Raw genomic sequence first — 55743 nt, forward strand, 5'->3', positions numbered from 1 at the left:
GCGCGACCCCTCCTTCGCGCCGCGGCCGGACTTCGACGACGCCATGGAGGCGCTCTCGGGCGCCTCGCGGGCGGCCTACGTCAAGCTGGTCTCGCACCCGGACCTCGTCACCTATTTCGGCGCCGCGAGCCCCCTCGACGAGATCGCGCTGCTCAACATCGGCTCGCGCCCGGCCCGGCGCTTCGGCGCGCGCAGCCTCGCCGACCTGCGGGCGATCCCCTGGGTCTTCGCATGGTCGCAGAACCGGCACGTCATCACCGGCTGGTACGGGGTCGGCAGCGGCCTCATGAGCTTCCTCGACGTGCGCGGCGAGGCCGGCGAGGCGCTGCTGCGCCGGATGTTCGCGGAGTCGCGGCTCTTCCGCCTCGTCCTCGACGAGGTCGAGAAGACGCTGCTCACGGTCGACCTCGACATCGCCCGCGACTTCGCCGGCCTGGTGCCGGACGCGCGGGTGCGCGAGGAGATCTTCTCCATGATCGCCGAGGAGTACCACCTGACGCGGCGCATGGTGGTGCGGGTGAGCGGCGACGCCGAGGTGGCGGAGCGCTTCCCGCAATATCGCGGCCGGCTGACCGAGCGCCTGCCGGTGATCAACCAGGTCAGCCGCGAGCAGGTGGAGCTGCTGCGCCGCTTCCGCGGCGAGACCGACGAGGTGAGGCGGGAGACCTTCAAGTCGGCGCTCCTGCTCTCCATCAACTGCATCGCGGTCGGGTTCGGCGCGACCGGCTGATCGCTCCGTTCCCCCGCCCGTTTCCCCGAAGGAGTACCACCGTATGAGCTTCACCCTGATCCCGCAGGCCAAGGCCCGCCTGCACCGCTCCGAACTCGCGGTGCCGGGCTCGAATCCGACCTTCATGGAGAAGTCGGCGAAGTCGGCGGCGGACGTCATCTTCCTCGATCTCGAGGACGCGGTCGCGCCCGACGACAAGGAGCAGGCCCGCCGCAACATCATCCAGGCCCTCAACGACCTGGATTGGGGCAGCAAGACCATGATGATCCGCATCAACGGTCTCGACACCCACTACATGTACCGGGACGTGGTCGACATCGTGGAGGCCTGCCCGCGCCTCGACATGATCCTGATCCCGAAGGTCGGCGTGCCGGCGGACGTCTACGCGATCGACGTGCTGGTCACCCAGATCGAGCAGGCCAAGAAGCGCGACAAGCGGATCGGCTTCGAGGTGCTGATCGAGACGGCGCTCGGCATGGCCAACGTCGAGGCGATCGCGCAATCCTCGAAGCGCCTGGAGGCGATGTCGTTCGGGGTGGCCGATTACGCGGCCTCGACGCGGGCCCGCTCGACGGTGATCGGCGGCGTCAACCCGGATTACGCGGTGCTGACCGACAAGGACGCCGAGGGCGGCCGCCAGACCCACTGGCAGGACCCGTGGCTGTTCGCCCAGAACCGCATGCTGGTCGCCTGCCGGGCCTACGGGCTGCGCCCGATCGACGGGCCGTTCGGCGATTTCAGCGATCCGGACGGGTTCAAGGCGGCGGCCAAGCGCTGCGCGGTGCTCGGCTTCGAGGGCAAGTGGGCGATCCACCCCTCGCAGATCGAGCTCGCCAACGAGGTCTTCACCCCCACCGAGGCCGAGGTGACCAAGGCCCGCCGCATCCTGCAGGCGATGGAGGAGGCCGCCCGGGCCGGCCGCGGCGCCGTCTCCCTCGACGGCCGCCTCATCGACATCGCGTCGATCCGCATGGCCGAGGCGCTGATCGAGAAGGCGGACGCGATGAAGGGCTGAGGGCGCCGCCGATCCTGGCGCCGCAGCGACCTCCTGGCACCGGCGAACTTGGCGCCGGCGAAGCGGGAGGGCGCCGCGGCGCCCTCCCGCCCCCGTCGTCAATGGCCGCCGCCGCCCGCCCCCGCCCGGGGGCGCCGGATCAGCGGCGTCGCGCAGGCCATGGCCAGGAAGAGCCCGGTCAGCATCAGGAACACGTCCGAGAAGCTCATCAGAAGGCCCTGGATGCGCACGGTGCCCATCATGGCCTTGAGCGCCATGGCGTCCGGATCCCCGGCGAGCCCCGAGAAGCCGCGCGCCATCGCGTCGAGCCGCTCCAGCACCAGCGGGTTCGTCCAGGTGAAGCGCTCGTGCAGGCGCGCGAGGTGGAGGTCCCAGCGGTCGTTCAGCGCCGTGTTGATCAGCGCCAGCCCGACCGCGCCGCCGAGGTTGCGGGTGAGGTTGTAGAGGCCGGAGGCGTTCTTCATCCGGGCTGGCGGCAGCGTGCCGAGGGCGATGTTGTTGATCGGGATCATGCAGAGCATGAGCGAGCAGCCGCGCAGCACCTGCGGCAGCAGCAGCTCCCCGAAATCCCAATCCTTGGTCAGGCCCGTGACCAGGAAGGTGCCCACCGCGAAGCCGGTGAAGCCGAGCGCCATCATGATCCGCGGATCGACCCGGCCGGAGAGCCGTCCGGCGATCGGGGCGGTGACGAACATGCACAGCCCCGAGACGAACATCGTCTCGCCGATCTGCAGGGCGGAGTAGCCCCGCACCCGCCCGAGATAGACCGGGTAGAGGTAGGTGAGCCCGTAGAGCCCGATCCCGAGCACGAAGCTCGCCGCGCAGCCGGCCGCGAAGTTGCGGTCCGAGAAGGCGCGCAGGTCCACGATCGGCTGCTCCGCGCGCAGCGCCCGCCAGAAGAACAGCACCCCCGAGACCGCGCAGACGAGCGCGGCCACGAACACCGGCTCCTCCTGGAACCAGTCGTGCAGCGGGCCCTCCTCCAGCACGTATTCCAGGCAGCCCAGGAAGCCCGCCATGAAGGCGAGCCCGGCCCAGTCGAAGCGGCGCAGGAGCGCGAGGTTCGGCTCGTCGAAATCGACGAGCGCCCAGGTCGAGACGGTGACGCACAGGCCCGGCAGGATGTTGACCAGGAAGAGCCAGTGCCAGTCGAACAGGTCGGTGAGGTAGCCGCCGACCGTCGGGCCGATGGTGGGGGCGAGCGTCGCCACGAGGCCGATCATCGGCGAGACGATGCCCCGCTTCGAGGGCGGGAAGATCGTGAAGGCCGAGGCGAAGACGGTCGGGATCATGCCGCCGCCGATGAAGCCCTGGAGGGCGCGCCACAGGATCATCTCGCCGATCGAGGACGAGGTCGCGCACATCAGGCTCATCAGCGTGAAGCCGCCCGCCGAGATCACGAACATCCAGCGGGTCGAGAGCACCCGCGAGAGCATGCCCGAGAGCGGGATCGAGATCACCTCGGCGATGAGGTAGCTCGTCTGCACCCAGGGGATCTCGTCGGCCGAGGCCGAGAGGCCGGCCTGGATCTCGGCGAGGGAGGCCGAGACGATCTGGATGTCCAGGATCGCCATGAACATCCCGAACACCATGCAGACGAACGCCACCATGCGGCGGCGGTCGAGGGGCGGCTCGGCGGCCGGCGGCGCGGCGGCCGAGGGCCCGGCGGCGATCGGCGCGGCGGCCACGGCCTCACTCCCGGGCGGCATGCCGCTGCGCGGCGGCGTGCGAGACCGCGCGCGGCTCCGGGGCCTCCGCGCCGAGGCCGCGCGTGTCGACCTTCGCCACCACCGAGAGGCCGGGGCGCAGCAGGCCCTCCCGGGCGATCTCGGCCGGCACCTTCACCCGCACCGGCAGGCGCTGGACGATCTTCGTGAAGTTGCCGGTGGCGTTGTCGGGCGGCAGCAGGCTGAAGACGGAGCCGGAGGCCGGCGAGAAGCTCTCGACCGTGCCGAGGATGTCGCGGTCGGGCCAGGCATCGACCCGGATATGAACGGGCTGCCCGACCCGCATGCGGGCGAGCTGCGTCTCCTTGAAGTTCGCGTCGACGCGCACGCTGTCGAGGGGCACCAGGGCGGCGACGCGCGAGCCGGGCTGCACGTAGGCGCCCGCCTCCACGGCCTTGTTGCCGATCACCCCGTCGAAGGGCGCCCGCAGCTCCGTGAAGGAGAGGTCGCGGGCGGCGCGGTCCACCCCGGTCCTGAGCTCGGCCGCGAGGCTCTCGGCCTCGCGGCCCTGCGCCTCCAGCACCGCCACGTTGGCCTTGGCGGCGAGCAGGGCCGCCTCGGCGGCCTTGACGTTGGCGTCCGAGCGGTCGCGATCGGCCTTGGCCTGCTCCAGGCGGGCGCGGGCGGCGAATTCGGACTGGGCGAGCTGCGTCTGGCGCTGGTAATCGGCCGCCGCGCGCACCTGGTCGGCGCGGGCCGCCTCGACCTGCGCCTCGCCCTGCGCCACCTGGGCGCGGGCCGCCTCGACCTGGCGGGCGATGCGCGCGATGGTGCTGCGCTGCGTCGCCAGCTTGTCCTCGGCCGCCCGCAGGGCGAGCCGGTAATCGCCGTCGTCGATGCGCGCGATGACGTCGCCCGCCCGCACCGTCTGCCCGTTCACCACCGGGACGGAAGCGAGGTAGCCCGAGACCTTGGCGGCGAGCGTCGCGATGTCGGCCTGCACGTAGGCGTCGTCGGTCGACACGAGGAAGCGGCCGGTCGTGTACCAGAAATAGCCCTCGCGGCCGCCCGCTCCGAGGGCGGCGAGCAGGGCGAGCGGCAGCAGGACTCGGCGCAGGCGACGCCGCGGCGTTCCCGGCGCGGCGTCCGGCGCAGCCCGGTCGCGCGCCGCTTCACCCTGCACGCCCTGACCCTGCGCGTACTCGTCCCGATAGGCCATTGCCCGATCCCCGACCGTCCCGACGCGGTTGACCGCCGCCGGCGCGCCCCGATATAGATTGACCGAACGGTTCGGTCAACGGCGGCCTGGTCGGGGGGCTCCCAAGGGGCGCGGGCCGAGCTGGCGCCGCGGGTCCCGACGGGGCAGTTTCCCATCCCGGGCGCAACCCTAGATCGACGGGCCGGCTTGACCTGCTTCGCGAAGGACGAAATGGTTCTCGGATGGCCGATGGTCCCACCACCCTCGACGCGGCGGAGAGCGACAAGCGCCGTCAGATCCTCGACGGCGCGCGCGAGGTCTTCCTCGCCTGCGGCTTCGACGGGGCGAGCATGGGCAGCATCGCCAAGGCGGCGGGGGTCTCGAAGGGCACGCTCTACGTCTACTTCGACAGCAAGGAGGCGCTGTTCGAGGCGCTGACCGTCGAGGAGAAGCGCACCCTCGCCGAGAACCTCTTCCGCCTCGACGTCGACGACCCCGACGTGCCGGCGGTGCTGCGGCGGCTCGGCCTGAGCTTCCTCGACGAGATGTGCCGGCCCGACCACGTGGCCTCGATCCGCACGGTGATCGGCGCCTCGGAGAAGTTCCCGCGGCTCGGCCGCGCCTTCTACGAGGCGGGTCCGGTCCAGGGCGCGCAGCGGCTGCGGGCCTATCTCGACCGGCAGGTGGCGGCGGGGCGCCTGCGCCCGACCGACACGGCGCTGGCCGCGCGCCACTTCCTCGACCTCTGCGCGGCGGCGACGATGCGGCGCCTGCTCTTCGCGGTGGGCGATCCGCCGACCCCGGCGGAAGCGGCCTACCTGATCGGCGAGGCGGTGCGGGTGTTCTTCGCGGCCTACGGGCCGGCGCGGTCCTGATCGCCCGGGAGCCCCACGCAGATCACCGTGGCGTCGTCCTCCGCCCGCCCGAACCGGGCCAGCAGCCGGCCGGCGAGGCGCTGCGGGTCGCCGCGCAGGCGCCGCTCGTCCGCGTCGAGTTCGACGGGGGCGAGGCCGTCCGTCCACAGCACCAGCGCGTCCCCCGCCGCGAAGGCGAGATCGAGGGGGCGGAGCTCGCGCGGGCCCGCCCCGACGATGCCGGGCGTGCCGTCGAAGCGCCGGGTCTCTTGCCCGAACAGGCCCGCCCGCACGTTGCCGACCCCCGCGAGGGAGAGCCGCATGGCGGCGGGGTCGATCCGCGCGAGGAGCGCGGCCCCGCCGCGGGTGCGTCGCACCGCCCGGTCGATGGCGGCGAGCCGCGGCGCCGGATCGAGCCCGGCGCAGTCCCGCGCCACGGCCAGGATGGCGCGCGCCGCGAGGTGGGCCTCGGCGCCGTGCCCGAGCCCGTCCGCGAGGCAGACCAGCGTCGCGCTCCCCTCGCCCCACCAGGCCGCCCCGTCGCCGCACAGGCTCTCGCCCGGATAGGTCCGGGACGCGGCGCCGATCCTCATGCCCGACGCACCGCGCAGGCGACGCGGGTCCCGATTCCCGGGGCCGAGCTGATCGCGAAGCGGTCGACGAGCCGGCGCGTCCCGGGCAGGCCGCAGCCGAGGCCGCCGCCGGTCGAGTATCCGTCCTCCAGGGCCCTGCCGAGGTCGGCGATGCCCGGACCGTCATCCTCGGCCGTGATCTCGATCACCGGCTGGTCCGCCTCGCGGCGCACCGCGAGCCGGAGGGTCCCGCCGCGGCGGGCGTGCAGCACCAGGTTGGTCGCCAGTTCCGACACGGCCGTGGCGAGGTCGTGCGCCCGGGCCGTCCCGAAGCCGTGGCGCTCGGCCAGGCGCCGGGCCTCCTGCCACGCCTCCACGGCGTCGATCTCGGCCCGGATCCGGAAGCCGAGGGACTCGATCACCTCGCTCACGGCCGGCGCACCATGCTGGCGCGGACCAGGGTGCCGCCCGGCCGCGTGTCGAAGGAGATCTCGTCCATCAGCCGCTGCACGGCGGGAAGCCCGAGCCCCAGCCCGCCCCCGGTCGAGAAGCCCGGCGTGAGGGCGGCGGCCACGTCGTCGATCCCCGGGCCGTGATCCTCGACCTCGACGGCGACCGTGACGGCGAGGGCGTTGGTTCGGGCGAGGATGCGGCACTCGCCCGCCCCGGCGTAGCGGAGCGCGTTGCGGGCCAGTTCGGAGACCGCGGTGGCGAGCCTCGTCTCGTCGACGGTGCCGAGCCCGACCAGCCGGGCCGCGTCGCGGGCGGCGTGGCGCGCCGCCAGGATATCCTCCTGGATCCGGACGGCGACGCGGACGGCCAGTTCCCCCTCGCGGCCGGCCGCGCCGCCGCGCAGAGGCTGGGCGAAGGCGTCAGGGTGCGGGCGGGTCGTCATTCCGACCTCCGCGGGCGGCCATCGCGCGCCTGACCTTGGCGACGCCGCCTTCCAGGTCGAAGGCCGTCTCCATCCGGATCAGGTTCTGCCCCATCTCCACCAGCGTCAGCGCCACGGCGGGGCGCATCCCGGCCAGCACCGCGACGCCGCCCATGATGCCCACCATCCGGGCGGTCTCCGACAGGATGCGCGCCATGTAGGAATCGACCACGTCCACCGCCGTGATGTCGATGACGAGCCCGTCCGCCTGGCCGTCCCGCAGCCGCGCCAGGGCGTCGATCTGCAGGTCCATCACCTGCTGGTCGGTGAGGTCGGCGGGCAGCGACGTCAGCAGGACGCGGCCGTAGCGCAGGATCGGCACGCGCATCAGAGTCCCGCCTCGGTCGGATTCGGCCGCACCTCCTCGCGCAGGAGCCGGAACGCCTCGGCGAGGCCGGCCCGCAGCGTCCCCCGGGTGATCATGCTGGTGAGGGTCACGTCGAGCTTCACGAGGGTCTGGGCCGCGTCCGGGCTGATGCCCGTGACCACGACCCGGGCGCCGAGCAGGCGCGCCGCCTCGACGGTCCTGGTCAGGTGCAGGGCGACGCGGCTGTCGATGACCGGCACCCCGGTGACGTCGAGGATCGCGATCGAGGCCTCCTCCCGCCCGAGGGCGTCGAGGAGCCTCTCCATGATCTGCCGCGCGCGCTGCGTGTCGATGATCCCCACGAGCGGCATCAGCACGATGCGCTGCCAGATCGGCAGCGCCGGGGTGGCGAGGTCGAGGAGCGCCCGGCTCTGCCGCTCGATCAGCCGCTCCCGCGTCTCCACGAAGGCCGCGAAGGTCACGAGGGCCAGCCGGTCCACGGCGGCGCCGAAGGGAGCGAGGATCTCGGCCGGATGCTCGGGCCCCGCAGCCGCCTCGCGCCGCACCACCTCGGCGGCCGCGTCCTTGAGGGACATCAGCAGGCTCGCCGTCTCCATCGGGGTGAAGCCGTCCCGGGCCCGCGCCGCGCTCATGGCGGTCGCCTGCGCCTCGATCGCCGCGAAGGGCTCGCCGCTCACCCCGCCCTCGCCGGCGAGGAAGGCGTCGGTCAGGGCTCGCAGCAAGGCCGCGAGTTCGACCCGCAGCAGCCCGGGCGAGGTCGTCCGGCCGGGCTTGGTCTCCCCGGGCGCGTCGAGGCGGCGGAGCCACGCCTCGAGCACCTGCTCGTGTTGCGCCGACAGGATCTGTCCGAGTCTGCCCACCGCCACTCCCCCCTAGCCGCGCGCCGGGAATGCGCCGCGGCGCAGGAGCTGCACGTCGCGCCCGCCCGGTTCGGAAACCGGCGCGCGCTCAGCGGCCCGGTCGGGGTGTCGCCGACGAGGAGGCAGGGCCGAGATGTCGTCGCCGATCCACCGGGCGCGGCCGCCGGCCGCAGACGCAACCGAACATGACCTAACGGTAGCATGCACGGCGTGCACGCGCACCCCCGACTGGTTGGCCTAGGCAACCCGCGCCGGAGTCCGCTGGCGAAGCCTGCCCAGGACGACGTCGCTGGGCGGAACCGCCCTGCGCCGCTCCGTCGAAGCAGGAGCGCGCGAGGCCAGTCTGCTTCGGCCCTCACGTCGGTTTCGCCGCCGAACCGGTGGTCCTTTCGGCGACCGGCGCCGGCCGCCGGCGGCGCTCAGCCGTCCTCCCGCAGCGCCTCGGCGACCCGGGCTTCCAGCAGGTCGGGCCGGCGCAGGATCAGGGCGCCGCGGGTGCGGTCCACGAGGCCCTCCTGGGCCATCACGGTGAATTCCCGCGTCACCTGCTCGCGGCGGCAGCCGATCCGGGCGGCGAGCACGTGGTGGTAGGGCGGCGGGGTCACGACCCGCTCGCCGTCCGAGCCCGCCCGCGGCGAGGAGAGCCGCAGCAGCTCCGCGTAGAGCCGGTGGCGCAGGTCGAGGACCGCGTGCTCCATCAGGCGGCCGTTGAGCGAGCGCACCCGCTTGGCGAGGAGGCGCAGCAGGCGGTCCCCGATCGGCGGCGCCGCGAAGACGATCTGGCGGAAGACCGGCGCCGGCACGACGCAGAGTTCGCCGCGCGTCAGCGCCGTGACGTTGGCCGAGCGGCTCACCCCGTCGATCGCCGCGAGTTCCCCGAAGAACTCGCCGCCGCGCATCTCCCCGAGGATCACCTCCTTGCCCGATTGCGTGCGGTTGAGGATGCGCACCTCGCCCGCGGCCAGGAAATACACGTCCGTCGAGGCGTCGTCGAAGTCCACCAGGACCTCGTTCGGCTCGAAGCGTCTCCAGATGCAGCGGGTCTCGTAGGGGGCGAGGTCGACCCCCGCGTCCTTGAAGAACGGAAATACCCCCAGACGACCCATGACGACGCCCCGCAACCCCCGCACCTTGTTGTTCTTGCCACGATGCGGCCGGGCTTGCCAGGGTTGGGGATAACTTTGCGGCGGGCGCCGTCGCGGAGCGGCTCCCGGGCCGGCGCCCGGCTTCCGCCGGCCGCGCGGTCGGGCTATGAGCGCCCGGCTCCCTCGACGACGCGGATGATGCAGGCATGGCGGCTTTTCAGGCGTTCCAGCCCGGGGCCTTCGTCGATTCCGCCCTCAGCCTCCTCGTCGCCTTCCTGCTCGGAACCCTGATCGGGGCGGAGCGGCAGTACCGGCAGCGGACCGCGGGCCTGCGCACCAACGTGCTGGTCGCGGTCGGCGCGGCGGCCTTCGTCGATCTCGGCATGGTGATCATGAAGGAGGGCATGAACGTCCGCGGCCTCAACACGGCGGCGACCCTGTGGGGCTCGGCCGCGGTCGGGGCCTATTCGGGGGCGGATCTTCTCGGCGAGGCCGTGCTGGTCGCCGGCGCGGTGCTCGCCGGCAACACCCTGCTGCGCCCCCTGGTCAACGCGATCAACCGCATCCCGATCGACGAGCGCTCCACCGAGGCGACCTACGAGGTGCGCCTGACGACCGAGGGCGACGCCCTGGGCCGCACCCGCGACCTCCTCACCGAGCGGCTGGAGGGGGCGAACTACCCGGTGAGCGAGGTCACGGTCGAGGAGCCGGCCGAGGGCGAGGTCGAACTCGTCGCGACCCTGGTCAGCACCGCGGTCGATCCGGCGGAGCTCGACGCGGTGGTGGTGAGCCTCGAACGCGCGCCCGGCGTGCGCCACGCCACCTGGACGGCCCGCACGGTGGATTAGAGGAGCATCGCGCTGCTCCGGCGGGCGGTGCCGTCCCGGCTCGGGCGTCTCACGCCTCCCCGGGCCCGCGCCGCGGGGCGCCGCGCGGGCGCAGCCGGTCGAGGAGCCGTCCGTCGATGGCGGCGAGGCCCGCCCCGATCAGCCCCATCCCGGCGATCTGCCGCGCGTCGAGCCGCTCCCCGAGGACGAGCACGCCCAGGCCGATCGCCGAGACCGGGATCAGGAAGGTGACGAGGGCGATGTTGGTCGCCCCGGCCCGCGCCAGGATGCGGAAGAAGATCAGATAGGCGAGCGCGGTCGAGAGGCAGGCGAGGCCGAGCACCGCGCCCCAGGCCCCCGGGCCCGGCGGCGGCAGCGTCCAGGGCCGGTTGAGCGCGAGGGCGAGCGGCCCGAGGAGGAGCGCCGAGCAGGTCACCTGGCCGGCGGCGGTGACGAGCGGCGGCAGGCCCATCCGGCCGAAGCGCCGGCCGTAGACGCCCGCGAGGGCGTAGGACCAGGCCGCGGCGAGCACCGCCCCCTGCGCGAGCGCCGCCGCCCCGAGCCCGCCCAGCACCGCCGGGCCGACCATCACGGCGACGCCCGCGAGGCCGAGCCCGACCCCGGCGAGGCGCCGGCCGGTCATCCGCTCGTCGCGGGTGAGGAAGTGGGCGACGACCACCGTGGTGAGCGGCGTCGTCGCGTTGAGCAGCGCGGCGAGGCCGGAGGCGATCTGCGTCTGCCCCCAGGCGATCAGGCAGAACGGGATCGCGTTGTTGAGGATCCCCATGCCCAGGAAGGCGGCCCAGGTCGCGCGGTCGCGGGGCATGCGCGCGCCGAGGAGCGGCGCGAGGGCGTTGAGGATCAGGGCCGCCAGCGCGAGGCGCAGGGCGACGACGGTGAGCGGGGGCAGCGCGTCGAGGGCGACCCGCACGAAGAAGAACGAGCCGCCCCAGAGCACCGACAGGAGCAGGATCAGGCCCCAGTCGGACAGGCTCATCGGACGGTTCACGGCGGGCGGCATGGCGGGTCCCCTGGCTGGCCTTCGGCGGCCCCCGTGATGGCACCGGGGGATTGCCCGGCGCGTCCCGGATCTTGCGCCGCGACCGGCGCGCCTCACGCCTTCAGGATCGTCGGCCCGGACAGGCCGCGCCGGGCCATGGCGTTGCGCGTGTCGACGACGAGGCGGGCCTCCGCCGCGACCAGCGCGTAATCGACCCCGTCGTGATCGGTGGCGATCAGCACCGCGTCGACCGCGCGCAGCGTCCCGGCATCGAGGGGGGTCGAGCGGCGTCCCGCGAGGGAGGCGTACTCGCGCGTCGGCGGCAGCACCGGCACCAGCGGATCGTGGTAGAGGCAGGTCGCGCCGCGCGCCTCGATCAGCCGCATCAGCCGCAGGGCGGGGCTCTCGCGGGTATCGTCGATGTTGCGCTTGTAGGCGAGGCCGAGCAGCAGGATGCGCGATCCCGAGAAGGGGCGCCCCGTCCGGTCGACCGCCGCCGCGAGGCGCTCGACCACGTGGGCGGGCATGCGGGTGTTGACCTCGCCGGCGAGTTCGATGAAGCGGGCCGGCACCTCGAATTCCCGCGCCTTCCAGGCGAGGTAGAACGGATCGATCGGGATGCAGTGCCCGCCGAGCCCGGGCCCCGGATAGAACGGCATGAACCCGAACGGCTTGGTGGCGGCGGCCTCGATCACCTCCCAGACGTCGATGCCCATCGCGTCGTAGACGAGCTTCAGCTCGTTCACGAGGGCGATGTTGACCGCGCGGAAGATGTTCTCGGTGAGCTTCACGGCCTCCGCGCAGGCCGCGCTCGACACCGGCACGGTGGCGACCGTGAGGGCCCCGTAGAGGGCGGCGGCGAGGCGCCGCGAGGCGGGGTCGTCCGCACCCACTACCTTGGGGATCTGCGCGGTCGAGAAGGCGGCGTTGCCGGGATCCTCCCGCTCGGGCGAGTAGGCGAGGAAGATCTCGGCCCCGACCCGCAACCCGCCGGCCTCCAAGAGCGGCCGCACCACCTCGTCCGTGGTGCCCGGATAGGTGGTCGATTCGAGCACCACGAGCTGACCCGGCCGCAGGGAGGCCGCTACGGCCCGGGCGCTCGCCACGACGAAGCCGAGATCGGGCTCCCGGTGCCGCGTGAGCGGCGTCGGCACGCAGATCAGGATCGCGTCGGGCTCGGCGAGCCGGGCCATGTCGCCGGTCGCCGCGAAGGTGCCGGCGCGCGCCGCCTCGGCCAGCGCATCCCCGGGGATGTGGTGGAACGCCCCCTCCCCGCGGTTGAGCGCGGCGACCCGCTCCGGGTTGGTGTCGAAGCCCAGGACGGAGAAGCCCGCCCGCAGGGCCGCGAGGGCGAGGGGCAGCCCGACATAGCCGAGCCCGACGATGCCGACGAGGGCGTCGCCGCCGCTCAGGCGACGCTCCAGTTCCTCAACGCGCGGCATCATATCCCGTCCCGCCTCACCTCTGCCGCGCCCGCATAGCCCGGCCCGGTGTCGGCCTGTCAACCGGCGGCGCCCTCGCGGGGCGGTGCCGGGCCCGCGCTCACCGCTCCCGGAACCAGGCGGGAAATTCCGTCGCGGCGCTCAGGTCGAGTTCCAGCCTGTTCTCGTCCGGGGGGTCGTTCTCGACGACCGCGCCGACCGTGAAGGCGCCGTAGGCGAAATCGATCGGGAGTTCGGCCGTGCCGTTCCGCGCCGGCACCACGACCTGCTCCCGAGGGAAGGTCGGGTGCAGGTGGAACCGCACCGGACCGGCGAGCGGAGGTCCGGCACCCGGCCTGCTCTCCACGACGAGCGTGAAGGCGGCGAATCCTTCGTCCTGATCCAGCCTGACGTCGCGGACGAGGAGCCGCCGGCGTGCCGTCTCGGCGGTGCCGCCGAACAGGCCCTTGTTCGGATCGACCTCGTCCGCCGGCTCCTTCGCGACGTGGAGCTCGGGCGCCAGGGCGGGCGCGGTCGGCGCGCCCGCCGCGGACGCGAGTCCGCCCGCCCCGATCCGGTCGAGGAGGGCCAGCAGGCCGGAATGGTCCTCCGCGTCTCCCGGCGCGCTCTGGATCCGGTAGAACACGGCCCGCAGGCCGAACTTGTCCCGCATGCGCCTCTCGATCAGCGCCCTCTCGTCCTCGGTCCGGTAGCCGAAGATCCCGAAATGCTGGCTGTCCTCCACACCCAGATTCGCCCGCACGCTGCGCATGATCTGCCCCAGATCGGGATCGCGCATCGAGAAGCCGAGGAACACGACGGGCTGTGTCATGAACACGGCGACGATCCGCCGCTGGAAGACGTCGTTGAGGTAGAGGCGCGCGTAGGACGTCTCGGTCAGCACGATGTCGGCCGGCCGGTCGAAGCGCCCGTGCAGATAGACGATGCAGGGCGGCGCGGAGCGGTCGGACAGGGCGCGGAAGAAGGTGCGGACGTCGGCCGCGTCGCTCCAGTGGATGGGGGTGAACGACCTCCCGGCCCGCCGCATCGCCAGTTCGATGCAGGGATCGTAATTCGTCGTGATGATGTGCCGGAAGCCGAGGCCGGCGATCCGCAGGTGGGGCTCGCTCAGGGCATGCGGCGTCCGCGGCTCCTGGAACTTCCCCGAGATGAATGTCGCAAATTCCTCAGGCGACATTCTGACGTACATCTCCTCCGCTTGCCAGGCGGGGTCATCGATGCTGCGCAGAATGGCAGCGTATTTCGGAGGTATCTTATCGTCTCTCGACAGGATTTCATTCATCATCGTCATCAAGTCCGGCCATGAAGGATAGCCGGAAGCGACGCTGGCGCCTGCTCCAACTAGGGCGAGCAGGCGATTTGCGGCCATCGCCCGCGTGAGGTCGTCGAGACTCTTGCTCTCTTCGAAGAGGGGAAGCTGCATGACGGTGACATCCTTTGAGGACGAGCCGGCACGACTTTATGTAGCATGGAGGTTTTGCGAATTCTACCTGTGATCGCATTTCCGGTGCCGGCAGCCCCGGATTTCGCGCCGGCGCGATCGGCACGGGATGCGGGCGCGGCGGGATCCTCGCCTCCTCTTGCCTCCGCCCGACCCGCCCCCCACAAGACCGGCCATGCTCCGCGTCAACGACCTCACCTACCGGATCGGCGAACGGCTGATCCTCGACCGCGCCGGCTTCGCGATCCCCGACCGCGCGCGGGTCGGCCTCGTCGGCCGCAACGGGGCGGGCAAGACCACCCTGTTCCGCCTGATCCAGGGCGAGATCGCCACCGAGGGCGGCACCGTCTCGCTGCCGAAGGGCACCCGGATCGGCGGCGTGGCCCAGGAGGCTCCCGCCGGTCCCGAGACCCTGCACGAGGTCGTGCTCGCCGCCGACGTCGAGCGCACGCGCCTGCTGCGGGAGGCCGAGACCGCCGACGGCCTGCGCCGGGCCGAGATCGAGACGCGCCTCGTCGACATCGACGCCCACTCGGCCCCGGCCCGGGCGGCCGCGATCCTGCACGGCCTCGGCTTCGACGCGGCGGCGCAGGCCCGCCCCTGCGCGGATTTCTCCGGCGGCTGGCGCATGCGCGTGGCGCTCGCCGCCGTGCTCTTCTCCGAGCCCGACCTGCTCCTCCTCGACGAGCCCACCAACTACCTCGACATCGAGGGGACGCTCTGGCTCTACGATTACCTGGAGCGCTATCCCCGCACCGCGATCATCATCAGCCACGACCGCGACCTGCTCGACACGAGCGTCGACCACATCCTCCACCTCGACCGCGGCCAGCTCACCCTCTACCGGGGCGGCTACACCTCCTTCGCCCGCCAGCTCGCCGAGAAGCGCAGCCTGCAGGCCAAGGCGCGGGCGAAGCAGGAGGCCGAGCGCGCCCATCTCCAGAGCTTCGTCGACCGCTTCAGGGCCAAGGCCACCAAGGCGCGCCAGGCCCAGTCGCGCATGAAGCGGCTCGCCAAGATGGAGCCGATCGCCGCGCTGATCGAGGACGACGTCCCGGTGATCCACCTGCCGAGCCCGCCCCGGCCGCTCTCCCCGCCCCTCGTCGCCATGGAGCGGGTGGCGGCGGGCTACGGCGAGCGCACCGTGCTCTCGGGCCTCACCCTGACGCTCGCGCCCGACGACCGCGTCGCGCTGCTCGGCGCCAACGGCAACGGCAAGTCGACCTTCTGCAAGCTGATCGGCGGGCGGCTCGATCCGCTCTCGGGCGAGGTCCGGCGCTCGACCAAGATCGAGGTGGCGTATTTCGCCCAGCACCAGCTCGACGAGCTGCGCCCGGCCGAGAGCGCCTACGCGCATGTCCGCGACCTGATGCCGGAGGTGCCCGAATCGAAGGTGCGGGCCGCCGCCGCCCGGCTCGGCTTCCCGGGCCAGAAGGCGGACACGCCGGTGGCGCAGCTCTCGGGCGGCGAGAAGGCCCGGCTGCTGATGGGGCTGGCGGCCTTCGCGGGTCCCCACCTGCTGATCCTCGACGAGCCGACCAACCACCTCGACATCGAGAGCCGTCAGGCGCTGGTGGAGGCGATCAACGACTACGAGGGCGCCGTGATCCTGGTGAGCCACGACCGCTTCCTGGTCGAGGCCTGCGCCGACCGGCTCTGGCTGGTGCGGAACGGCAGCGTGAAGCCCTTCGACGGCGACATGGACGATTACCGCCGCCTCGTGCTGGCGGGACCGGAGCCCGAGGCGCCGCGGACCAGCGAATCGGCCGGCGGGGCCAAGGCGGTCGAGCGGCGCAGCAACGCCGAGCGTCGGGCGGCCCTGGCGCCCTTGCGCAAGCGGCTGGAGGCGGTCGAGGCGCGGATGACCAAGCTCTCCGAGGCCATCGCCAAGATCGATGCGGCGCTGGAGGACGGCAGCGCCTTCCGGACCGATCCGGCCAAGGCCGGGGACCTCGCCCGGATGCGGGCCGAGGCCGCCGCCGCCCTCGCCGCCGCCGAGGAGGATTGGCTGGCCCTCAGCGGGGAATTGGAGGCCGCCGAGGGGTGAGCGCGGCGCCCGCGGCCGGGCGGGCGGCTTCCGTCGCGCGACGCCGCCTCGGCGCGACCCGCCCGGCCGCCGCACCATGGCTCGGCCCGGGGAGCGCGGCGGCTCCCGCCCGCGGCCGAACCGTCCGGGGTGGTTCTGGCCGCTGGACCAGGGCCGACGCCGTCGCCTCACGGTCGGCCGCCGCGAGGCGGGAGGCGCGCCGCGGCGGGTGATGGCGGAACAAGGACCCGTAACGCTCGCGAGGGCGGTCCCGCCGGAACCGCCCTCGCGATGCCGCGGCGCGACCGTTCAGTTGCTGGCGAGCTTCGGGATCGGGTCGACCGGGGTCGCGCCCTTGCGGATCTCGAAGTGCAGCTGCGGCGAGGTCACGTTGCCCGAGGCGCCGGACTTCGCGATCACCTGCCCGCGCTTGACCTTGTCGCCCGGGCGCACGTCGATCTCGCCGTTATGCGCGTAGGCCGAGACGTAGCCGTTGGCGTGGCGCACCAGCACGAGCTTGCCGTAGCCCTTCACGTCGCTGCCCGCGTAGGCCACCGTGCCCTCCTCGGCGGCCTTGACCGGCGTGCCCTCGGGCAGCGCGATGTTGATGCCCTCGTTGCCGCTCGATCCGTAGCCCGCGATGACCCGGCCGCGGGCCGGCCAGCGGAAGGCCGAGGCATCCTCGGCCGGGGCCGGGGCAGGAGCCGGGGCCGGCTCGGCCGGCTTCTCGGCCGCCTTGGGCTCGGCCGCCTTGGGCTCGGCCGCCTTGGGCTTGACGGGCTCGGGCTTCGGCTCCGGCTTGGGGATCTCGGCCTTGGCCACCTGCTTGGGCGCCTCCGCGGGCTTCTTCGGCTCCGGCTTGGCCGCGACCTTGGGCTCGGGCTTCGGCTCCGGCTTGGCCGCGACCTTGGGCTCGGGCTTCGGCTCCGGCTTGGCCGCGACCTTGGGCTCGGGCTTCGCGGCGACCTTGGGCTCGGGCTTCGGCTCCGGCTTGGCCGCGACTTTGGGCTCGGGCTTCGGCGCCGGCTTCGCCGCCGCCTTCGTCTCCTTGGCGTCGCGCTTGGCCTCCTGCCGGGACTCCGCCTTCCCCTCGTGCTTCGCCTCCGCCTTCCGCGGCTCCGGCTTGGCCGCCTGCTTCGGCTCGGGCTTCGGCTCGACCTTGGCGGTCCTGACCGGCTCGGCCGGGCGGGCGTTCAGCTTGGCCGCCCGCTCGACAGCCGCGGGCTTCGCCGGCGCCGCGGCGGCCTGGCCCGGCCGCGGATGCGGCTTGGGGGCGGGCGCGGGCTCCTCGCGCAGCTCCGCGACCTTGCGCGGCGGCTCCGCCGGCCGGGCCGCCTGCGCCACCTCGCGCGGCGCGGCCGCAGGCGTCACCCGCGGCGTCACCGCGGCGGAGCCGCCCGCGTGATAGACCGGGATCACGATCTGGCGGCCCGGCGTGACCTCCTTGGCGCTCGACAGGCCGTTCGCCGACAGGATCGCGGCGGCCGGCACCCCGAAGCGCGTCGACATCTGGTTCAGCGTGTCACCCTGGCCGACCGTGACGGTGGTGCCGCCCTGGGCGGTCCAGCCCGCCGCCCCGCCGGTGGCCGGGGCCGCCGCGACGGCCCGCGTGCTCTGCGCGGCGGCCGGCGCGGCCCGGCTCGACAGGGGCAGCGGCCCCGGCTGGGAGGCCGCGCCCTGCGGCGCCGCGAGGGCCTGCGAGCGGATCGGCGCGGTCCGCACCGGCGCAGTCGGCTCCTCCGGCAGGCTGCCGGTCGCGCCCGGCTCCGTGCCGCTCGACGAGAAGGGGTTCGAGAACGGATCCCCGAACCGCATCGTATCGGAACTGCAGGCGGCGGATGCACCTCCGATCAGCCCGATGAGAGCGACGCGCGACAGCGTCCGCATCCCGTAGCCAGCCCCGCGATCCCGCATCGACGCACCCACACATCCACGCAACCCGATAGGCGAGATTCAAATCCCATTCAGGTTAAGCTTCCGTTGCGGGGAGCGCGGCCGGGATGCCCGCGCGGGAGTCGAGCGGTCCCGGGAACCGCCCGCCTGCCGGGGCGCTGCGCCGTGTCCGGCTACAGCACCGCCGCCCGGCCCGCCGTCAGCGGCGCGATCCGCGTCGCCCCGTCGAGCAGGCGGCGGGCGAGCCCTTCCGGGCCGCGCTCGATCACCGCGAGGCGCGGGCCCGCCTCGGTGACGACCGCCCCGACGAGGCGGCCCCCCGGCGCGAGGCGCTGGCCGAGGTGATCCGGGATGGCGGGCAGGACCCCGTTGACCAGGATGCGGTCGAAGGGGGTGACGTCCTTCTCCCGGGCGCAGCCATCCGCGATCCGCAGGCGCACCGCGCCGCCGAGTCCGGCCGCGTCGAGGCGGGCCTGCGCGTCGGAGGCCAGGGTGGCGTAGCGCTCCAGGCTCTCGACCATCGCGCAGCCGAGGCGCAGCAGCAGGGCCGTGGCGTAGCCCGAGCCGGTCCCGATCTCGAGGGCGCGGCTGCCGGGCCGCGGTTCCAGGGCCGTCAGCATGGCGGCGACCACGCTCGGCGCCGTCATGGTCTGGCCGCAGGCCAGCGGCAGGGCGACGTCGCGCCGCGCGAGGTCGCGCAGGGCCTCCGGCGCGAACCGGTCGCGCGGGACCCGCTCCATGGCGCCGAGCACCGCCGCGTCGCGCACGCCCCGCGCCCGCAGGGCGAGCGCGAAGCTCGCCGCCTCGACGGCCCCGCGCCCCTCGGGATCCTCGTCCACCGGCTCAGCCGAGGGCCTGGGCGAAGCGCGTCAGCGTCGGCTCATCCGTGAGGTCGAGGCGCAGCGGCGTCACCGCGATGCGGTTCTCCGCGATGGCCTTGAGGTCGGTGCCGTGGCCGGGCTCGAACCGCGCCTTCGCGAAGGCGAGCCAGAAATAGGGGTTGCCGCGCCCGTCCACGCGCTCGTCGATGGCGAGGAGCTGCTGGTTGCGCATGCCCTGGGCCACGACCGCGATCCCCTCGACCGCCTCCGGCTCGCAATCGGGGAAGTTCACGTTGACGAGGATGCCGGGCTCGATCCCCGCCTCGAGGATGCGCCGGATCGTGCGCGCCCCGTGATGGGAGGCGGTCTGCCACTTCACGTGGGCCCGCCCGCCCGCCCCGTAGGCCTGGCTCAGCGCGATCGAGCGCACGCCCAGGATCGTCCCCTCCATGGCGCCCGCGACCGTGCCCGAATAGGTCACGTCCTCGGCGACGTTCTGGCCGCGGTTGACGCCCGAGAGCACGAGGTCCGGCCCGCGCTCCTTGAGGATGTGGCGCACCCCCATGATCACGCAATCCGACGGGGTGCCCTTCACGGCGAAGCGCGTCTCGGCGACCTTGCGCAGGCGCAGGGGATCGTTGAGCGAGAGCGAGTGCGACACCCCGCTCTGGTCGGTCTCGGGCGCGACGACCCAGACGTCGTCGGACAGCCCCCGGGCGATCTCCTCCAGGACCTTCAGGCCCGGCGCGTGGATGCCGTCGTCGTTGGTGACGAGAATGCGCATCAGGCGTGTGGTCCCTCGATTCGCGTGACGCCCCCCATGTAGGGCGCGAGCGCGGACGGCACCGTGACGCTGCCGTCCGGGTTCTGGTAATTCTCCATCACGGCGATGAGGGCGCGGCCGACCGCCACCCCCGACCCGTTGAGGCTGTGCACGTAGCCGAGGCCGCGATCCTCCCGGCGGCGGAAGCGGGCCTCCATGCGCCGGGCCTGGAAATCGCCGCAGACCGAGCAGGACGAGATCTCCCGGTAGGTCCCCTGCCCCGGCAGCCAGACCTCGATGTCGTAGGTCTTCTGCGAGGCGAAGCCCATGTCGCCGGTGCACAGCGTCATCACCCTGTAGGGCAGGTCGAGCCGGCGCAGCACGGCCTCCGCGCAGGCGAGCATGCGCTCGTGCTCCTCGGCGGATTGCTCGGGCGCCGTGATCGAGACGAGTTCGACCTTGGTGAACTGGTGCTGGCGCAGCATGCCGCGGGTGTCGCGCCCCGCCGCCCCGGCCTCGGCCCGGAAGCAGGGCGTCAGCGCGGTGAAGCGCAGGGGCAGCTCGTCCTCGGACAGGATGCTCTCGCGCACGAGGTTGGTGAGCGGCACCTCGGCGGTGGGGATGAGCCAGCGCCCCGGCGCCCCGGGCTCGACCGCGCCGGGCTGCGCGGCGAACTGGTCGTCGCGGAATTTCGGCAATTGGGCGGTGCCGAACATCGCCTCGTCGCGCACCAGGAGCGGCGGCGCGACCTCGGTGTAGCCGTGCTCGGCGGTGTGCAGGTCGAGCATGAACTGGCCCAGCGCCCGCTCCAGCCGGGCGAGGCGGCCCTTCAGCACGACGAAGCGCGAGCCCGACAGCCGGGCGGCGGCCTCGAAATCCATCAGGCCCGCGGCCTCGCCGAGTTCGAAGTGCTGGCGCCCGCTCTCGGCCCGGCCGCGCCCCTCGAAGCGGCGAAGCTCGACGTTGTCGTGCTCGTCCCTCCCCTCCGGCACCTCGGGCCCGGGGGTGTTCGGGATCGCCGCGAGGCGGGCGTCGAGGGCCCTCGCGGCGGCGTCGGCCGCGGCGTCGAGGCCCGGCGCCTGCTCCTTGAGCCGCGCGACCTCCGCCATCAGCGCCCGGGCCCGCTCCTCGTCCCGCGCCTTCTTGGCCGCGCCGATCTCCTTCGAGAGGGCGTTGCGCCGCTCCTGGGCGACCTGCGCGGCCGAGATCGCCGCCTTGCGGGCATCGTCGAGGGCGACGAGCTCGGCGGCGAGCGGTTCCAGCCCGCGCCGGCGCAGCCCGGCGTCGAAGGCGGCGGGATTGTCGCGGATGACCCGGATGTCGTGCATCGGCAGAACCGTCTCCGACGGCGGGCGGCCCGCCGTCCCTGCGTGAGGCCCGACGCTTTGCCGCATCGGGCGGGCCGGGACAAGGGCGCCCCTCTCAGCCCGCCGGCTCCGCGACCGCGAGGGCCGCGACCAGGGAGGCGACCTCCCCGGGCCGCAGGATGTGGCCGCTCGCCGTGATGATCCAGGCGCGGCGCTCGCCCGTCGTCGCGCGGGCGGCCAGCACCGCCTCCCGCAGGGTCACGCACGGGCGCTCGTCGGGTCCGTCGGCCTCCCCGGGCCAGAACAGGAGTTGTACCGGTGCCGTCCAGTCCGTCATGCCCGGCACGAGACCACCCGATTCGGGCGGCCGCGCGGCGGACGCGATCACGGATGCGTGGTCGCGGGCGGGCGACGGTCCTGCCCGGGATCTCGGCCCGTTACCTTGGCCGGGGATCTCGGCCCGGGATCTCGGCCCGCGATCTTGGGCGGGGATCTCGGCCCGCGACCCTCCGTCCCGGCGCGCCGCTCAGTCCTGCATCCGGGCCATCAGCGCGTCCGAGACCGCGAAGTTCACGAAGACGTTCTGGACGTCGTCCTGGTCCTCGATCATCTCGACGAGGCGGATCAGCTTCTCGCCGGTCTCGTCGTCGACCTCGACGGTGTTCTGCGGGCGCCAGACCAGGGCGGTGCGGCGGGGCTCGCCGAAGCGGGCCTCGAGGGCCTTGGCGACCTCCCCGAGGGCGCCGTGCTCGCAGGTGACCTCGTGGCCGCTCTCGTCCGACTTGACGTCGTCGGCGCCCGCCTCGATGGCGGCCTCCAGCATCGCGTCGGCGTCCGCCACCTTCGCGTCGAAGGCGACGAGCCCGACCCGGTCGAACATGAACGAGACCGCGCCCGTCTCGGCGAGGCTGCCGCCGGCCTTGGTGAAGGCCGAGCGCACGTCCGAGGCCGTGCGGTTGCGGTTGTCGGTCTGCGCCTCGACGATCAGCGCCGCCCCGCCCGGGCCGTAGCCCTCGTAGCGGATCTCCTCGTAATTCTCCCCTTCCCCGCCGGTCGCCTTCTTGATCGCGCGCTCGATGTTGTCCTTGGGCATGTTCTCGGCCCGGGCCGCCAGCATCGCGGCGCGCAGGCGCGGGTTCATGGCCGGGTCCGGCACGCCGAGCTTGGCGGCCACCGTGATCTCGCGCGCGAGCTTGCCGAAGACCTTGGAGCGGACCGCGTCGACGCGGCCCTTGCGGTGCATGATGTTCTTGAACTGCGAATGTCCGGCCATGGCACTCCCCGGGGCGACGGGCCTGGCGGAACCTCCGCAGCGGAAGCGCTCGACGCCGGGCCCTCGGTGAAACGGGACCGCGTTATAGAGGGGCTGCCCGCGAAAGCACAATCGGGCGCCCGCGCGGGCCGGTCGAATCCGGCCCGCCCGGATCCCGGCGCCCCGGGCTTCCGCTGCAATGGCTGTATTACCTCAGCGCATGGCCGAACAACACCGTTCCGGCTCCGCCGCGCCGCCCTATGTCTCCGTATCGGAGTGTGGCTGAAGCGTTTCCGTGGTGTAAGACTGTCGCATTCGCTAAAATGAATATTGACGTCTGCATCTCGGGAACGCATGGGGCTGGCACTCTGCGAACCGGAGCATATGAATGCAGGACCAAGATCAAGAAATCGGTCTGATCGAGCAGGCCACGGACATCGTCGCGGCCTACGTGTCGAACAACTCCGTGCCCGTGGCGGACCTGCCGAGCCTGATCAGCGCCGTCCACACCTCGCTCGTGCGGCTCCGCAACCCCGCCCCGGCCGAGCCGGAGAAGCCGGTCCCGCTGATGCCGATCAAGAAGACGATCACGCCGGACTTCCTGATCAGCCTGGAGGACGGGCGCCAGTACAAGTCGCTGAAGCGTCACCTCTCGACCCGGGGGCTGACGCCCGAGCAGTACCGGCAGAAGTGGGGCCTGCCGCCGGACTACCCGATGGTGGCGGCGAACTACGCCGCGCAGCGGTCGGAACTCGCCAAGTCGAGCGGGCTCGGCCGTCGCCGGGCCTGAGCCGGGGCGCTCCCTCCCCGGCGGCGAGGAGGGAGCGGCCTTCCCGGGGCGCGCCCCGGGCGCCGCCCCCCTCAGGTCACCTCGAACGAGGTCCACAGCCCGGTGTCGAACCGCTCCAGCGCCGTCGCGCTCACGAGCCAGCGGCCGGGATTGTCCGCCAGGAAGGCGATCCGGGCCGTGCGTCCCTCCAGGAGCTGGAACGTGTCGAGCCAGTAGGGCTCCCAGCCGTCGTCGAGCGGGTGCAGCAGCCGGAAGACGTGGCCGTGCAGGTGGAGCGACTGCGGGAAGGCGGTCTGGTTGGTCAGCGCCAGCACCACCACCGAGCCCCGCTTCACCGAGAAGAGCGGCGCCGCGCCGGCCGTCCCGGCCGCCCCGTTCACCGTCCAGATCCGGGCCGGGTCGCCCGCGTAGGCCGGCGGCGCCTCGGGCCTCGCCTTGTCGAGGGTGGCGCCCCCCGCGAGGGTCAGGTCGCGCCGCACCGCGTTCTGGAGCTTGATCTCCGGCGGCAGCAGCGGGTTCTCGCCGATCGCCGCGACGGGCGGGCGGGCCGGCAGCGCCTCCCCCTCCGGCGTCACCACGGCGAGCGGGATTCCCGGCCCGATCAGCGCCGTCACCGTGCCCCCGCCCTCCTTCCCGGAGGGCACGTCGAGGAGCACGTCGTAGCGCGTGCCCGGCGGGAAGGGCAGCGTCGCGCGCAGGGGCTCGAACGTGTCGGTGGGCTGGCCGTCCACCGCGGCCACCCAGACCTTGAGCTTGTCGAAGCGCAGGCGCGTCGCCCGCGCGTTGCAGGCATTGGCGAGCCGCAGCCGCAGCCGCGCCCCCGGCGGCGCCGCGATCGCCTCCGGCCCCGGCCGCCCGTTCACCGTGAGCGTGTTGCCGAGCCGCCCGGAACTCGCCGCGAAGGGCAGCGGCCCGAAACCCGCGAGCGTCCCGTCCGGCTCGAGCCGCCAGTCCTGCAGGACGAGCGGCACGTCCCGGTCGACGACGGGGGGCTTGGCCTCCTCCACCACCAGCAGCCCGGCGAGGCCGCGCCCGGCCGGCTCGCTCGCGCCGCCCACGACCAGCGGCCGGATCAGCGCAGTGCCCGCGTCCGGCGGCGTGAAGGCGTAGAGGAAGCTCGCCCCCGGGGCGACCGGCGCCTGCGTGACGCCGCCGACCCCGTCCATGGCGTTGGCGTTGCGCACCCCGTGCCAGTGCAGCGAGAGCGGCTTGTCGGTGCGGTTGTCGAGGCGCAGCCGCACGGCCTCGCCGCGCTTCACCCGCAGCACCGGCGGCACCGATCGGCCGTCGAAGGCCCAGACCGGCGTCTCCGCGGGCGCGTCGGGCCGCAGCCGGGCGGTGGCCGGCGCCGCCGTCAGGATCCGGGGTTCCGGCGCCGGAGCCGGGCCTCCCGGCGCGGCCCCCGGCCCGGCCGGCTGGGGCGCCTGCGCGCGGGGACGGGCGGGCACCAGGGCGAGGGCGGCGCCCGCGAGGAGCGCCCGGCGCGTGGGCGGGGAGGACGGCGTCATGACACCTCGGCAGGTTGCGGTTGCGGGCCGGCGCGGCGCTGGCCTTGTAGCGGGCGCCGCCCGGGCAGGCGAGCGCCCCCGAAAATCGCCCCCGGCGCGGCCCCCGGGCGGTTCCGGCGGCGGCCCAAAATTCTTGCTGCGCGCCCGCGAGACCATGCTATAGAGCGCCGCCCGAGCGCCGCGGCGATCCCGGGCGCGCGCGTTGCGGGCGTGGCGGAACTGGTAGACGCGCTGGATTTAGGTTCCAGTGACGAGAGTCGTGGGGGTTCGAGCCCCTCCGCCCGCACCATTCCGCCGGGCTTTCGGCGCCGCGGGGGACATCCGCCGCAAGGCGACACGACGGTTTGGCTTTTCACATCAGGGCCGGCCCGCCAGACTGACGGTTTCCGTCGCACGGTGCCTCTCGACGCCGTCCGGAACCCGCGGGCGGACCGGATTCGAAAGAGGCGGAACGACGACGATGCAGGTGACCGAGACCAAGTCCGAGGGGCTGAAGCGCGAGTTCCAGGTGGTGCTCGCCGCGGCCGAACTCGAGGATCGGCTGACGACCGAACTCGCCGGCATGAAGGACAAGGTCCAGCTGAAGGGCTTCCGCCCCGGCAAGGTGCCGGTCGCCCATCTGCGCCGGGTCTACGGCCGCTCGATCATGGCCGACGTCGTCCAGAACGCCGTCAACGAGGCCAACCAGAAGATCCTCGAGGAGAACAAGCTCAAGCTCGCCCTCGAGCCGCAGATCAAGATGCCGGAGGACAAGGCCGAGATCGAGAAGGCCCTCGACGCCAAGGCCGACCTCGCCTTCCAGGTCGCCCTCGAGGTGATGCCGACCTTCGAGCTGCAGGACCATTCCGACATCACGGTGACGAAGCCGGTCGCCACGGTCTCCGACGAGGAGGTCGAGACCGCGCTCAAGCGCATGGCCGAGCAGAGCCGCTCCTACGCCGACCGCCCCGAGGGCAGCGCCGCCGAGACCGGCGACCGCGTCGTCATCGACTTCGTCGGCCGCATCGGCGGCGAGACCTTCGAGGGCGGCAGCGCCGAGGATGCCGACCTCGACCTCGGCTCGAACACCTTCATCCCGGGCTTCGAGGACCAGCTCCTCGGCGCCAAGGCGGGCGAGGCCCGCACCGTCACGGTGACCTTCCCGGAGGGCTACCCGGCCGAGCACCTCGCCGGCAAGGAGGCGGTGTTCGACGTTACCGTGAAGGCCGTGAAGGCGCCCGGCGAGGCCCAGATCGACGACGAGCTCGCCAAGACCTTCGGGCTGGAGAACCTCGACGCGCTCAAGGACGCCGTGCGCAAGTCGCTCGCCAACGAGCTCGACGCGCAGTCGCGCCGCCGGGTCAAGAAGGCGCTCCTCGACGCGCTCGACGCCCGCTACGCCTTCGACCTGCCCCCGACCCTGGTGCACCAGGAATTCGCCGCGGTCTGGGCGCAGGTCGAGGCCGACCTGAAGTCCCGCGGCAAGACCTTCGAGGACGAGGGCACCACCGAGGAGAAGGCGCAGGGCGAGTACCGCCGCATCGCCGAGCGCCGGGTGCGCCTCGGCCTGGTCCTTGCGCAGGTGGGTGAGACGGCCGATATCAAGGTGCCGGACGAAGAGGTGAATCAGGCGCTGATCGCCCGGCTGCGCCAGTTCCCCGGGCAGGAGCGCGAGGTCTACGACTTCTACCGCAAGAACCCGCAGGCGATGGCCGAACTGCGCGCTCCCCTGTTCGAGGAGAAGGTGGTTGACCACGTCCTCGGTCAGGTCAAACTCGTCGAGGAGCCCGTCTCCAAGGAGGCGCTCTTCGCCGACGACGAGGACGAGGCGGCCGAGGCCGCCGCGCCCGCGTCCGAGGCCGGGGCCTCCAAGGGGGTGATCTCCGAGGGGGTGATCTCCGAGGGCTCCGCGCCCAGCCACGAGACCGGCGCGGCCTGATCCGGCCCGCGGCCCTGACAGGGGCGGCGGACCGGACGACCCGCGGGCTCACCGATTCGCCGTGACCCCGGCCGCAGCGGCGCGGCCGGGCCTACCAGAACCAGGGCCACCCGATGAGAGACCCCGTCGAATTCTACAACAGCGCGCTCGTCCCCATGGTGGTCGAGCAGTCGAGCCGCGGCGAGCGCGCCTTCGACATTTACTCGCGCCTGTTGCGCGAGCGCATCATCTTCCTGACCGGGCCGGTCGAGGACTACTCCGCCTCGCTCATCGTGGCGCAGCTGCTGTTCCTCGAAGCCGAGAACCCGAAGAAGGAGATCTCCTTCTACATCAACTCGCCGGGCGGCGTGGTCACGTCGGGCCTGTCGATCTACGACACGATGCAGTTCATCCGCTGCCCGGTGGCGACGCTCTGCGTCGGGCAGGCGGCCTCGATGGGCTCGCTGCTCCTCGCCGCGGGCGAGCCGGGCCACCGCTTCGCGCTGCCGAACGCGCGCATCATGGTCCACCAGCCCTCCGGCGGCTTCCAGGGCCAGGCCACCGACATCCTGATCCACGCCCGCGAGATCGAGGCGCTGAAGCGCCGCCTCAACGAGATCTACGTGAAGCACACCGGCCGCGACTACGACGCGATCGAGCAGGGGCTGGAGCGCGACAATTTCATGACAGCCGACGCCGCCAAGGAGTGGGGCCTCATCGACGAGGTGCTGCAGAAGCGGGCGGAGACGCCCGCCGCCTGAGCCGGGACGCCGACCGCCCATCCGGGGGCCCGCCCGGAACGGGCCGGGGCCCTGGCGGATTAACCACCCCGCGGGCGATGCGGCCTTTTGGCGAGGCCGCGTCGCTTTCGCGGGATTGATCCGGAGGTGGCTGCGTGTTTGCATCAGCGTTCTGCGTCGGACACCCGACGCACGTGCGGCGAAGGCGGTGACTGTTTCTTTAGTCGGGTGTCACTATCTAGAGGGACGCGGCCTCGCCCTCGCGGCGTGGGCCCGTCGGGGACTTGGAGACCCATATGAGCAAGGCTGGCGGCAACGACTCGAAGAGCACGCTGTACTGCTCGTTCTGCGGCAAGAGCCAGCACGAAGTCCGCAAGCTGATCGCGGGACCGACCGTCTTCATCTGCGATGAGTGCGTCGAGCTGTGCATGGACATCATCCGCGAGGAATCGAAGTCCTCGCTGGTGAAGTCGCGGGACGGCGTACCGACCCCGAAGGAAATCCGTCGCGTCCTCGACGATTACGTGATCGGGCAGGATTTCGCCAAGAAGGTGCTGTCGGTCGCGGTGCATAATCACTACAAGCGGCTGGCGCACGCGGCGAAGCACAACGACGTCGAGCTCGCGAAGTCCAACATCCTGCTGATCGGGCCGACCGGTTCCGGCAAGACGCTGCTGGCGCAGACGCTCGCCCGGATCCTCGACGTGCCCTTCACGATGGCGGATGCGACGACGCTGACCGAGGCCGGCTACGTTGGCGAGGACGTCGAGAATATCATCCTTAAGTTGCTCCAGGCCTCCGACTACAACGTGGAGAGGGCCCAGCGCGGCATCGTCTACATCGACGAGATCGACAAGATCTCGCGCAAGTCCGACAATCCGTCGATCACCCGCGACGTGTCGGGCGAGGGCGTGCAGCAGGCCCTGCTGAAGATCATGGAGGGCACGGTGGCGAGCGTGCCGCCCCAGGGCGGACGCAAGCACCCGCAGCAGGAATTCCTGCAGGTCGACACCACCAACATCCTGTTCATCTGCGGCGGCGCCTTCGCGGGGCTGGAGCGGATCATCTCGGCCCGGGGCAAGGGCACCTCGATCGGCTTCGGCGCCACCGTCCAGGCCCCGGACGACCGCCGCACCGGCGAGATCTTCCGGGCCGTCGAGCCCGAGGACCTGCTGAAGTTCGGGCTCATTCCCGAATTCGTCGGCCGCCTGCCGGTGCTCGCCACCCTGGAGGACCTCGACGAGACCGCCCTCAAGCGGATCCTGCAGGAGCCCAAGAACGCCCTGGTCAAGCAGTACCAGCGGCTGTTCGAGATGGAGAACGTCGACCTCACCTTCCAGGAGGAGGCGCTGACGCTCGTCGCCCGCAAGGCAATCGAGCGCAAGACCGGCGCCCGCGGGCTGCGCTCGATCCTGGAGAGCATCCTGCTGGAGACGATGTACGACCTGCCGGGCCTCGACTCGGTCGAGCAGGTGGTCATCGGCCCCGAGGTGGTCGAGGGCAAGGCGAGGCCCCTCTACATCCACGGGGACCGCGCCAAGGACGCCCCGGCGAGCGTCAGCGCCTGAGCCCTCCGAAGGCCGCCGCGCCGCGGCGGCCTTGCGCGTCTCGAGTTCCCATGTCGAGTTCCCATGCGGCCGGGGTGGCACGGCGCTTGAAAGTCGCAGCGCCGGAAACCACCTGAGAGCAGAACGCGGCGGCCGCATGCTCACTCGGAGGTGCGGTGCCGCGGCCCGGCCGCCACTCCCTCCGACCCCTGCGGCCCGGTCGGCCCCCCGTTCCGCGTGCTTTCCCCTGATCCTCGAAGGCGCGGAGCGTCGGGAGTCACCATCAAGGAAGTCAGTCAATGACCCAGCCGAAATCGCGCCAGCCCGTCGTTCCCGGGTCGACCGGGACCTACGCGGTCCTGCCGCTGCGCGACATCGTGGTCTTCCCGCACATGATCGTCCCGCTCTTCGTGGGACGCGAGAAGTCGATCCGGGCGCTCGAAGAGGCCGTGCGCGCCGACCGGCACATCCTGCTCGCCACCCAGGTCAACGCCACCGACGACGACCCGGCGACGGACGCGATCTACACGATCGGCACCCTCGCCTCGGTGCTCCAGCTGCTCAAGCTCCCGGACGGCACCGTGAAGGTGCTGGTGGAGGGCGCGGGCCGGGCCAAGATCCGCAGCTTCGTGCGCTCCGACGAGTACTACGCCGCGGAGGCCGAGGCCCTGCCGAACGACCTCGGCGACCGCATCGAGGCCGAGGCCCTGGCCCGCTCGGTGATCTCGGAATTCGAGAACTACGTCAAGCTGAACAAGAAGATCTCCCCCGAGGTGGTCTCGGCGGTGATCCAGATCGACGAGCCCTCCAAGCTCGCCGACACGGTCGCCTCGCACCTCGCGGTCAAGATCTCCGACAAGCAGGCGATCCTCGAGATCCCGACCGTCGCCGAGCGGCTGGAGCGCGTGCTCTCGCTCATGGAGAGCGAGATCTCGGTGCTCCAGGTCGAGAAGCGCATCCGCACCCGCGTCAAGCGGCAGATGGAGAAGACCCAGCGCGAGTACTACCTGAATGAGCAGATGAAGGCCATTCAGAAGGAACTCGGCGACGAGGACGGCCGCGACGAGCTGGCCGAGCTCGAGGACAAGATCGAGAAGACCAAGCTGTCGAAGGAGGCCCGCGACAAGGCGATGGCGGAGCTGAAGAAGCTGCGCCAGATGTCGCCGATGTCGGCCGAGGCGACGGTGGTGCGCAACTACCTCGACTGGATGCTGGGCATCCCGTGGGGCAAGCGCTCGAAGATCAAGAAGGACCTCGTCGGCGCGCAGAATCTGCTCGATTCCGATCACTTCGGGCTCGACAAGGTCAAGGAGCGCATCGTCGAGTACCTCGCGGTCCAGCAGCGCGCCAACAAGCTGACCGGCCCGATCCTGTGCCTCGTCGGACCGCCCGGCGTCGGCAAGACCTCGCTCGGCAAGTCGATCGCCAAGGCCACGGGGCGCGAGTTCGTGCGCATGTCGCTCGGCGGCGTGCGTGACGAGGCCGAGATCCGCGGTCACCGCCGGACCTATATCGGCTCGATGCCCGGCAAGATCGTCCAGTCGATGCGCAAGGCCAAGACCTCGAACCCGCTCATCCTGCTCGACGAGATCGACAAGATGGGCATGGACTTCCGCGGCGACCCGTCCGCGGCGCTGCTCGAGGTGCTGGATCCGGAGCAGAACGCCAGCTTCAACGACCATTACCTGGAGGTCGATTACGACCTCTCGAACGTGATGTTCGTGACGACGGCGAACACGCTCAACATCCCGCCGGCCCTGCTCGACCGCATGGAGGTGATCCGCATCGCCGGCTACACCGAGGAGGAGAAGCTCGAGATCGCCCGCCGCCACCTGATCCCGAACGCGCTCAAGAAGCACGGTCTGGCTGAGAAGGAATGGTCGATCGACGATGACGGGCTGCTGCTGCTGATCCGCCGCTACACCCGCGAGGCGGGCGTGCGCAACCTGGAGCGCGAGCTCTCGAACCTGATCCGCAAGGCGGTCAAGGAGATCCTGATCTCCAAGGTCGTCCGGGTGGCGGTGACGGACGAGAACCTCGACACGTTCCTGGGCCCGGCGCGCTTCCGCTACGGCGAGGTGGAGACGGACGATCAGGTCGGCGTGGTCACGGGCCTGGCCTGGACCGAGGTCGGGGGCGAGCTGCTCACGATCGAGGGCGTCATGATGCCCGGCAAGGGCAAGATGACGGTCACCGGCAACCTGCGCGACGTGATGAAGGAATCGATCTCGGCGGCGGCGTCCTACGTCCGCTCGCGGGCCGTCGATTTCGGCGTCGAGCCGCCGCTGTTCGAGCGCCGGGACATCCACGTCCACGTGCCGGAGGGGGCGACCCCGAAGGACGGGCCCTCGGCCGGCATCGCCATGGCGACGGCGATCGTCTCGGTCATCACCGGCATCCCGGTGCGCCGCGACATCGCCATGACCGGCGAGGTCACGCTGCGGGGCCGCGTGCTCCCGATCGGCGGGCTGAAGGAGAAGCTCCTGGCGGCGCTGCGGGGCGGCATCAAGACGGTGCTGATCCCCGAGGAGAACGCCAAGGACCTCGCCGACATCCCGGCGAGCGTGAAGAACGGGCTGGAGATCGTGCCGGTCTCGCGCATGGACCAGGTGCTGCAGAAGGCCCTGGTGCGGCTGCCGGAGGCGATCGAGTGGGACGAGACGCTCCCCGCCACGCCGGCCCGGGGCGAGGACGACGCCTCGGGGCTGGTCGCCCACTGACGGCCGCGGCGCCGATCTGAGCGGATGAGAAGGGCCCCGGACGGTGACGTCCGGGGCCCTTCCGCTTGAACGGGTGCGGGCGCGCCGCGCAGGCTTGTGATCCGGGATCCGCTTTGATCAAGCGGATCCCGGATCACGCCCCCGGAGGCTCCCAGCCCAGCAGCCCGGCCAGCACCCGGGGCATCAGCTCCGGCAGGTCCTCGGCGATCAGCCCCGGCCCGTGCCGCCGCCCCGCCTCGGCATGCATCCAGACCGCCGCGCAGGCCGCCTCGAAGGCCGGCATCCCCTGGGCGAGGAGCCCCGTCACCAGCCCGGTGAGCACGTCGCCCGAGCCGGCCGTGCCCAGGTAGGGCGTGCCGTTGCGGTTGATCGCCGCCCGTCCGTCCGGCGCGGCGATCACCGTGTCGGCGCCCTTGAAGACCAGGACCGCGCCGAGGAAGGAAGAGGCCGCCCGCGCGCGCTCCAGCTTGGAGCCCGGCGGCACCGCCGCGACGTCGTCGAACAGGCGCCCGAACTCCCCCGCGTGCGGGGTCAGCACCGCCCGGGCGCCGCCGTCGCGCAGGTGCCGGGCGAGGTCCCCGGCGCGGCCCTTGAAGCTCGTGAGCGCGTCCGCGTCGAGCACCAGGGCGCGGCCCGCCTCCGCGGCCACCCGCACGATGTTGCGCGTGGCGCCCCCGGTGCCGAGGCCCGGCCCCGCCGCGATGGCGTTGAGGCGCTCGTCCACGAGCAGGTCCTCGAGGTCATCCGCCCCGTTGCAGACCCGCAGCATCACCGCGGTGAGCTGGGCCGCGTTCTCGGCCAGCGCCGCCTGGGGCGAGACCAGCGTGACGAGCCCGGCCCCGATCCGCAGCGCGCCGCGCGCCGCCAGCCGCGCCGCGCCCGTGCGGGTCGCCGGTCCCGAGACCACGACGGCGTGGCCCCGCGTGTATTTGTGGCTGGCCTCGGTCAGCCGCGGCAGCTGGGCGCGCCAGAGGTCCGGCCCGTTCGCGAAGGTCCGGGCCCCGAGCCCCGCCACGACCGCGTCCGGGATGCCGATCTCGGCGAGCGTCACCGGCCCGCACAGGGCGCGGCCCGGCAGCAGCAGGTGCCCCGGCTTGAGCCGCGCGAAGGTCACGGTCTCGCTCGCCTGGACGGCGACGCCGCGCGGCGCGCCGCTGTCGCCGTCGAGGCCGGAGGGCACGTCGACCGCCAGCACCGGCACGCCCGCGCCGTTCACCCGCTCGATCAGGGCCCTCGCCTCCCCGTCGACCGGTCGCGACAGGCCGGCGCCGAACAGGGCGTCGATCACGAGGTCGAACCCGGCCGGATCCGCCGCCGCGGCCTCCCCGACCGCCCCGCCCCACTCCGCCGCCGCCCGGGCCGCGTCGCCCGAGAGCGCGTCGCGGCTGCCGAGCAGCGCCACCGCGACGCCGCGCCCCGCCGCCGCCAGCCGCGCGGCCGCCACGAAACCGTCGCCGCCGTTGTTGCCCGGCCCGCACAGGACCAGGATCCGGGTGCCGGGCGGCGTCCGCGCCAGCGCCCGCGCGGCCACCGCCTCCCCGGCCCGGCGCATCAGCGCGAAGCCCTCGGTCCCCGCCGCGATCGTCGCCGCGTCGGCCCGACGCATCTCCGCATTGGTCAGCAGCTCGGTCATCGCCATACCGGCCTTCCCCCGACATCCAGGCAGGTCTCAGGACGCAGCAGCTGCACAACAATCGCGCAGGATGCGCCTTTTCGTTGAGCACTTCTCACGGCACGCCCTGGAAATCCTCGTGGCGGTCGTCGCGGCGCGATGGTAGGAATGCGGCCGGAACCGTTGCAGAATCAGGCCCGCCCGGCATGAAGAAGATCGAAGCGATCATCAAGCCCTTCAAGCTCGACGAGGTGAAGGAAGCCCTCCAGGAGGTCGGCCTCCAGGGGATTACGGTGATCGAGGCGAAGGGATTCGGCCGCCAGAAGGGCCACACCGAACTCTACCGCGGCGCGGAGTACGTGGTCGATTTCCTCCCCAAGGTGAAGCTCGAGATCGTGCTGCCCGACCACCTCGTGGACGGGGCGGTTGACGCCATCCGCAAATCCGCGCAGACCGGCCGCATCGGCGACGGGAAGATCTTCGTGTCGTCGATCGAGGAGGCCATCCGGATCCGCACGGGTGAAACGGGCGCCGACGCGATCTGATTTCCCTTGACCGTCTGACCTCCTCCCGGAATGAGATGGCGCGGCCGCGCGTGCGGTCCGCGGCGTTGCGACGGCCGCGTGCCGGCACTAGGAAGGGGTCCAAACGGAATGGCCAAGACCGCCACGGAAGTCCTTAAGGAAATCAAGGACAACGACGTCAAGTACGTCGACTTCCGCTTCACCGATCCGCGCGGCAAGTGGCAGCACGTCACCTTCGACGTGTCGCTCGTGGACGAGGACATCTTTGCGGAAGGCACGATGTTCGACGGCTCGTCGATCGCCGGCTGGAAGGCGATCAACGAATCCGACATGCTGCTGATGCCCGACCCGGCGACCGCCTGCATGGACCCGTTCTTCTCGGCCGCGACGATGTCGATCGTCTGCGACGTGCTGGAGCCGTCCACCGGCGAGCCCTACGGCCGCGATCCCCGCAGCATCGCCAAGAAGGCCGAGGCCTTCGTGAAGGCGAGCGGGATCGGCGACACCATCTTCGTCGGGCCCGAGGCCGAGTTCTTCGTCTTCGACGACGTCCGCTTCTCGGCAGATCCCTACAATACCGGCTTCAAGCTCGACTCGATCGAGCTGCCGATCAACGGCCAGACCGAGTACGAGGGCGGCAACCTCGGTCACCGGGTCCAGACCAAGGGCGGCTACTTCCCGGTTCCGCCGCAGGATTCGGCCCAGGACATGCGCGGCGAGATGCTGGCCGCCATGCAGTCGATGGGCGTCAAGGTCGAGAAGCATCACCACGAGGTGGCGAGCGCGCAGCACGAACTCGGGATGAAATTCGACACGCTGACGCTGATGGCCGACCAGATGCAGATCTACAAGTACTGCATCCACAACGTCGCCCAGAGCTACGGCAAGACCGCTACCTTCATGCCCAAGCCGGTCTACGGCGACAACGGTTCGGGCATGCACGTCCACCAGTCGATCTGGCGGGAAGGCAAGCCGGTCTTCGCCGGCAACAAGTATGCCGACCTGTCGCAGGAGTGCCTGTACTACATCGGCGGCATCATCAAGCACGCCAAGGCGCTCAACGCCTTCACCAACCCGTCGACGAACTCGTACAAGCGGCTGGTGCCGGGCTACGAGGCGCCGGTGCTGCTGGCCTACTCGGCCCGCAACCGCTCCGCCTCCTGCCGCATCCCGTGGACGACCTCGCCGAAGGCCAAGCGCGTCGAGGTGCGCTTCCCCGACCCGATGGCGAATCCCTACCTCGCCTTCGCGGCCATGCTGATGGCGGGGCTCGACGGGATCATCAACAAGATCGATCCCGGTCCGGCCATGGACAAGGACCTCTACGACCTGCCCCCGGCGGAGCTCAAGGAGATCCCGACCGTCTGCGGCTCGCTGCGCGAGGCGCTGACCTCGCTCGATGCCGACCGCGAGTTCCTCAAGGCCGGCGGTGTCTTCAACGACGACTTCATCGACTCCTTCATCGAGCTGAAGATGACCGAGGTGCTGCGCTTCGAGATGACGCCGCATCCGATCGAGTTCGTGCACTACTACTCGCTCTGATCCGCCAGGGATCGGGTTGATCGAGGGGCCGGAGCGATCCGGCCCCTTCTTTGTTTGGTCCGCCGATCGACGCCGGGACGGCGCGGCCGGCCGCGCCTGAGCTTGAATTCAGGCACTGTCGATTGACTGTGCGATAAGTTGTCTTGTTGCTGTGCGGTGCAAGATTTAAAGTATTCGATGTGTCATCTTATCGTTGCCGAAAATTCCTGTCTCGGTAATCGTATACGATCTCTTAAGATAATTGATGCCTTTATTGGCACGCACTCGATTGACTCAAGGGGAAGACGATGCGGCTCACGCTCAAGGTCGTCCTGGCTGGTTTGTTCGGGATCTCTCTGCTCTGCGCGGTCGTGGCTGGCGTGACGACCCAGCTCACTCTCGACACGATCGGCGCCAAGATGGACACTTTGCTCATAGACTCGATGCCGTCGATGAGCAAAGCCAATGATATTAATACTCTACTCCTTCGTGTAAGAACGACCGAACTTCGTTTCGTCGTCGCCGACAATGAGACCGCGCGGGAGGTCGACCTCGCGCTGCACAGGCAGCTCTCCGCGGAGCGGGATAAGGCGATCGAGGAGTACAAGCCGCTGATCGCCGGCCAGCGCGAGCGGGCGGAGTACGACCTCATGGCCGAGAAGATCGCGATCGTGCGCCAGGACTGGGAGCGGCTGCGCTCCTACAAGCTCGATGAACAGAGCGCGGCGTTGGCCTATTTTCGCGGCCAAGGCTTCGAGAACTTCCAGGACGCCGCGGCTGTCGTGCGCAAGCTCGTGGAGTTGAACAACCACGTCGGGGTGGCGGCAGGCCAGGCCGTGCGGGAGGCGCAGACCAGCGCGGCGCGCACCATGATGGCCGTCTCGGCGGTCAGCGTCCTCCTGGCCTGCGGCGCGATGGCGTTCTCGTTCCTGGGCGTGTCGCGCCCGATCGAGCGCATGACGGCCGCCATGGGCCGCCTCGCCGCCGGCGACGCCGCGACCGAGGTTCCCTACCGGCACCGCCGCGACGAGATCGGCGCCATGGCGGGGGCCCTGCAGGTGTTCCGCGACAACCTGATCCGCAGCCGCGCGCTCGAGGAGGAGACTGCCCTCGCCCGCGCCTCGGCCGAGGAGCAGCGCCGCGCCGGCATGCGCCAGATGGCGGACGGGTTCGAGGCGGCGGTGGGCGGCATCGTCGCGCAGCTCTCCGGCTCCGCCGCGACGCTGCAGACCACCGCCGACGCGATGACAGCGACGGCGGGCGTGACCGCCAGCCAGTCGAGCAACGTGGCGGTGGCGGCCGAGCAGGCGGCCTCGAACGTGAACACGGTGGCGGCCGCCGCCGAGGAACTGGGCACCTCGGTCGAGGAGATCGGCCGGCAGGTCCAGGGCGCGACGCATCTGGCGCGGGCGGCGGTGCAGGAGGCCGACCTGACCACGCAGCTGGTGCAGGCCCTGAGCCAGGCGGCGAGCCGGATCGGCGACATGGTCGGGCTGATCACCTCGATCGCCAGCCAGACCAACCTTCTTGCCCTGAACGCGACCATCGAGGCGGCGCGCGCCGGTGCGGCGGGGCGCGGCTTCGCGGTGGTGGCCGCCGAGGTGAAGGAGCTCGCCAGTCAGACCGCGAAGGCCACCGAGGAGATCTCGGCCCAGATCGGCCAGATTCAGGCGGCGACGGGCCAGGCGGTGTCGGCGATCGGCACGATCACCGATCGGATCCGGGAGATCAACGAGGTCGGCGCCGGGATCGCGGCGGCGGTGGAGGAGCAGGGGGCGGCGACGCGGGAGATCGTGCGCAACGTGGCGCAGGCCGCGGCGGGCACCTCGGAGGTGACGGTGAACATCGCCGGGGTGGCGGGGGCGGCCGGGGAGACCGGCACTGCGGCGAAGGAGGTCCTGACTGCGGCCTCCGCCCTGTCGCAGCAGGCGGAGCATCTCGGGCAGGAGGTCGCGCACTTCCTGTCGACGGTGCGGGCGGCCTGACGGCGCTCGGCGGGTCGGCCCGGACGGTCCCCTTCCCGGGGCGCCGCCCGCCCGGGGCGCCGCGGGCGCGTCAATGCGCCTCCACCGGTCCGCCGGCCCGCGCCGGCTTGCGCAGCACGGCCACCACCGCGAGGCTCAGCACCAAGCTCGCGCCCACCAGCCAGAACCCGTCCGCGTAGGCCATCACGGTGGCCTCGCGGCGCACCTGCCGGGCCAGCATCGCCAGCGCCGCCCCCTTGGCGGCCGTCGGGTCGGGCATGTGAGCGTGCAGCCCCGCCGCCAAAGCCGCGAGGCGCTCCTGCGTGCGCGTCCCGTTGCGGGTGATCGCCTCGGCCAGCACCGAGAAGTGCAGGTGCTCGCGCCGGTCGATCACCGTCGAGAGCATCGCGATGCCGATCGAGCCGCCGAGGTTGCGCATCATGTTCGACAGGGCGGAGGCGTCCGCCGTGTCGCGCGGGGCGAGGCCGGCCGTCGAGAGCTGCGAGAGCGGGATCGTGAACAGCGGCTGGCCGATCGCCCGCAGCAGCTGCGGCAGGATCAGCTGGTCCATCCCGACGTCGTGGCTCAGCCCGACATTGATCCAGCAGCTCGCGACAAAGAACAGCGTGCCGGCGATGACGAGAAGCCGGGCGTCGACGGCCCGCATGATCAGCGGCATCGCGGGGAACAGGAGCAGCTGCGGCAGGCCCGACCACATCACGACGGTGCCGATCTGCTGCGCGTTGTAGCCCTGGATCTGCGCGCAGTAGAGCGGGATGATGTAGATCGAGCCGAACGAGACGGCGCCGAGCACGGTCATCAGCAGGCAGGCGCCGCCGACCGAGCGGTGGGCCAGCACGCGCAGGTTGATGAAGGGTCGCTCCGCCGTGAGTTCGCGGATGATGAAGCCGGCGATGCCGCCCGCCGCCAGCAGCGCGGCCTCGACGATCACCGGCGAGCCGAACCAGTCCTTGCGCTGCCCCTCCTCCAGCACGAAGGTCAGGGCCGGCAGGCCCGTCGCCATGAAGCCGATGCCGATCCAGTCGCCCCTGAGCAGCTCGCCCCAGCGGGCGGGGACCGGGTCGAAGGCGGCGAGCTGGATTACCACCGCCGCCGGCCCGAACAGCAGGTTGAGGTAGAAGATGTAGTGCCAGGACAGGTGGTCGGTGAGCCAGCCGCCCACGGTCGGGCCGATCGCCGGCGCGAAGGTGGCGGTGAGCCCGAACAGCGCGATGCCCACCGCCTGCTGCGCCCGCGGCAGCCGGGTGCGCACGATCACGATGGCGGTCGGGATCAGCACGCCGCCGGTGAAGCCCTGCCCGGCACGGAAGACGATCATCTGCGGCAGGCTCGTCGAGAGCGCGCAGGCGACCGAGAAGCCGATGAAGAGCAGCGTGTTGGCGGCGAGGTAGCGCCGCAGCCCGATCACCGAGGAAAGCCAGCCGGTGAGCGGGATCACGATGATCTCCGCCATCAGGTAGGCGGTGGAGATCCAGCTCCCCTCCTCGGCCGAGGCGCCGAGCGCGCCCTGGATGTCCGCGAGCGACGCGTTGGTGATCTGGATGTCGAGGATCGCCGTGAAGGCGCCGAGGATCGCCCCGAACACCGCCAGCCAGTCGCGGGCGCTCGCCCGCCCGGCCGCGGTCGCCGCCGCCCCGCTCACCGGGCGAGCGCCTGCCGCGCGGGGCGGGCCGGGGCCGCCGCCTCCGTGTGCACCGTGGCCTCCACCGAGAGGCCCGGCCGCAGGCGCGCGAGGAGCGGGTCGTCGCCGTCGAGGGCGACCCGCACCGGCACCCGCTGCACGACCTTGGTGAAGTTGCCGGTGGCGTTCTCGGGCGGCAGCAGCGCGAATTGCGAGCCGGTGCCCGGCGCGAAGCTCGCGATCCGGCCCTCGAAGGCGTGTCCCCCGTAGGCGTCGACCGTGAAGCTCACCCGCTGGCCCTCCGCCATGGCGCCGACCTGCGTCTCCTTGAAATTCGCCACCAGGTAGATGTCGCGCCCCATCGGCACGATCGTGAGGAGCCCGGTCCCGGCCGGGACGAACTGCCCGACCCGCAGGGCCCGGTCGCCGACCACGCCGTCGATCGGGGCCGTGATCGTGGCGTAGGACAGGGTCAGCCGCGCCTGCTCGACCTTGGCCTCGCCCCCCTCCAGGCTCGCCCGGGCGCTCGTCTCCAGGGCCCGGAAGCTCTCGACCTGCCGCTGCGCCGCGTCGAGGGCGGCCGCCGCCTTGTCGCGCGCGGCCCGGCGCTGGCGCAGGTCCGCGTCGGCCTGCTGCTGGCGCTGCACCGTGCCGGAGCCGCTCTTCACGAGGTCCTGGGTGCGGGCATATTCCTGCTGCGAGAAGGTCAGCGCCGCCTCGGCGTTGACGAGGTCGGCCCGCGCGGAGGCGACCTGCGCCTGCTGCTGCAGGATCGCGGCCGAGACGCCCACGAGCTGCGCCCGGCCCTTCTCGACCTCGGCCTCCGCCTGCTTCAGCGCGACGCGGAATTCGCGATCGTCGAGCCGGGCCAGGACGTCCCCGGCCCGCACGGCCTGGTTGTCGCCCACGCTCACCCCTTCCACGTAGCCGGCGACGCGCGGCGCCACCGTCACCTTGTCGGCCTGCAGGTAGGCGTCGTCGGTGGTCTCGCGGAAGCGCCCGACCGTCCACCAGTGCCAGCCATAGGTGCCGCCGCCCGCCAGGATCAGCAGGGCGAGGAGCGGCACCGCCAGCTGCCGATGGCCCCGGCGGCGCGGCGTCGGCGGCTCAACCGGCGTGGCGGTCTCGAAACTGTCGGTGCGCCGTGCGTCCATGACCCTGGCCAGAATCAAAACCATACTGTATCGTTTTATTAATCGGGCCGAGGCGCGGTGGCAAGGAGGCCGTGGGATGACGAGCGCGGTGACGGAGCGGCCCGACGGCGTGCGGCGCGGCCGCGGCGGACGCCCGACCCGCGAGGAGGCGGCGCGGCGCGACGCGCGGCTCGTCGAGGCGGCGACGCGGCTGTTCATGGAGCGCGGCTTCGAGGGCACCTCCATGGACGCGGTGGCGGAGGCGGCGGGCGTGAGCAAGCCGACGCTCTACGGCCGCTACCGGGACAAGCGGGCCCTGTTCACGGCGGTGCTGCGCGAGCGCGTCGCGGCCTGGCTCGCGCCCCTCTCCGCCGCGGCGGAGGCGCAGGCGCGGCGGGCCGGGCCCGCCGACGTGGAGGGGGTGCTGCACGACCTGAGCCGGGCGCTGCTCGCCGAGGCGACGCTGCCGGGCGCCGAGGCGCTCAAGCGCTGCATCGTCGCGCAGGCGATGGACTTCCCCGAGATCGCGCGGCTCGCCCATGAGGAGGGCTGGCTGCGCGGCGTGCGCGCGGTGGCGGCGCTGCTCGCCGGCTTCGCGGATCGCGGCCAGATCGTGCTGGAGGACCCGGAGATCGCCGCGGACCTCTTCCTCAACCTCGTCCTGGGCCGCCAGTCGCGCCTCGCGCTCTACGGCATCCGGACGGACCCGGAGACGCAGGAGCGCCGGCGGCAGGCCGCCGTCCGCCTGTTCCTGAACGGGGTGCGGGTGCGCTGAGGGCGCCGCCGCGGGGCGGGCCGGCGGTCAGTTGGTGCTCTTCGGCTTGCCGGCCCCCGCCTTGGCGGGGCCGGCCTTGGCGGCGACGGCCACCGCCTTGGGCGTCTCGGCCTTCCCCGGCTTGGCGGCCGCCTTGGCCGCCGCCTTGGCCGCCGCCTTGGCGGCTGGCTTGCCGGCAGGCTTGGCCACCGGCTTCGCCGCGGCCGGCCTGCCGCCCTTGCCCTCGGCGATCACCGGCGTGGTGCGGGGCGCCGGCGCGTAGGCCGAGGCGGCGGCCGGGGCGGCGGCGCGCGCGCGGGCCAGGAGCTTCGGTTGGGGCACCGTCGCGCCCGTCGCCGCGATGGCGCGGCTCGGCGCCGGGCCGGGCTTCGCCCGCGCCGCACGGATCCGCGCGGCGGGCCGCGGCGGCTTCGCCTCGCTCTCGTCCACCGCCGCGACGGCGCTCTCGGCCGGGTCGCGGCCGGTCCAGACCAGGACCGGTTGCAGGGGCGCGCGGGGCGGCAGGGTCCGCCCCTTCAGGGCCGCGCTGCTCATCGTGGCGAAGGCCAGGGCCGCGGAGGGCGGCGCGGTGGCGCCCAGGAGCTGCGCCGCCGTCGTGTCGTTGGTCGAACTCGCCGACACCGCCGTCGAGTCGGAATCCGTCGGCATCGGCTTGCGCCGGTCGCAGACGTAGGGGCGCAGGTCCGGCGGGGCCGGCATCGCGGAGGCGGGCAGGTCGGCGAGGCCGCTTCCGCCCCAGCTGCTCTGGCCGAAGCCGTAATCGAACAGGTCGGCGGCCTTGAGGTCGCGCTCCCGGGCGGTGGGCTGGCCCATCACCACGGTGATGATCCGCCGGCCGTTGCGGGTCGCGCTCGCCACCACGTTGAAGCCGCCCGCGCAGATGAACCCGGTCTTCATCCCGTCGACGCCCGCGTAGCGCCCCAGCAGGCCGTTGTGGTTCGCCATCACGGCGCGGCCGAACTGGATCGCCGAGATCGAGAACAGGTCGCGGTTCTCGGGGAAGTCGCGCAGGAGCGCCCGGCCGAGGATCGCCATGTCGCGCGCCGAGGTCCATTGCCGCGGGTCGGGCAGGCCGTTCGGATTGTACCAGTGGCTGTCGCGCATGCCGAGCCGCTGGGCGGTCTCGTTCATCAGGGCGGCGAAATTGTCGATCGAGCCGCCGAGATTCTCGCCGATCGCCCAGGCGACGTCGTTGGCCGACTTCACCATGATGATCTTGAGGGCGTTGTCGAGGGTGAGCTGGGTGCCGGGCCTGAAGCCCATCTTGGAGGGCGGCTCGGCGGCGGCCTCGGCCGAGATGGTGAGGAGCTGGTCCATCGAGGCCCGGCCCTGGCGCACGAGGTCGAGGGCCACGTAGGTGGTCATCAGCTTGGTGATCGAGGCCGGATACCAGGGGTCGGTCGCCGCCTGGCTGTAGAGCACCTTGCCGGAATCGACGTCGACCACCAGCATCGGCTGCGTCACGGCGCCGGCCGCGCCCGCGGCCAGGAGGCCGGCGATCCCCACGAGACGCCCGAGCAGCCGCGCGAGCGGGGCAGGTTTCATCATCAGTCGCATCCCCGTCGGACCGATCCCGCCACGCGAAGCCCGCGCGGCCCGGGACCGGCCGCGCCCCCGTTCAGACATCCCGTGGCCGGTGGACCCAGAATGTAAGGCAAGGGCGGCTCCTTTGACAGCGCCGCTCCGCTCGCATCAACGCGCCATCCGTGGCGGCAGCATGGCGGCGTCCCCGTCATCCCGATACTCCACAGCAGCCCGCCCGTCGGCCGTGCCGCGGCGCGCCGGGGATGCGGTTGCGCGGCCCCCTCCCATCTGGCAGGGGCTGGAGAGCCCGGGCGGAGCCGGGCGCGGGGATCCGATGAGCTACGCCGTCAAGGAGATCTTCCACACCCTGCAGGGCGAGGGCGCCCAGGCCGGCCGCGCCGCCGTGTTCTGCCGCTTCGCCGGCTGCAACCTGTGGAGCGGGCGCGAGGCCGACCGGGCCGAGGCCGTCTGCCACTTCTGCGACACGGATTTCGTCGGCACGGACGGCGCGGGCGGCGGGCGCTTTCCGGACGCGGAGGCGCTCGCCGCCGCCATCGCGGCGGCCTGGGAGGGCGGGCCGCGCAACCACTTCGTGGTCTTCACCGGCGGCGAGCCCCTGCTGCAGCTCGATGCCGCCCTGCTCGCGGCCGTGCGCGCCCGCGGCTTCGCGGCCGCGGTGGAGACCAACGGCACGCAGGAGGCGCCCGAGGGCCTCGACTGGATCTGCGTGAGCCCCAAGGCGGGCGCCCCCCTGCGCCTGACCCGCGGCGACGAGCTCAAGCTCGTCTACCCGCAGGCCGGCCTGGCGCCCGAGGACGTGGCCGGGCTCGACTTCCGCCACTTCTTCCTGCAGCCGATGGACGGGCCGGACCGGGCCGCCCACCTGGCCGCCGCGGTCGCGCATTGCCGGCGCGACGCCCGCTGGCGGCTCAGCCTCCAGACCCACAAGCTGATCGGCATTCCCTGACCGGCCCCGGTTCCACGGGTTTGGGTCCCCGGCCGGCCGGTGCTATGGGGGCCCATCCGCGCTTGCGCCGAGCGCCCCATCGTCCCGACGAACACCCATGAAGATCACCCAGGCCTTCACCTTCGAGGCCGCGCACTGGCTGCCGAACGTCCCCGAGACCCATCGCTGCCGCCGCATGCACGGCCATTCCTACCGGGTGGAACTGACCCTCGACGGGCCGGTCGACCCGCGCACCGGCTGGGTGGTGGACTTCTTCGACGTGGAATCGGCCTTCGCGCCCCTCCTCGCCGAGCTCGACCACCATTGCCTGAACGAGGTGCCGGGCCTGGAGAACCCGACCGCCGAGCACATCGCGATCTGGATCTGGCGGCGCGCCCGCCCGGCCCTGCCGGCGCTCGCCTCGGTCAAGGTGTTCGAGACGCCGATGTCCTGGGCGGAGTATGACGGGGCGTAGGCGTTCCGGCCGCGGCCGCCTCGCGCCCGGCCGCTACAGCCCGTTGCGCTCGGCCACCGCCGCCGCCATCGCGGCCCCCTCCCCGCCCATCGCCCGGTAGCCGGCGAGCACGCCCGCCCGGTCGGCCTCGGGCCGGTTCTGGCTCATCTTCCACTTGCCCTCGATCCGGGTGATCGGGATCTCGATCCCGACGATGCCGCGGATCTGGGCCGCGATGAAGGGCTCGGGCGCGTCGCCCACGGCCCAGGGCGCCGGGCGCCCGGCCTCGCGCAGGCGCGTCAGATCCTCGATCTGCCGGCGCAGCCAGCCCGCCTCCTCGATCACCCGCGGGGCGCCCCAGGCATGGACCGTGGCGTAGTTCCAGGTCGGGACGACCTTGCCGGTCTCGCGCTTGGTCTCGTACCAGGAGGGCGTCACGTAATCCTGCGGGCCCTGGAAGACCACGAGGCATTCCGCGACCGCGCCGAGATCCCGCCATTGCGGGTTGGCGCGGGCCAGATGCGCGCGCAAGGTCCCGCGCTCCGAGGCCTGCCCGTCGATCAGGAACGGGATCGGGTTCGCCATCAGCCCGCCGGGCCCGGCCGTCACGAGGAGCCCGAGCGGATGGGCGCGGATGAGGTCGTGCTGGACGCCGAGGCGGTCCTCGCGGAAATGGGGCGGCTGGTACATCGGCGGCGATCCTGGAGACGACCCGTCTCGTCGCACGGTTGCAGCCCGGCATCAATGACGCGACCGACGACACTTCGTGATCGGGCGCATCGCGCGCCGTGATGGCACGCCCGCTTGCGGCGCCGCGCGTCCCGGTCCACTGAAACCTGGTCCCGGGAGACGAGACGATGACGGTCGACGAAGGCGCGCTGGTGCTGTTCTCCGGCGGGCAGGATTCCACCACCTGCCTCGCCTGGGCCCTCGACCGCTTCGCGCGGGTCGAGACCCTCGGATTCGATTACGGCCAGCGCCACCGGGTCGAACTCGATTGCCGGGACCGCCTGCGGGCGGGCCTCGCGGCGCTGAAGCCCGAATGGGCGCGGCGCCTCGGCGAGGACCACACCCTGCCCCTCGGCGTCCTCGGGGACATCTCCGAGACGGCGCTCACCCGCGACGGCGCCATCGCGCTGGCGGAGAGCGGGCTGCCCAACACCTTCGTGCCGGGCCGCAACCTCGTCTTCCTCACCTTCGCGGCCGCGCTGGCCTATCGCCGGGGCCTGCGCCACCTCATCGGCGGCATGTGCGAGACCGATTACTCGGGCTATCCCGATTGCCGCGACGACACCATCAAGGCGCTCCAGGTGGCGCTCAACCTCGGCATGGAGCGGCGCTTCGTGCTGCACACGCCGCTGATGTGGATCGACAAGGCCGAGACCTGGCGCCTCGCGCGGGACCTCGGCGGCGAGGCGCTGGTCGACCTGATCGTCGAGGACAGCCACACCTGCTACCTCGGCGAGCGCGGCGCGCGCCACGCCTGGGGCCGCGGCTGCGGCACCTGCCCGGCCTGCCGCCTGCGGGAGGCGGGCTACGCGCGGTTCAGGGCGGCCTGAGGCGCGCGCCAGGGCTTCCCGGCGCGCGCTTGTGCGGGGCCGTGACCTCACGCAAAAGGGGCGGAACAGCGCCGAACCGGCCCCCGGGCCGCGGACCGGCCCCGGGAGGAGACACGCCATGACCGCCTGCATCGTCGGCTGGAGCCACACGCCCTTCGGCAAGCACGACACCGAGACCGTCGAGAGCCTCGTCGTGCGCGCCGCCGAGGAGGCGCTCGCCCATGCGGGGCTCGCCGCGCAGGAGGTGGACGAGATCGTCCTCGGCCATTTCAACGCCGGCTTCTCGCCGCAGGACTTCACCGCCTCCCTGGTGCTGCAGGCGGACGACGCCCTGCGCTTCAAGCCGGCGACGCGGGTCGAGAATGCCTGCGCCACCGGTTCGGCGGCGGTGCACCAGGGCATCAAGAGCATCGAGGCGCGCCACGCCCGCATCGTGCTGGTGGTCGGCGTCGAGCAGATGACCCGCACCCCCGCCGCCGAGATCGGCACCAACCTGCTCAAGGCCTCCTACCTGCCGGAGGACGGCGACACGCCGGCGGGTTTCGCGGGCGTGTTCGGCGGCATCGCGGCCCGCTACTTCCAGCGCCACGGCGACCAATCCGACGCGCTTGCCATGATCGCCGCCAAGAACCACCGCAACGGCGTCGCCAATCCCTACGCGCAGCTGCGCAAGGATCTCGGCTTCGAGTTCTGCCGCACGCCCTCCGACAGGAACCCGATCGTCGCCGGCCCGCTCAAGCGCACCGATTGCTCGCTGGTCTCGGACGGGGCCGCCGCCCTGGTCCTCGCCGACACGGAGACGGCTTTGCGCCTGCGCCGGGCCGTGGCCTTCCGGGCAACCGCCCACGCCCAGGATTTCCTGCCGATGTCGAAGCGCGACGTGCTGCGCTTCGAGGGCTGCGCGACCGCCTGGGCGCGCGCGCTCTCCCGGGCGGGCGTTACCCTCGACGACCTCTCGCTCGTCGAGACCCACGATTGCTTCACGGTGGCGGAACTCATCGAGTACGAGGCGATGGGCCTCACCCCCGAGGGCCGCGGCGCCGACGCGATCCGCGAGGGCTGGACCCTGAAGGACGGCAAGCTCCCGGTGAACCCCTCCGGCGGCCTCAAGGCCAAGGGCCATCCGATCGGCGCGACCGGCGTCTCGATGCACGCCCTCTCGGCCATGCAGCTTTGCGGCGAGGCCGGCGGGATGCAGATCCCGGGCGCGACGCTGGCCGGCGTGTTCAACATGGGCGGCGTCGCGGTCGCCAATTACGTGAGCGTGCTGGAGCGCATCAAGTAGCGCCGCAGGCCGCGCCGGGAGGCCCCCGCATCACGCGCCGAAGCGGTCGCCGGTTCGGCGGCGACCGATGATGCGACACCAAGAGACCAAGCGGAATGGCCGCACGCCGTCCGGCTTGGGATCCGCCGCCCGCACCGGGCGGCAACCGGACCTCCCGTCTTATCGCACTCCCGTCCCCGCCTCCCCGGAGCCGCCCCATGTCCGCCGCCGCCGCCCTGCCCGCCTCTCCCCGCACCGTGCGCCTGAGCCCCGAGGACAACGTCGTGGTCGCGGTCGACGCCATCGCGGCGGGCGACCGGGTCGAGGGCGTCGCGGCGGGCGGGCGCGTGCCCCGGGGCCACAAGATCGCCACCGCCCCGATCCCGGAGGGCCAGCCGATCCGCAAGTTCGGCCAAGTGATCGGCTTCGCGAGCCGCCCGATCGCGCCCGGCGAGTGGGTCCACGAGCACAATGTCGGCCTCGGCGAGGCCAAGGGCGACTTCGCCCGCGACTACCGGTTCGCCGAGGAGGCCCGCGAGACCCCGATGCGGCCGCTCGCCGAGCGGGCGAGCTTCCAGGGCTACCGCCGGGCGGACGGCCGCGTCGGCACCCGCAACTACCTCGGCGTGCTCACCTCGGTGAATTGCTCGGCCTCGGTCGCCCGCTTCATCGCCGAGGAGGTGCGCCGCGCCGGCCTCCTCGACGCCTATCCGAGCATCGACGGCATCATCCCCCTCGTTCACGGCACCGGCTGCGGCTACGACCTCCAGGGCGAGGGTGCCGAGATCCTCAAGCGCACGCAGTGGGGCTACGCGGCGAATCCCAACATGGGCGGGATCATCATGGTCGGCCTCGGCTGCGAGGGCTTCCAGATCGACCGCTGGAAGCGCGCCTACGGGATCGCCGAGAGCGACACGTTCCGCAGCTTCACCATCCAGGAGACCGGCGGCACCCGCCGCAGCGTCGAGGCCGGGGTCGCGGCGATCCGCGAGATGCTGCCCGCCGTCGCGGCGGCGCGGCGCGAGACCGTGCCGGCCTCCGAACTCGTGCTCGCCCTGCAATGCGGCGGCTCGGACGGCTATTCGGGCATCACGGCCAACCCGGCGCTGGGCGCCGCGGTCGACCGGCTCGTCGCCGAGGGCGGCACCGCGATCCTGTCCGAGACCCCCGAGATCTACGGCGCCGAGCACCTCCTCACCCGCCGCGCGGCGACCCGCGAGATCGGCGAGACACTCGTCGGCATGATCCGCTGGTGGGAGGCCTACACGGCCCGCAACGGCGGCGAGATGAACAACAATCCCTCCCCCGGCAACAAGGCGGGCGGGCTCACCACCATCCTGGAGAAATCCCTCGGCGCCGCCGCCAAGGGCGGCACGACGCGGCTCAACGGCGTCTTCCGCTACGCCGAGCCGGTGACCGCGCGGGGCTTCGTCTACATGGACACGCCCGGCTTCGACCCGGTCTCGGCCACCGGCCAGGTGGCGGGGGGGGCCAACATCCTCTGCTTCACCACCGGCCGCGGCTCGGCCTATGGCTGCAAGCCGACGCCCTCGATCAAGCTCGCCACCAACAGCGAGATCTACCGCCGCATGGAGGAGGACATGGACATCGATTGCGGCGATGTCCTCGACGGCGTCCCGATCCAGCGCAAGGGCGATGAGATCTTCGCCAAGATCCTGGCGGTCGCCTCGGGCGAGCGCTCGAAGTCGGAGGCCCTCGGCTACGGCGATGCCGAGTTCGTGCCCTGGCAGATCGGCGCGGTGATGTAGGCGCGCGCGCCGAACCGGGCTATGGGGCGCCGGGCCCTCGACGGGAGGCCCGGCGAGAGGCTCAGGAGCAAGAGGCCCGAGACCAGCAGGCCCGAGACCAGCAGGTCCAAGACCAGCAGGTCCAAGAGCGCGGCAGGCCCGAGACCAGGAGGCCCAGGAGGAGGATGATGACACCCGATGCCGTCGGCGGGAGCGACCTGACCCGCCGCCAATGGAGAATGACGCTGCTCGCGAGCCTGGGCGGCGGACTCGAGTATTACGACTTCATCGTCTACGGCATCTTCGCCAAGGACATCGCCGCCGCGTTCTTCCCGCAGAGCGACCCGATCGCGGCCCTCTCGCTCTCCCTGGCGGTCTTCGCGGTGGGCTACCTCGCCCGCCCGCTGGGCGGCATGGTGCTGAGCCATTTCGGCGACCGCTACGGGCGCAAGACCGTCTTCGTGGTCACGGTCTTCACCATGTCGGCCTGCACCCTCGGGATGGGGCTGGTGCCCGCCTATGCCAGCTGGGGCGTGGCGGCGACGCTCCTCCTCGTCGCCCTGCGCTTCGTGCAGGGTCTGTGCATCGGCGGCGAGCTGCCCGGCGCCATCACCTTCGTGGTCGAGACCGCCTCGCGCCGGCCCGGCCTCGCCTGCGGCATCGTGTTCTGCCTCGTGAACGGCGGCGTGCTGCTCGCCGCCCTGGCGAACCTCGCCCTGCAATCCTGGCTGCCCCCCGCCGTGATGGCGGAGTACGGCTGGCGCATCGCCTTCCTGATCGGCGGCCTCTTCGGCCTCGTGAGCTTCTGGCTGCGGCGCAGCCTGGAGGAGACGCCGGAATTCCTGCGCCTGCAGCACCTCGCGGCGCGCAGCCCGGTCGGCGAGGTGCTGCGGCTGCACCGCCGCGCCGTCCTCGCCGGGATCGGCATCGTCGCCCTCACGGCGGGCTTCAACGGCATCCTGTTCGCCCACATGCCGGCCTACCTGATCCAGGTGCTGCACTACCCGCCCAAGACCGTGGCGCTGGCGATGAACCTCGCCCTCCTCGCCATGTCGGCCTCGCTGCTGCTCGCCTCGTCCTTCGCCGACCGCGTTGCGCCGCGGCGGCTGATGCAGGGCTCCGCCCTCCTGCTCCTGCTCGGCGTCGTGCCGGCCTACCAGGTGCTGGCGCGGGGCGACGCCAACCTGTTCCTGGTCCTGCCGCTCCTCACGGTCGCGGTGGCGGGGGCGAACGGCACCTTCGCGTACCTGCTCGCCGGGCTGTTCCCGACCCGGGTGCGGTTCAGCGGCGTCGCGCTCTCGCTCAATCTGGGCTTCACGCTGCTGAGCGGCCTCGGCCCGCTCGCCGCCAACGCCCTGATCGGCGCGACCGGCTGGACGGCGGCGCCCGGCCTCATCATCGCGGCGGTCGCCCTGGTCGGGCTCGTGGTGGCGGGCCGCCTCGCCGACCGGCCGGCCACCCTCGGCGCCGCATTGCCGGTCTCCGGCTGATCGGGCACCGGCGGCTCATCCGCCGGTGGATCCCGCCCGGACCGCCCTGGAACGGCGGCCCGGGCGGCGTTAAGCGGGAGCGTGGTCAACGTCCGGTTGGGTAGAGACGTGACGGACGCGCTCGATGACATTGCCGCCGTCCTGGAGCGGACCGGGGAGTACCGGGTGCTGCGGCGCCTGAATCCGCTCGTGCCCGCCCCCGCGCCCCCGGACGAGCCGACCTATCTGGGGCTGGTCCTCGACACCGAGACGACCGGGCTCGACCCCGCCTGCGACGAGGTGATCGAACTCGGCATCGTCGCCTTCACGTACGGGCAGAGCGGGCGGATCTACCGGGTGCGCCACCGCTTCAACCAGCTCCATCAGCCCGGCAAGCCGATCCCCGAGGCGGTGACGCGCCTCACCGGCATCACGGACGCGGACGTGGCCGGCAAGCGCATCGACGACGCGGCCGTCGCCGCGCTCGCCGCCAAGGCCCGGGTGGTGATCGCCCACAATGCCCGCTTCGACCGGCGGATGTGCGAGGTGCGCTGGCCCTTCTTCGCCGAGCTCAACTGGGCCTGCTCCTGCCACCAGATCGACTGGCGCGACGAGGGCCACGAGGCGGCCCGGCTCGGCGGGCTGCTGGCCGATCACGGCCGATTCCACAACGGCCACCGGGCGATCGACGATTGCGAGGCGCTGCTCTGGCTCCTCGCCCAGCCGCTGCGGCGCTCCGGGCGCCTCGCCCTCGCGGCGCTGCTGGAGGCGGCCCGCCGCCCGACCGTGCGGCTCTGGGCCTCCGACGCGCCCTTCGCGCTCAAGAACCGGCTGAAGGACCGAAATTACCGATGGTCGAGCCGGCGCCGCTGCTGGTACATCGACCTCGACGAGGCGCAGATCGAGATCGAGCGCTCGTTCCTGTCGCGGGAGATCTACGGCGGCAGCCTGCCCGGCCTGCCCGCGGACCGCTTCACCGCCCGCGACCGCTTCTCCCGCCGGGCCGACCCGGAGGCGTGACGCCGGCGGGGAACCCGGCGCTGGGCACCGGGTTCCGGATCGTCGCGGCGGGCTCATCCGCCATCCGGTAGATGGCTTCGCCATCTCCGATTTCGGCAATGCGGATGTCGGCGTCGCTCAGGCGCCTGCGCGGAGCCCAAATCCGCCATCCCCAAATCCGCCATCCCGAAGGAACCAAGCGGATTTGGTATCAGTAGCCGTAGTAGAACCGCCGCGGCCCGTAATAGGGGCGACGCCAGTACGGGCGCGGGCCGTAATAGTAGGGACGGGGTCCGTAGAAGGGGCGCGGCCCGTAGAACGGTCGGCAATAGCCGAAGCGGTTCGGGGCGAAGCCCGGGCCGCAGCCGCCGAGCACCGGGATCGTCACCGGCTCGCCGGCCACCGCGCCGGCCGCGCCGAGCCCGATCGGGGCGGCCTGCGCCGCACCGAGCAGTCCGAGCCCGCCCGCCACGAGGGCGGCGAGGCCGAGCAGCTTGACGTAGCTCATCGTGTGGACACTCCAGACAGGGCCTGGACGGCCGAATGGCCGGCCAGGCTACCCGCCCGGCCTATCCGCGGCGGGCTGAATGCCCGATGAGCGGTGCCGCGGCCCGCCGTTCAAGTGCGGGCCCACCCTCAGCCGCCCTTGCGCGGGCGGCCGCGACGCGGCGCCCCCTCGGATCCGGGTCCCGAGACGGTCGCGTCCGGCGCGGCGCTGCGCGCGGCGCTGCGCGCGCCGCCGTGGGCCCGCCGGCTCTGGCCGAGGCCGCTCGTCTTGGCGAGTTCGGAGCGCTGGGCGGCGTAGTTCGCCGCCACCATCGGGTAGTCGGGCGGCAGGCCCCATTTCTGGCGGTACTGGTCGGGGGTGAGCCCGCGCCCCGCCAGGTGACGCTTGAGCGTCTTGTAGGGCTTGCCGTCCTCCAGGCTGATGATGTGGTCCGGCGTCACCGTCTTCCTGATCGGGATCGGCGGCACCGGCTTCTCCGCCTCCGGCTCCGGCGGCGCCACCAGCTGACCGAGCGAGTGGTGGATGGAACTGATCAGCCCGGCGACCTCGGACGCCGGCACCGAGTTGTTGGAGACGTAGGCCGACACGATGTCGGCCGTGAGCCCGATCAGGTCGAGCGGGGAGGCTGCGTCGTCGGTTGTCATGGGGCACCACATTGTTGATCTATGAGAGGATGTATATCACTTTGTCCGAAGGTCAACTTAGACCTGATGTAGGGGTTTTCGTGCGCATTTGATAGTTTTCATCGTCACAAATCTATTGTGCGCGATCGGCTGACAAAGCAGCAGGTATGTGCCGGCCGCGGGGCTGGTCCGAGCCGCCGTCGCGCGCCCACCTTGACGGGAGCCGCTTGGGGTCTCATTTCGGCCGTCAAGCCCTTGCAAAGACTTGCGGCAAACCCCGCGAAAGGCGTCCGTCCCGGCCGCCCGACGATCCTCCCGAGCGACCATGACCGACCAGACCCGCCGCTCCCTCGTCGCGTGCACCGCCACGGGCCTCGCCTCCGCGCTCCTCAGCGGCGCGCTGCCGGGGGCGGCGGCGGCTTGGCCGCAGCGCGCGCCGGTTCCCGCCCCGGAGCCGGAGGACGGCTGGCTGTTCGGCCCGCGCCGCCGCCCGGTGGAGCCGGAGCCGGACCCGTTCTGGGGCTCGCCGCGCCGGGCGCCGGCGCCGGAGGAGCCGGCCCAGGTGGTGGATGACGGCCCGATCGACTACGCCCGCGCCTACGCGGCGGTGACGACCGAGCCGTTCCCGATCCCGGCCTTCCGCTGGCAGCGGGCCAATCCCGCCTTCCTGCGCCAGGACGTGGCCTATGGCGGGCGCTACGAGCCCGGCACGGTGGTGATCGACCCGCGGGCGCACCACCTCTACCTCGTGCAGCCGGGCGGGCGGGCGCGCCGCTACGGCGTCGGGGTCGGGCGCCAGGGCTTCGCGTGGTCGGGCAACGCCACGATCAACTCGAAACAGGCCTGGCCGGACTGGTACCCGCCCAAGGAGATGATCGCCCGCCAGCCGGCCCTGGCCCGGCAGGTGAGCCAGCTCCAGAGCGGGCTCGGCGTCCCGGGCGGCCCGCACAACCCGCTCGGCGCCCGGGCCATGTACCTGTGGCAGAACAACAAGGACACGCTCTACCGCATCCACGGCACCACCGAGCCGGAGAGCATCGGGCGCAGCGTCTCGTCGGGCTGCATCCGGATGATCAACCAGGACGTGATCGACCTCTACGCCCGCGTCGCCGTGGGGGCGCAGGTCGTCGTGATTGGGTGAGGCTCGCGGGGCCACTGCAATCGGATTAGGCCGTCAGGAGTAGCCTGCCCTCTGTGCCACTTTGGGTTGCGCTGCCGCTGCGCCACGTCGGGCCGAAAATACGTCGATTCGTCAATGTTGTAGCCGATCATCGGGGGACCCTCGGCGATCTCGGAGGCGGCCTCGGCCGTGTCCGGCGAGGTTGCAGACTCATGTCCCGTTAACGGAAAGCGAGCCTGATGAATGGGCCACCAGCGCCGGGAGGGGCGGCGTTCGGCCCTCCTGGCAGGTCCCGACAGGTAAACCGATGCGTGCGTTCAACAACCTCAAACTGCTCGCCAAACTCGCCATACCGGCCGCGCTGCTGATCGCCGTCTCGGCCGGCTTGGTGCTGCTGGCGCAGGTCAGCCTCGCGACCCTGGCGGAGAACACGCGGCAGATCGTCGACCTGCGCGCCGCGCGCGCCATCCTGGCGCTGCAGGCCGCGCTGGCGGTGGACGAGGCGACCATCCGCGAGAAGAACATCATCCTGGAGAGCGACGCGGCGCTGATGTCCGCCCTGAACCGGCAGTTCGAGGAGGACCGGCAGCGCGCGGCAAACCGCATCGACCAGCTCATCGCCCTCGCCGACACGCCCGAGCGCCAGGCCGCCAACCAGGGGGTCAAGGCGCTGATGGAGGCGTATTTCGCCACCGCCGACCGCACGATCCGGTACGCCCTGAGGAACGAGGACGCGGAGGCGAAGCGGATCTCGGGCGGCGAGGGGCGCGAGGCGCGCCTCAAACTGGTCGAGGCGGCGAACCAGCGCGTCGAGGTCAACCTGCGCGACCTCGACGAGGCCAAGGCGCGGGCGGCCGGGGTCGCGGCCTCCGCGGGCGTGACCCTCGCGGTCGTGGCGGTCGGCGGATTGCTGGCGGCGATCGGCGTGCTCGCGGCGATCGCGGTCCTGGGCGTCACCCGCCCGCTCGGCGCCATGGCGGCCGCCATGGGCCGGCTGGCCACGGGCGACCTCGCCGTGATGGTGCGGGGCACCGAGCGCCGCGACGAGATCGGCTCGCTCGCCCGCTCGCTGCAGGTGTTCAAGGACGACGCCGTCGCGGCGCGGGAGATGGCGCAGGCCCGGGACGCGGAGAACCTGGCCAAGATCCGCCGCGCCGCCCTGCTCGACGACCTGACCCGCGGCTTCGAGCGCAGCGTCTCGGCCCTCACCCAGGGTCTCTCGGCGGCGGCGACCGAGATGGAGGCGACGGCGGCGGCGATGGCCGGCACCGCCGACGAGACCACGCAGCGCAGCGTCACGGTCGCCGGGGCCGCCACCCAGACCTCGGCCAACGTGCAGACGGTGGCGGCGGCGAGCGAGGAGTTGGCGGCCTGCGTGCAGGAGATCGTGCATCAGGTCACCCAATCGGCGCAGATCGCGCAGGTCGCGGTGGCCAAGGCGGCGCACACGGACGCGACGGTGCAGCGGCTGAACGCCACCGCCGAGGGAATCAGCACGATGGTGGCGATGATCTCGGGCATCGCCGCGCAGACGAATCTGCTGGCGCTCAACGCCACGATCGAGGCCGCCCGGGCGGGCGCGGCGGGGCGCGGCTTCGCGGTGGTGGCGAGCGAGGTGAAGGACCTCGCCGGCCAGACCGCCAAGGCGACCGACGAGATCGGGGGGCGCATCGGCGAGATCCAGGGCGCGACCCAGGAGGCGGTGCGCGACATCCAGGAGATCGGCCGGGTCATCGCCGAGATGTCGAGCTACGCGGCGAGCGTGGCGGCGGCCATGGAGCAGCAGGGGGCGGCGACCCAGGAAATCACCCGCAACGTGCAGCAGGCGGCGCAGGGGACCGAGCAGGTGACGGCCACCATCGCGGGTGTCCGCGAGGGGGCCGGCCAGACCAGCGCCGCCGCCTCGCAGGTGCTGAGCGCGGCCCAGGAGCTGGCCCGCCACTCCGAAGGTCTGGCGCAGGAGGTGGCGGGGTTCCTCGCGCGGGTGAAGGCGGCCTGAGGGCGCGCCCGGGCGGGGCCGGTTGCCGTCCCGCCCCCGCGCGGGGCGCGGCGGCGCCCGGGGCCGCCGGCGCGGCGGACGGCGCATCTGGCTGGTGCCCGCAGAGGGAATCGAACCCCCACGCCTTGCGGCTGACGATTTTGAGTCGTCCGCGTCTACCAATTCCGCCATGCGGGCACGCCCCCGCTGTGCCGCGCCGGCCCGGTGGTGTCAATCCCGCGCTCAGGCCGGGGCGGCACCGGCGCCGAGGCGCCGGCGGGCTTGGCGCGGACCACCATGGCGTTGCCGCGCCAGACGACGTCGCGGGCGACCCAGGCGGCCAGCCAGACGCCGAGCTGCATCGCGTCTCGGGCGAGGCAGACCGCCGGCCAGCGCCAGGAGCGGTGCCAGCCGTTGCGGGCCGCCAGGATCCACTCCCCTCCGTACCAGAGCGCGCCGGTCCCGAGGACGGCCAGGAGCCCGGCGAGGCCGCCCCCCGCCGCCGGGGCCGCGCAGGCCATCGGCACCAGGGCGCCGATCCCGACCTCCGGCGCGAAGAAGAGCGGGAATGTCACCCGGCGCAGCCGCGCCCAGCGCAGCTGGCGCGCCCAGACCTCCGCCGCCCGGCGCCGCCCCAGCGGCTGCGGGAAGGGGGCGCCCACGAGGTGCACCCGGCGGCCGGCCGCGCGCACGAGCTTCGTCGCCGCCGCGTCCTCGGCGATCTCGGCGCCGAGCGCCCGGATCCCGCCATGCGCCTCCAGGAACGGCTTGTGCCAGAGCATGCTCTTGCCCTGCGCGAAGCCGAGCCCGAGGCTCTCGCCGACATATTGCCAGCGCGCCTGCAGGGTGTTGAGGAAGGCGCATTCCACCTCGGCCCAGAAGCCCAGCGGCGCGGCGCCGACCGGGGTCGAGCAGACGAGGCCGGTCTCGGGCCGCCACGCGGCGACGAGGCGCTGCACGTAATCGGCCGGCATCAGCACGTTCGAATCGGCCAGGATCACCCATTCGTGCCGGGCGGCCTCCCAGCCGCGCACGCAGTTGTTGAGCTTCGGGTTCTCGCTCACCCGCTCCTCGCCGAGGATCAGCCGGGCCGGGATCGCGGGATGCGCCGCCATCAGCCGGCGCACCAGCGGCACGATCGGGTCGCCCGCCCGCGCCACGCA

The 55743-nt window shown here is 72.4% G+C and carries 49 protein-coding genes and 2 tRNA genes (2 of these 51 only partly in view); 24 read left to right on the plus strand and 27 right to left on the minus strand.

Annotated features, from left to right (window positions below):
* Both QA634_RS33110 and QA634_RS33115 read left to right on the plus strand, forming a co-directional pair.
* A protein-coding gene (locus QA634_RS33110) for a phosphoenolpyruvate carboxylase (protein WP_012336190.1) crosses the window boundary here: on the plus strand, window positions 1–730 show its end. 2033 nt of this gene lie to the left of the window's left edge; only the last 730 of its 2763 coding nucleotides appear in the window; its start codon lies off the left edge, out of view; the stop codon is at window positions 728–730.
* Between the two features lie 43 nt (window positions 731–773).
* The gene (locus tag QA634_RS33115; protein ID WP_012336191.1) at window positions 774–1745 is read left to right on the plus strand and encodes an HpcH/HpaI aldolase/citrate lyase family protein; all 972 of its coding nucleotides are present in this window, start codon (window positions 774–776) and stop codon (window positions 1743–1745) included.
* 98 nt (window positions 1746–1843) lie between these two features.
* Here the strand turns inward: QA634_RS33115 and QA634_RS33120 are convergent, their stop codons facing one another.
* Together QA634_RS33120 and QA634_RS33125 are read right to left on the minus strand one after the other, a co-directional pair.
* On the minus strand, window positions 1844–3454 hold the full coding sequence (locus QA634_RS33120) for a DHA2 family efflux MFS transporter permease subunit (RefSeq protein WP_415926896.1): 1611 nt from the start codon (window positions 3452–3454) through the stop codon (window positions 1844–1846).
* Window positions 3438–4631 (minus strand): HlyD family secretion protein, encoded by a 1194-nt coding sequence (locus QA634_RS33125; RefSeq protein ID WP_012336193.1) that lies wholly within the window; start codon window positions 4629–4631, stop codon window positions 3438–3440. Before QA634_RS33125 ends, QA634_RS33120 begins: the two co-directional genes overlap by 17 nt.
* 221 nt (window positions 4632–4852) lie before the next feature.
* On the opposite strand from QA634_RS33125, the gene QA634_RS33130 reads away from it, so the two are divergent.
* Entirely contained in the window at window positions 4853–5485 is a 633-nt protein-coding gene (locus QA634_RS33130) for a TetR/AcrR family transcriptional regulator (RefSeq protein ID WP_012336194.1), read from the plus strand.
* Here QA634_RS33130 and QA634_RS33135 read toward each other — a convergent pair.
* From QA634_RS33135 to QA634_RS33160, 6 genes are all read right to left on the minus strand, one after another.
* The gene (locus QA634_RS33135) at window positions 5464–6057 is read right to left on the minus strand and encodes a SpoIIE family protein phosphatase (RefSeq protein ID WP_012336195.1); all 594 of its coding nucleotides are present in this window, start codon (window positions 6055–6057) and stop codon (window positions 5464–5466) included. The genes QA634_RS33130 and QA634_RS33135 overlap by 22 nt on opposite strands.
* Complete coding sequence (locus tag QA634_RS33140) at window positions 6054–6467, minus strand: ATP-binding protein (RefSeq protein WP_012336196.1); 414 nt, start codon at window positions 6465–6467, stop codon at window positions 6054–6056. Before QA634_RS33140 ends, QA634_RS33135 begins: the two co-directional genes overlap by 4 nt.
* Window positions 6464–6931 carry an ATP-binding protein gene (locus QA634_RS33145; RefSeq protein ID WP_012336197.1) on the minus strand — a complete coding sequence of 156 codons (468 nt, stop codon included), beginning with the start codon at window positions 6929–6931 and terminating at the stop codon, window positions 6464–6466. The genes QA634_RS33140 and QA634_RS33145 overlap by 4 nt, the downstream gene beginning before the upstream one ends.
* The gene (locus tag QA634_RS33150) at window positions 6909–7298 is read right to left on the minus strand and encodes an STAS domain-containing protein (RefSeq protein ID WP_012336198.1); all 390 of its coding nucleotides are present in this window, start codon (window positions 7296–7298) and stop codon (window positions 6909–6911) included. Before QA634_RS33150 ends, QA634_RS33145 begins: the two co-directional genes overlap by 23 nt.
* The gene (locus tag QA634_RS33155) at window positions 7298–8158 is read right to left on the minus strand and encodes an STAS domain-containing protein (protein WP_012336199.1); all 861 of its coding nucleotides are present in this window, start codon (window positions 8156–8158) and stop codon (window positions 7298–7300) included. Before QA634_RS33155 ends, QA634_RS33150 begins: the two co-directional genes overlap by 1 nt.
* Before the next feature lie 419 nt (window positions 8159–8577).
* Window positions 8578–9264: a Crp/Fnr family transcriptional regulator gene (locus tag QA634_RS33160; protein ID WP_018263244.1), complete on the minus strand. Its 687-nt coding sequence runs from the start codon at window positions 9262–9264 to the stop codon at window positions 8578–8580.
* A gap of 185 nt (window positions 9265–9449) precedes the next feature.
* Here QA634_RS33160 and QA634_RS33165 point away from each other — a divergent pair, with 185 nt between their 5' ends.
* Window positions 9450–10091 carry an MgtC/SapB family protein gene (locus QA634_RS33165; protein ID WP_012336201.1) on the plus strand — a complete coding sequence of 214 codons (642 nt, stop codon included), beginning with the start codon at window positions 9450–9452 and terminating at the stop codon, window positions 10089–10091.
* Between the two features lie 49 nt (window positions 10092–10140).
* On the opposite strand, the gene QA634_RS33170 is transcribed toward QA634_RS33165, so the two are convergent.
* The 3 genes from QA634_RS33170 to QA634_RS33180 form a co-directional block, all read right to left on the minus strand.
* Window positions 10141–11091 carry a DMT family transporter gene (locus QA634_RS33170; protein ID WP_012336202.1) on the minus strand — a complete coding sequence of 317 codons (951 nt, stop codon included), beginning with the start codon at window positions 11089–11091 and terminating at the stop codon, window positions 10141–10143.
* A 92-nt stretch (window positions 11092–11183) separates the two neighbouring features.
* On the minus strand, window positions 11184–12515 hold the full coding sequence (locus tag QA634_RS33175) for a nucleotide sugar dehydrogenase (protein WP_012336203.1): 1332 nt from the start codon (window positions 12513–12515) through the stop codon (window positions 11184–11186).
* A 97-nt stretch (window positions 12516–12612) separates the two neighbouring features.
* On the minus strand, window positions 12613–13689 hold the full coding sequence (locus QA634_RS33180) for an SIR2 family NAD-dependent protein deacylase (RefSeq protein WP_012336204.1): 1077 nt from the start codon (window positions 13687–13689) through the stop codon (window positions 12613–12615).
* A 439-nt stretch (window positions 13690–14128) separates the two neighbouring features.
* Between QA634_RS33180 and QA634_RS33185 the strand changes: the two genes are divergently transcribed.
* Complete coding sequence (locus QA634_RS33185) at window positions 14129–16000, plus strand: ABC-F family ATP-binding cassette domain-containing protein (RefSeq protein ID WP_012336205.1); 1872 nt, start codon at window positions 14129–14131, stop codon at window positions 15998–16000.
* Window positions 16001–16288: 288 nt separating this feature from the next.
* Here the strand turns inward: QA634_RS33185 and QA634_RS33190 are convergent, their stop codons facing one another.
* From QA634_RS33190 to QA634_RS33215, 6 genes are all read right to left on the minus strand, one after another.
* Window positions 16289–17794, minus strand: coding sequence for a peptidoglycan DD-metalloendopeptidase family protein (locus QA634_RS33190; protein ID WP_012336206.1), 1506 nt, complete (start codon window positions 17792–17794; stop codon window positions 16289–16291).
* Window positions 17795–18045: 251 nt separating this feature from the next.
* Complete coding sequence (locus QA634_RS33195) at window positions 18046–18711, minus strand: protein-L-isoaspartate O-methyltransferase family protein (protein ID WP_012336207.1); 666 nt, start codon at window positions 18709–18711, stop codon at window positions 18046–18048.
* Window positions 18712–18715: 4 nt separating this feature from the next.
* The gene (gene surE / locus QA634_RS33200; protein WP_012336208.1) at window positions 18716–19477 is read right to left on the minus strand and encodes a 5'/3'-nucleotidase SurE; all 762 of its coding nucleotides are present in this window, start codon (window positions 19475–19477) and stop codon (window positions 18716–18718) included.
* Entirely contained in the window at window positions 19477–20784 is a 1308-nt protein-coding gene (serS, locus tag QA634_RS33205; protein ID WP_012336209.1) for a serine--tRNA ligase, read from the minus strand. The genes surE and serS overlap by 1 nt, the downstream gene beginning before the upstream one ends.
* Before the next feature lie 94 nt (window positions 20785–20878).
* The gene (locus QA634_RS33210; RefSeq protein ID WP_236728833.1) at window positions 20879–21151 is read right to left on the minus strand and encodes a hypothetical protein; all 273 of its coding nucleotides are present in this window, start codon (window positions 21149–21151) and stop codon (window positions 20879–20881) included.
* A gap of 138 nt (window positions 21152–21289) precedes the next feature.
* Window positions 21290–22036: a YebC/PmpR family DNA-binding transcriptional regulator gene (locus QA634_RS33215; RefSeq protein WP_012336211.1), complete on the minus strand. Its 747-nt coding sequence runs from the start codon at window positions 22034–22036 to the stop codon at window positions 21290–21292.
* 367 nt (window positions 22037–22403) lie between these two features.
* Between QA634_RS33215 and QA634_RS33220 the strand changes: the two genes are divergently transcribed.
* A complete protein-coding gene (locus tag QA634_RS33220; RefSeq protein WP_012336212.1) occupies window positions 22404–22805 on the plus strand; it encodes a MucR family transcriptional regulator in 402 nt (133 codons plus the stop codon).
* A 71-nt stretch (window positions 22806–22876) separates the two neighbouring features.
* Here QA634_RS33220 and QA634_RS33225 read toward each other — a convergent pair whose 3' ends face one another.
* The gene (locus QA634_RS33225) at window positions 22877–24313 is read right to left on the minus strand and encodes a multicopper oxidase family protein (RefSeq protein WP_012336213.1); all 1437 of its coding nucleotides are present in this window, start codon (window positions 24311–24313) and stop codon (window positions 22877–22879) included.
* Between the two features lie 204 nt (window positions 24314–24517).
* Here QA634_RS33225 and QA634_RS33230 point away from each other — a divergent pair.
* The 5 genes from QA634_RS33230 to lon all read left to right on the plus strand — a co-directional run bounded on the left by QA634_RS33230 (window position 24518) and on the right by lon (window position 31217).
* Window positions 24518–24602 (plus strand) — tRNA-Leu (locus QA634_RS33230).
* 171 nt (window positions 24603–24773) lie between these two features.
* Window positions 24774–26231 (plus strand): trigger factor, encoded by a 1458-nt coding sequence (tig, locus tag QA634_RS33235; protein WP_012336214.1) that lies wholly within the window; start codon window positions 24774–24776, stop codon window positions 26229–26231.
* Window positions 26232–26344: 113 nt separating this feature from the next.
* Window positions 26345–26971: an ATP-dependent Clp protease proteolytic subunit gene (locus QA634_RS33240; protein ID WP_012336215.1), complete on the plus strand. Its 627-nt coding sequence runs from the start codon at window positions 26345–26347 to the stop codon at window positions 26969–26971.
* 275 nt (window positions 26972–27246) lie between these two features.
* On the plus strand, window positions 27247–28518 hold the full coding sequence (gene clpX, locus QA634_RS33245) for an ATP-dependent Clp protease ATP-binding subunit ClpX (RefSeq protein ID WP_012336216.1): 1272 nt from the start codon (window positions 27247–27249) through the stop codon (window positions 28516–28518).
* A gap of 278 nt (window positions 28519–28796) precedes the next feature.
* Window positions 28797–31217 (plus strand): endopeptidase La, encoded by a 2421-nt coding sequence (gene lon, locus QA634_RS33250; protein ID WP_012336217.1) that lies wholly within the window; start codon window positions 28797–28799, stop codon window positions 31215–31217.
* Between the two features lie 133 nt (window positions 31218–31350).
* Here lon and QA634_RS33255 read toward each other — a convergent pair whose 3' ends face one another.
* Window positions 31351–32856, minus strand: coding sequence for a bifunctional ADP-dependent NAD(P)H-hydrate dehydratase/NAD(P)H-hydrate epimerase (locus QA634_RS33255; protein WP_012336218.1), 1506 nt, complete (start codon window positions 32854–32856; stop codon window positions 31351–31353).
* Between the two features lie 179 nt (window positions 32857–33035).
* Between QA634_RS33255 and QA634_RS33260 the strand changes: the two genes are divergently transcribed.
* The 3 genes from QA634_RS33260 (at window position 33036) to QA634_RS33270 (ending at window position 36859) form a co-directional block, all read left to right on the plus strand.
* Entirely contained in the window at window positions 33036–33374 is a 339-nt protein-coding gene (locus QA634_RS33260) for a P-II family nitrogen regulator (protein WP_012336219.1), read from the plus strand.
* A 108-nt stretch (window positions 33375–33482) separates the two neighbouring features.
* Window positions 33483–34895: a type I glutamate--ammonia ligase gene (glnA, locus tag QA634_RS33265; RefSeq protein ID WP_012336220.1), complete on the plus strand. Its 1413-nt coding sequence runs from the start codon at window positions 33483–33485 to the stop codon at window positions 34893–34895.
* 287 nt (window positions 34896–35182) lie between these two features.
* The gene (locus QA634_RS33270; RefSeq protein ID WP_012336221.1) at window positions 35183–36859 is read left to right on the plus strand and encodes a methyl-accepting chemotaxis protein; all 1677 of its coding nucleotides are present in this window, start codon (window positions 35183–35185) and stop codon (window positions 36857–36859) included.
* Window positions 36860–36929: 70 nt separating this feature from the next.
* On the opposite strand, the gene QA634_RS33275 is transcribed toward QA634_RS33270, so the two are convergent.
* Both QA634_RS33275 and QA634_RS33280 read right to left on the minus strand, forming a co-directional pair.
* On the minus strand, window positions 36930–38501 hold the full coding sequence (locus tag QA634_RS33275; RefSeq protein WP_012336222.1) for an MDR family MFS transporter: 1572 nt from the start codon (window positions 38499–38501) through the stop codon (window positions 36930–36932).
* The gene (locus tag QA634_RS33280) at window positions 38498–39634 is read right to left on the minus strand and encodes an HlyD family secretion protein (RefSeq protein ID WP_012336223.1); all 1137 of its coding nucleotides are present in this window, start codon (window positions 39632–39634) and stop codon (window positions 38498–38500) included. The genes QA634_RS33275 and QA634_RS33280 overlap by 4 nt, the downstream gene beginning before the upstream one ends.
* Before the next feature lie 76 nt (window positions 39635–39710).
* Between QA634_RS33280 and QA634_RS33285 the strand changes: the two genes are divergently transcribed.
* Window positions 39711–40388 (plus strand): TetR/AcrR family transcriptional regulator, encoded by a 678-nt coding sequence (locus QA634_RS33285; protein WP_012336224.1) that lies wholly within the window; start codon window positions 39711–39713, stop codon window positions 40386–40388.
* A gap of 27 nt (window positions 40389–40415) precedes the next feature.
* On the opposite strand, the gene QA634_RS33290 is transcribed toward QA634_RS33285, so the two are convergent.
* Window positions 40416–41936 carry a D-alanyl-D-alanine carboxypeptidase family protein gene (locus QA634_RS33290; protein ID WP_012336225.1) on the minus strand — a complete coding sequence of 507 codons (1521 nt, stop codon included), beginning with the start codon at window positions 41934–41936 and terminating at the stop codon, window positions 40416–40418.
* 310 nt (window positions 41937–42246) lie between these two features.
* Between QA634_RS33290 and queE the strand changes: the two genes are divergently transcribed.
* Window positions 42247–42879 carry a 7-carboxy-7-deazaguanine synthase gene (queE, locus tag QA634_RS33295; RefSeq protein WP_012336226.1) on the plus strand — a complete coding sequence of 211 codons (633 nt, stop codon included), beginning with the start codon at window positions 42247–42249 and terminating at the stop codon, window positions 42877–42879.
* 97 nt (window positions 42880–42976) lie between these two features.
* Entirely contained in the window at window positions 42977–43333 is a 357-nt protein-coding gene (queD, locus tag QA634_RS33300) for a 6-carboxytetrahydropterin synthase QueD (protein ID WP_012336227.1), read from the plus strand.
* Window positions 43334–43366: 33 nt separating this feature from the next.
* Here the strand turns inward: queD and QA634_RS33305 are convergent, their stop codons facing one another.
* Window positions 43367–44002, minus strand: coding sequence for an FMN-binding negative transcriptional regulator (locus QA634_RS33305; protein ID WP_012336228.1), 636 nt, complete (start codon window positions 44000–44002; stop codon window positions 43367–43369).
* A gap of 167 nt (window positions 44003–44169) precedes the next feature.
* Here QA634_RS33305 and queC point away from each other — a divergent pair, with 167 nt between their 5' ends.
* The 5 genes from queC (at window position 44170) to QA634_RS33330 (ending at window position 50372) form a co-directional block, all read left to right on the plus strand.
* A complete protein-coding gene (queC, locus tag QA634_RS33310; RefSeq protein ID WP_012336229.1) occupies window positions 44170–44871 on the plus strand; it encodes a 7-cyano-7-deazaguanine synthase QueC in 702 nt (233 codons plus the stop codon).
* 118 nt (window positions 44872–44989) lie between these two features.
* Window positions 44990–46156 (plus strand): acetyl-CoA acetyltransferase, encoded by a 1167-nt coding sequence (locus QA634_RS33315; protein ID WP_012336230.1) that lies wholly within the window; start codon window positions 44990–44992, stop codon window positions 46154–46156.
* A gap of 197 nt (window positions 46157–46353) precedes the next feature.
* Window positions 46354–47904, plus strand: coding sequence for a UxaA family hydrolase (locus QA634_RS33320; RefSeq protein WP_012336231.1), 1551 nt, complete (start codon window positions 46354–46356; stop codon window positions 47902–47904).
* A 167-nt stretch (window positions 47905–48071) separates the two neighbouring features.
* On the plus strand, window positions 48072–49373 hold the full coding sequence (locus QA634_RS33325; protein ID WP_018263225.1) for an MFS transporter: 1302 nt from the start codon (window positions 48072–48074) through the stop codon (window positions 49371–49373).
* A gap of 108 nt (window positions 49374–49481) precedes the next feature.
* Window positions 49482–50372, plus strand: coding sequence for a 3'-5' exonuclease (locus QA634_RS33330; RefSeq protein WP_012336233.1), 891 nt, complete (start codon window positions 49482–49484; stop codon window positions 50370–50372).
* A gap of 190 nt (window positions 50373–50562) precedes the next feature.
* Here QA634_RS33330 and QA634_RS33335 read toward each other — a convergent pair whose 3' ends face one another.
* Together QA634_RS33335 and QA634_RS33340 are read right to left on the minus strand one after the other, a co-directional pair.
* Window positions 50563–50859, minus strand: a complete 297-nt coding sequence (locus QA634_RS33335) for a GCG_CRPN prefix-to-repeats domain-containing protein (protein WP_012336234.1) — start codon at window positions 50857–50859, stop codon at window positions 50563–50565.
* Between the two features lie 128 nt (window positions 50860–50987).
* On the minus strand, window positions 50988–51503 hold the full coding sequence (locus QA634_RS33340; RefSeq protein ID WP_012336235.1) for a MucR family transcriptional regulator: 516 nt from the start codon (window positions 51501–51503) through the stop codon (window positions 50988–50990).
* A 304-nt stretch (window positions 51504–51807) separates the two neighbouring features.
* Between QA634_RS33340 and QA634_RS33345 the strand changes: the two genes are divergently transcribed.
* Together QA634_RS33345 and QA634_RS33350 are read left to right on the plus strand one after the other, a co-directional pair.
* Window positions 51808–52623, plus strand: a complete 816-nt coding sequence (locus tag QA634_RS33345; protein WP_012336236.1) for a L,D-transpeptidase — start codon at window positions 51808–51810, stop codon at window positions 52621–52623.
* A gap of 286 nt (window positions 52624–52909) precedes the next feature.
* Window positions 52910–54601 carry a methyl-accepting chemotaxis protein gene (locus QA634_RS33350; RefSeq protein ID WP_012336237.1) on the plus strand — a complete coding sequence of 564 codons (1692 nt, stop codon included), beginning with the start codon at window positions 52910–52912 and terminating at the stop codon, window positions 54599–54601.
* Window positions 54602–54693: 92 nt separating this feature from the next.
* On the opposite strand, the gene QA634_RS33355 is transcribed toward QA634_RS33350, so the two are convergent.
* Both QA634_RS33355 and QA634_RS33360 read right to left on the minus strand, forming a co-directional pair.
* Window positions 54694–54778, minus strand: a tRNA-Leu gene (locus tag QA634_RS33355).
* Window positions 54757–55743, minus strand: partial view of a ceramide glucosyltransferase gene (locus QA634_RS33360; RefSeq protein ID WP_012336238.1) — the 3' portion only. 222 nt of this gene lie beyond the right edge of the window; only the last 987 of its 1209 coding nucleotides appear in the window; the start codon falls outside the window, past its right edge; the stop codon is at window positions 54757–54759. Before QA634_RS33360 ends, QA634_RS33355 begins: the two co-directional genes overlap by 22 nt.

It is taken from the genome of Methylobacterium sp. CB376 (genome assembly GCF_029714205.1).
Taxonomy (GTDB): Bacteria; Pseudomonadota; Alphaproteobacteria; order Rhizobiales; family Beijerinckiaceae; genus Methylobacterium.

Coding starts and splice junctions, on each gene's coding strand:
- QA634_RS33115 (WP_012336191.1), top strand. CDS start 774: ATGAGCTTCACCCTGATCCCGCAGGCCAAGGCCCGCCTGCACCGCTCC.
- QA634_RS33120 (WP_415926896.1), bottom strand. CDS start 3,454: ATGCCGCCCGGGAGTGAGGCCGTGGCCGCCGCGCCGATCGCCGCCGGG.
- QA634_RS33125 (WP_012336193.1), bottom strand. CDS start 4,631: ATGGCCTATCGGGACGAGTACGCGCAGGGTCAGGGCGTGCAGGGTGAA.
- QA634_RS33130 (WP_012336194.1), top strand. CDS start 4,853: ATGGCCGATGGTCCCACCACCCTCGACGCGGCGGAGAGCGACAAGCGC.
- QA634_RS33135 (WP_012336195.1), bottom strand. CDS start 6,057: ATGAGGATCGGCGCCGCGTCCCGGACCTATCCGGGCGAGAGCCTGTGC.
- QA634_RS33145 (WP_012336197.1), bottom strand. CDS start 6,931: ATGACGACCCGCCCGCACCCTGACGCCTTCGCCCAGCCTCTGCGCGGC.
- QA634_RS33150 (WP_012336198.1), bottom strand. CDS start 7,298: ATGCGCGTGCCGATCCTGCGCTACGGCCGCGTCCTGCTGACGTCGCTG.
- QA634_RS33160 (WP_018263244.1), bottom strand. CDS start 9,264: ATGGGTCGTCTGGGGGTATTTCCGTTCTTCAAGGACGCGGGGGTCGAC.
- QA634_RS33165 (WP_012336201.1), top strand. CDS start 9,450: ATGGCGGCTTTTCAGGCGTTCCAGCCCGGGGCCTTCGTCGATTCCGCC.
- QA634_RS33170 (WP_012336202.1), bottom strand. CDS start 11,091: ATGCCGCCCGCCGTGAACCGTCCGATGAGCCTGTCCGACTGGGGCCTG.
- QA634_RS33175 (WP_012336203.1), bottom strand. CDS start 12,515: ATGATGCCGCGCGTTGAGGAACTGGAGCGTCGCCTGAGCGGCGGCGAC.
- QA634_RS33180 (WP_012336204.1), bottom strand. CDS start 13,689: ATGTCGCCTGAGGAATTTGCGACATTCATCTCGGGGAAGTTCCAGGAG.
- QA634_RS33185 (WP_012336205.1), top strand. CDS start 14,129: ATGCTCCGCGTCAACGACCTCACCTACCGGATCGGCGAACGGCTGATC.
- QA634_RS33190 (WP_012336206.1), bottom strand. CDS start 17,794: ATGCGGTTCGGGGATCCGTTCTCGAACCCCTTCTCGTCGAGCGGCACG.
- surE (WP_012336208.1), bottom strand. CDS start 19,477: ATGCGCATTCTCGTCACCAACGACGACGGCATCCACGCGCCGGGCCTG.
- serS (WP_012336209.1), bottom strand. CDS start 20,784: ATGCACGACATCCGGGTCATCCGCGACAATCCCGCCGCCTTCGACGCC.
- QA634_RS33215 (WP_012336211.1), bottom strand. CDS start 22,036: ATGGCCGGACATTCGCAGTTCAAGAACATCATGCACCGCAAGGGCCGC.
- QA634_RS33220 (WP_012336212.1), top strand. CDS start 22,404: ATGCAGGACCAAGATCAAGAAATCGGTCTGATCGAGCAGGCCACGGAC.
- QA634_RS33225 (WP_012336213.1), bottom strand. CDS start 24,313: ATGACGCCGTCCTCCCCGCCCACGCGCCGGGCGCTCCTCGCGGGCGCC.
- tig (WP_012336214.1), top strand. CDS start 24,774: ATGCAGGTGACCGAGACCAAGTCCGAGGGGCTGAAGCGCGAGTTCCAG.
- QA634_RS33240 (WP_012336215.1), top strand. CDS start 26,345: ATGAGAGACCCCGTCGAATTCTACAACAGCGCGCTCGTCCCCATGGTG.
- clpX (WP_012336216.1), top strand. CDS start 27,247: ATGAGCAAGGCTGGCGGCAACGACTCGAAGAGCACGCTGTACTGCTCG.
- lon (WP_012336217.1), top strand. CDS start 28,797: ATGACCCAGCCGAAATCGCGCCAGCCCGTCGTTCCCGGGTCGACCGGG.
- QA634_RS33255 (WP_012336218.1), bottom strand. CDS start 32,856: ATGGCGATGACCGAGCTGCTGACCAATGCGGAGATGCGTCGGGCCGAC.
- QA634_RS33260 (WP_012336219.1), top strand. CDS start 33,036: ATGAAGAAGATCGAAGCGATCATCAAGCCCTTCAAGCTCGACGAGGTG.
- glnA (WP_012336220.1), top strand. CDS start 33,483: ATGGCCAAGACCGCCACGGAAGTCCTTAAGGAAATCAAGGACAACGAC.
- QA634_RS33270 (WP_012336221.1), top strand. CDS start 35,183: ATGCGGCTCACGCTCAAGGTCGTCCTGGCTGGTTTGTTCGGGATCTCT.
- QA634_RS33280 (WP_012336223.1), bottom strand. CDS start 39,634: ATGGACGCACGGCGCACCGACAGTTTCGAGACCGCCACGCCGGTTGAG.
- QA634_RS33285 (WP_012336224.1), top strand. CDS start 39,711: ATGACGAGCGCGGTGACGGAGCGGCCCGACGGCGTGCGGCGCGGCCGC.
- QA634_RS33290 (WP_012336225.1), bottom strand. CDS start 41,936: ATGATGAAACCTGCCCCGCTCGCGCGGCTGCTCGGGCGTCTCGTGGGG.
- queE (WP_012336226.1), top strand. CDS start 42,247: ATGAGCTACGCCGTCAAGGAGATCTTCCACACCCTGCAGGGCGAGGGC.
- queD (WP_012336227.1), top strand. CDS start 42,977: ATGAAGATCACCCAGGCCTTCACCTTCGAGGCCGCGCACTGGCTGCCG.
- QA634_RS33305 (WP_012336228.1), bottom strand. CDS start 44,002: ATGTACCAGCCGCCCCATTTCCGCGAGGACCGCCTCGGCGTCCAGCAC.
- queC (WP_012336229.1), top strand. CDS start 44,170: ATGACGGTCGACGAAGGCGCGCTGGTGCTGTTCTCCGGCGGGCAGGAT.
- QA634_RS33315 (WP_012336230.1), top strand. CDS start 44,990: ATGACCGCCTGCATCGTCGGCTGGAGCCACACGCCCTTCGGCAAGCAC.
- QA634_RS33320 (WP_012336231.1), top strand. CDS start 46,354: ATGTCCGCCGCCGCCGCCCTGCCCGCCTCTCCCCGCACCGTGCGCCTG.
- QA634_RS33325 (WP_018263225.1), top strand. CDS start 48,072: ATGACACCCGATGCCGTCGGCGGGAGCGACCTGACCCGCCGCCAATGG.
- QA634_RS33335 (WP_012336234.1), bottom strand. CDS start 50,859: ATGAGCTACGTCAAGCTGCTCGGCCTCGCCGCCCTCGTGGCGGGCGGG.
- QA634_RS33340 (WP_012336235.1), bottom strand. CDS start 51,503: ATGACAACCGACGACGCAGCCTCCCCGCTCGACCTGATCGGGCTCACG.
- QA634_RS33345 (WP_012336236.1), top strand. CDS start 51,808: ATGACCGACCAGACCCGCCGCTCCCTCGTCGCGTGCACCGCCACGGGC.
- QA634_RS33350 (WP_012336237.1), top strand. CDS start 52,910: ATGCGTGCGTTCAACAACCTCAAACTGCTCGCCAAACTCGCCATACCG.